The following is a 57,671-nucleotide window of genomic DNA, read 5'->3' as shown; positions in this document are numbered from 1 at the left end:
TGGAGATTTTCAGTCAGACCATCTACGTGATATTCCTCTATACAATACAGCATTATTTCCAGCACTAATTTTATCATTAGGTCTGCCAGCATTAGGGGCAGTGAAGGCAGCAATGGATATGTACCAAGAAAGATTACCAAAACGGAAAGCAGCACATATTGGGGTTGAATACTTACGAGATGCTCCTAGTACACATTTACAGCTATCTGATGCCGCATTAAAAATTGATACAGCCCAAATGCATTTTTACCGCGTTGTCGATGAACTTGATGAATGGGCGAAAAGTGGCAACTATATGGACCGCGCCTCAAGAGTCAGAACATTAGCGGACATTGGCTATGCCAATCAGATGTGTAAAGAAGCACTTGATATCATTATCCAATCAAGCGGTTCAGGATTTGTTTATGAAGGCCATCCATTACAAAGAGTAATTTTGGATTTCTTAACATTGCACACTCACCGTTCTTTATCACCGACGATTACGAAAGAGAATTATGGTCGAGTACTTGCTGGCCTAGAGTCAAACGCACTGCGTTATTAGAATGAATTTTGCTTTTATTAAAGGTTGTTTTCTAAAAAATTGTTGTTTTGTCGCAATAAACATAAACTCCGACGTAACTTTTTTTAGTTAACCTTATTCCTGATTAGAAATGTTTGTTATACAACCGCTTCGGTAGAATACTCCGCTTTCCATGGGCACGGCCTCGGGCCAACAGGATGTTGGTCACGCAGGCGTTGCCACAGGACATGGCGATCTTAGCCTACGGTTCTTAAAGCACGTGGATCTTCAGCCCGTGCTGTTCCCATAGGACAAGGAAGACTTCGGCAGCGATACATCGCACGAAGAAAATTGCTCTTTATTTTCGAGGAGTCTCCGTATTCTACCTACGCTGTTGGTTGTTTTCTGATGAATGATAGTTTCTCACCTTAAAAACATCATTATATGTGATTTTTTACTCACAAATTTCAAATAGTATTGTGTCAGCGGAGGAAATACACGGAGACTCCTGAGGCCCGGCGAGGGTCATGCAGGCGTTGTCCGACAAGGACGGTTTTAGCCTGTGGTCCTTAAGACCATCGGTGAGACCCCGCAGTGCGACAGCGCGAGGAGACTCACCAGCCCCCCACAGGAAAGCGTAGTGTATTTCCGCAGCGCTATATGACCACTCATTGTATAAAGAATGAGCGAGATAATTATCAATTACGTCGGAGATTGTATCGACTATGACATTTGAAAGCAACAAACCAAAAGAGCTTTATTGAATTTCAAACTATATAAGGGGGAATTACAATGGGATTGCCTGAGATTGCGAAATTAGGTCACATTGCTTTAGTTACATCAGATATGGAAAAGTCACTTCGTTTTTTTAAAGAGGTCATTGGATTAGAAGTAACAGAAGAGGTAGCAGGAACTGTCTATTTACGTGCATGGGGTGATTTTGAGCACCACACGCTTTCCTTAACACCAGGTAGTGAGGGATATGTGGATCACATAGCTTGGAAAGCAAAGCGTGCTGAAGATGTCGATGGATTTGCAGAACTGTTAACAAAAGCGGGTACAGAAGTGACGTGGGTAGAAGCTGGCGAAGAAGCTGGACAAGGAAGAGCGATTCGATTTAAACTCCCAACCCAGCATAGTTTTGAAATATATTTTGACATGGAAAAGCCACTAGCCGACAAAGACCGACGTTCAGTCCTGAAAAATCAACGCTATCAATCATGGCGTAAAGGGGTGTCGCCAAGACGAATTGATCATGTCAATATCGCGACCTCAATGGACATAAGCGATCTGTATCAATATCTATCGGAACAATTAGGTTTTAACTTACGTGAATATGTAAGCAATGATGATGGTTCCGTTGTAGCAGCTTGGTTAAGTGTTACGAACCTAGTCCATGATATTGCGTTAACTCCAAGACCACAAGAAAAGACACCAAATCGCCTGCACCATATTTCTTATTGGTTGGATGATGCTGGTGATTTATTACGGGCAGCGGATATTTTAAGTGAGGAAGGGATTCAGTTTATTGGACCAGGAAAACATGGGATTAGTCAAGCAATGTATATTTATGTGATTGATCCAGGTAGTGGCTGTCGAGTGGAACTATTTACTGGTGGTTACTTAATCTTTGAACCGGATTGGGAACCAGTTGAATGGTCGATGGAAGAAAGAGCAATCGGCAATACGTATTGGGGTGATACGGTTCAAGATAAAGAAGCAAACTATCAGACGATTAAAGCTTAGCTCACAACCAAATTGTAACTGATTTACAACATAGCACTTTATAAGGAAGTGAAAAAAATGGATAGCACAGATTTAATCATATTAGGGGCTGGACTCGCTGGTTTATGTGCTGCGGTTGAAGCGGGAGAACAAGGTGCAAGTGTGTTGCTACTAGAAAAACAGCCGGATGTTGGTGGCAGTTCCCTGCTTAGTGGTCGGTATATGGCGTTTGCGGGAACGCCAATGCAACAGGAGAAAGGGCTTGACGATTCATCACAAGCGCTGATTGATGACATGATGAGTGTTGGTGGCGGTGTCAATGATCGTGAGCTAGTAGATGCCTATGGCGCTCATCAGCTTGAAACGTATCATTGGCTTGTGGATCACGGAGTAGAGTTTAAATCTCTCCAAGCAGTCAGTGGTCACAGCATTCCGCGTGGGCATACGATTGATTCTGATCAAGCAATTGGAACCTTATTTCAGCGGGCACAAGAACTACCGAATGTGACGATTTATCTTGATGCCCCTGCCAAAAGGCTACTAAGTGATGCCGCTGGCAGGGTGGACCGTGTCTATTATGAAATGGATGGGGAAGCAAGAATTACACTTGCAGAAAAAGGCATCCTGCTTACTTCAGGTGGTTTTTCACAAAGTGAAGAGCTACTTGCTCAATTTGCCCCACATCTAAAAAGTGCGCTTCGGATTGGTGGACTAGGTAATAAAGGGGATGGCTTGTTGATGGCATGGGAGCATGGGGCATGGATTAGAGAACTCCCATATCTTAATGGAACGTATGGATTTCATCCGACAGCAGATGGTCCTATTAAACATCAAGGTCTAGCCTTTTATAAAGGGGCCATTATTGTAAATGGAAATGGGAAGCGATTTGTCAATGAATCGCTCTCCTATAAACTATTGGGTAATGCAGCCTTAAAGCAACCAAACGGGGTGAGTTATCAAATATGGGACCAAACTGTCATGGATCAAAGTGTCCCCGGTGATAAACTCTATGACTTTGACAAACTAGCTAACCATGGACTTGTCTATCAGGCAAATACATTAGAAGAACTTGCCAGAGACATAGATATAGATCCTGCCACTTTAAAGCAGACGGTATCTGAGTATAACGAAGCGATAAAAACTGGATCAGATCCGTTTGGTAGAAAAACATTGACCCATAATTATGGAGAGCTGATCCCAATTGAAAACGGCCCATTTTATGCATTTAGAACCACCGTTGCCATGCTTGCGACCTATGCTGGTGTTGCAGTGAATACCAAAGCGCAAGTGATCAATCCGTATCAAGAACCAGTGCTTGGTTTGTATGCTGCTGGTGAAATTGCTGGTGGTTTTCATGGTGCAGGGTATATGACGGGAAGTTCATTAGGGAAAGCTTCTGTCTTTGGCAGAATCGCGGCACTTTCTGCCCTCGGTTTGGATGTTCAACGATCAGAGAAAACGAGTAAAAGTAGTTCTTAATCAAAGTTCAAAGAATAGAAAGGGAGATTTCATTGACTTCTCTTTATGATATGAAAGAAAAAGTGGCATTTGTTACCGGTGCTGGCATGGGTGGACTTGGCGCGCAATCAGCCATTACATTAGCAAAAGCTGGTTGTCACGTAGTCGTGGCGGATATTGCCGATCGCAAACAAGACCTAGACCAGACATTGGCTCAAATCAATAACCATTCCGATCAAAGCTTTGCGGTAACAATGGATATTACGAAAGAAGAAGAGATTGATCAAGCAATAGACCAAGTGATTGCACGTTTCGGCAAACTAGATATCCTTGTTAATTGTTCTGGGGTGATGTTACGCAAGCCTACATTTGATACGAGTATAGAAGAATGGCAACGCATTATCGATGTCAACTTAACAGGTACATGGTTATTGGCTCGTCGGGCAGCAAGACATTTAACAGAACAAGGACATGGAAAAATTATTAATTTTTCCTCCCTATATTCCGACATGGTTGGTCCACTACCTGAACCAGCTTACTATGCATCTAAATCAGGTGTCGTTAATTTGACTCGAGGGCTTGCAATGGAATGGGGCAAACATAATATTCAAGTAAACTGTATTGCTCCTGGAGTCTTTTTTCCGACCAATATGACAGGACCATTGGCAGAGCAACAAGGTAGGCTAGAACAAATGGAAGAGCGGACACTGTTAGGGCGGCTAGGTGATCCCAAAAAAGATATTAGCGGTGTCGTCTTGTTTCTAGCTTCACCTGCTTCTGATTATATTACTGGACAAAAGATCGCTGTTGATGGTGGTTGGAGTTCTTGGTAGACGGCCACTTTACAAATAGAAAAAACAAAAATAAGAAATGGAGCTGATTCAATTATGAGTAAACAACTAACGACACGCTGGATGGGGCATTCAACATGGGAACTAACGACTTCTGGAGGCAAAAAAATCGTGATTGACCCTTGGTATACAGGCAATCCAAAAAATGAGGGGAATAGTGAAGATGTTTCGGCGGATTATGTTCTACTTACCCATGATCACTGGGATCATGTCAAAGACGTCCCACAACTTGTTAAAAATGGAGCTAAAGTTGTGACCCAACCCGAAGTTGATAAACGTTTTGTAGAAGAAGAAGGTTTGTCAGGTGATGACTTTATTCGTATTAATATGGGTGGAACAGTAACACTGGAAGAAGATCTTCATGTCACACTTTTCCATGCCTTCCACAGTGCAGACAGTGGTGCACCAGGTGGGCTAATTATTCGAGATGGTGACTTCACGATAATGAATACTGGGGATACTGCACTACATGGTGATTTGCAACTATATGGGCAACTCTATCAACCAGATCTATTAATGCTACCAATTGGTGACCGTTTTACTATGGGCATCCGTGATGCAGCACAGGCAGTTGCGATGGTTAAACCAAAAGCATGTGTTCCAATGCATTACAATACATTTGGTGCAATCGAACAAGATCCTGCTCAATTTGAAAGAGAAGTGAAAGAAGTAGCACAAGGAGCTAGCTGTTGGATTCCAAATCCAGGTGAAGAAAAAAGTTGGTAAGCCTGTACTTAGATGTAAGAAATTCTTTCGTGTATATCACTACCAGTAATGGAGGAGGAATTAGGAATGGCTTATGAAGAGATTGATTTCGATATTGTTGTGGTAGGATGTGGAGTCGCTGGTACTTCTGCAGCATTAGCTGCAGCGGAAGCGGCCAAGGAACAAAATAAATTTTTAAATATTGTCGTGCTAGAACGTACGTCTTATGAAAATCGAGGCGGAAACTCGCGAGATACGGCGGCATACCTTCGAATGGAAGATGAAACAAAGGTAGCAGATAACTTTGTGGAAGAAATGTTAGAATTCTCTGGTGGACGGAGTGACGAGGCTTATATTCGTACATTGAGTGAAAAAGCAGGGGAAACGATTGCCTGGGTTAAGGACAAAGGGGTAGAGTTCGATTATTTACCAACCTTATTCTTAACGTCGAATCGTCCACGCTTACTTCCTGTTGGAGGCGGTAGAGCAATTATTGACCAGTTAGCAAAGCGTGCGGAACAACTTGATGTACAAATTGCTTATCACTCCAGTGCATGGCGACTTGGTGTAGGGGAAGATGGAACCATCGATGAAATCTGGATTCGTGATGATGAAGGTATTGCTACCAAAGTAAAAACCAAAGCGATTATTTTGGCAAGTGGAGGATTTCAAGGGAATCCAGAAATGATGACTCGCTATGTTGGGAAAGATGCTTACAAGATTCCAACAATTGCTGATGGTGGCCTGTCCGACAAAGGGGAAGGTCTACAAATGACCCTAGACATTGGTGGAAAAAGTGCTGGTCAATTAGACACAATTCATGCTGAGCCATCTGATCCGCGAAGTAATCGAGGGGATGCGGCCATCATGACGTATCCATACGGTGTGCTAGTCGATTCAGCTGGAAACCGCTTTGTCGATGAAGGTATTTCGACGATTGATGAGCAATATGAAGCGGTAGCAAGACGGATTTTTGATTTACCAGACCATATTGCATATGTGATTACTGACCAGAAATTATTCAACATACCAAACTATGAAAATGCGCTACAAACAGAAAAACAGCCAATCGAAGCAGATAGTATAGCGGAGTTGGCTGAAAAAATCAACATTCCGAAAGAACAGTTAGTAAAAACAATTGAGGAATATAATGCAGCTGTTCAACCAGGTGGCTTTGATCCAACTCAGCTCGATGGCAAAAAGACAAAAGGATTATCCCCGGAAAAGTCGAACTGGGCGATCCCAATTGATGAAGCACCATATGTTTGCTATCCAATCCACTGTTCCAATGTGTTCACCTATGGTGGGGTTGCAACCGATACACAAGGTCGAGTGCTATCGAATGATGACCATCCAATCCCAGGCTTGTATGCTGCTGGTGAATTAACAGGATTGTATCACGGCAAATACCCAGGTGGCACATCTGTACTACGAGGTCTTGTTTACGGCCGAATTGCTGGAACAGAAGCTGTTAACTATGTTTCAAGTAAAGGAAAGGTAAAAGTTTAATATTTGGAAGTTAGTTCAGGCTTATCCTGTCGGTTGGGCAGGATAGACTGGATTGGATAATTAATAGGAAATAAGATGCTCTTGAGGTGTAATGAAAGCGGAAATGTGATTGTTTATTATTTCGTAAACATGTTGCTTTTTAATGTTTTTAATGCGCATTTAGATCCTTTTTCTAACATTATCCTTCTTGATAATGTGTATTCTTGGATTGTTTACTATAATGGTTTGATCAGTTAATGACTTACTACCTATTTACAAAATCTTTGGTTAGATGTGGAGAGTGGAAAACATTCAGGATCAGTGAGGCGCAATACAATTATTGTTAAAATGTTAAAATTCGCATAACAAATCTACCAAACAATGGTATTAGAGTATACAATTAATTTATATACTATATTATACCTACTAAAATGAATAAAGGAGATAAAGCGATGCGACCTTCACTATCTAGCCAAAGATTATCCACGAAAGATCTTGTTTATTTTGAAATCAAACAGAAAATTATCGAAGGACTATTAAAACCAAATCAATCGATTAATGAGGAGAGTTTAGCATCTGAATTGGATATAAGTCGTACTCCAATAAGGGAGGCGTTGCAACGATTGGAAATGCAAGAGTTAGTGATCAGATTACCTAATGGGCGTCTGAAAGTTGCACCGATATCTATTCAAGAGGTGGAAGAACTTTTTAATGTAAGAAGTTTACTAGAAGGATTAGTGACAAGGGAAGCTACTATTCAAGCAACTGATAAAGACATGGAGAAGCTGAAACAATATACGCAACTTATTGTGGATGCTTCAGAAGCTGACCAACGTGTTGATGTTGTTAATTTTGGAAGCGAGTTTCATAATTACTTATATCAGATTAGTAGAAATCAAACAGCAACGAAAATTCTCAACCAATTAAATGATCGTGTGTCGAGATATCGTCGACTTGCTCCTACGAAAGACAATAAAAGAAGTCAACAAGCCGCCGAAGAACATAAGAAGTTGTTTGAGGCGATTGCTAATCGAAATCATGATCAAGCTGAAAAACTGATGCGTGAACATATTCATAATAGTTTAAATGCAGCGAAAAGTTCAATTGCATTGCATCTGCACAACAACGAATAATCATTAATCGTTGTGTGTCGAATGATGCGGAATGGCTCCCCTGTATGATATCTAAAAGCAATTGTATACAGTTATGCAATTGTTTTTCGTCCCATAAATTTAGTAGAAAAGACTTCTTATTATAGTGAATAGTCGGAATGTTCAAATAAGTGGAGGGGATGAAATGACGTGGATCAATCAACCAGAGATAGATCAAGTAGAATTTGCAAAAATATTTAAGAAAAAAATGGCAGCTTCCTCAATCCTAAAAATTCCAGGTGCACATGATCCAATGGCGGCACTGGTAGCAAAGCAGGTAGGATTCGAGACATTATATTTATCAGGTGCTGCTTATACGGCAAGTCGGGGCTTACCAGATTTAGGGATCATTAACTCAGAAGAATTGGCTTCAAGGGCTCGAGATATTGTGAGGGCAACCAACCTACCATTACTGGTAGACATTGATACCGGATTTGGAGGTATTTTAAATGTTGCTCGAACCGCAAAGGAAATGGAAGAAGCTAGAGTAGCTGCGGTTCAGATTGAGGATCAAGATTTACCAAAAAAATGTGGCCATCTAAATGGGAAAAAGCTAATTACAGCGGAAGAAATGGCACAGAAAATAAACATGATAAAAGAAATTGCTCCGAATTTAATTGTAGTAGCTCGGACAGATGCTAGAGCGGTAGAAGGAATGGAAAGCACATTAAACAGAATCAATCAGTACATCGAAGCTGGAGCGGATGCTATTTTTCCAGAAGCGATTACCGATAAAGATGAATTCCAGCAGATTAGTAAATTAATAGATGTGCCATTACTAGCCAATATGACAGAGTTTGGCAAGACGCCTTATTACACTGCTGAAGAGTTTCAAGCATTTGGTTATGATATGGTCATTTATCCGGTTTCTTCGTTACGTGTTGCAGCTAAAGCGTATCAAAGCGTTTTCCAAGACATTTTTGACAAAGGTACGCAAAAAGATATGCTGGATGACATGCAAACAAGAGAAGAACTGTATAATATGATTCATTATTATGAATATGAAAATTTGGATCAAGAAATATCCAAAACAGTGTTGCCGACGATTAAAAATAAGTAATTACCAGTCCCAATGAAATATGAAACCATAAGGAGGTTTTAAATAAATGAATATTTATGTGCTTATGAAGCGGACATTTGATATGGAAGAACAGATCGTGATCGAGAATGGCGAAATTCGTGATGATGGGGAATATATCATCAATCCATATGACGAATATGCCATCGAAGAAGCTGTTCAACTACGTGATGAACATGGTGGCGAAGTAACCGTCGTACTAGTAGGGGATGAAGAAGGGGAAAAACAATTACGAACAGCTCTAGCGATGGGGGCTGATCAAGCGTTTCTAATTAATAACGAAGATGTGGTAGATTATGATCAATTTTCTACTTCGAACATTTTAGCGGCCTTTTTTGAAGATCGAGAGTTCGATTTAATTATTGGTGGAAATGTATCAATTGACCATTCCACCGGGCAGGTTGGTCCTCGGTTAGCAGAATTGTTGGATATCGCACATGTCTCCACCATTACAAGTATCGAAGTTTCAGATGACGAAGTGAAGCTTGAAAGAGATTCAGAAGGTGATGTGGAAAAAGTGGAAGCTTCCTTGCCATTATTAGTCACTGCTCAGCAAGGCTTAAATGAACCACGCTATCCGTCACTTCCAAATATCATGAAGGCAAAGAAGAAGCCATTGGAAGTTTTGGATTTAGATGACCTTGATTTGGATGAAGAGGATGTGGAAGGAAAAACAGAAATCATCGATCAGACATTACCACCGAAAAAACAAGCAGGTAGAATGCTTGAAGGCGAAGTACAAGACCAAGTGAGTGAATTGGTTCGTTTAGTAAAAGATAAAGCGAAAGTAATATGATCGAGGAGGTATAGTTATGTCAAAGAAAGTATTAGTAGTTTCAGAAATTAAAAATAATCAATTAAGAAACGTCTCACTAGAAGCATTGACTGTTGCCAAACAAATCGCAGATGGTGGCGAGATACAAGCTGCTGTAATTGGAAGTGAGGTAACGAATCAAGCACATGAACTAGTTTATTATGGTGCAGAAAAAGTAGTTGTCGGTGATGATGATAAATTAAAAAACTATACACCAGACGGGTATGCACAAGCATTGGAACAGATCATTGATCTAGCTGATCCAGATGTGATTGTAGCAGGACATACGGCAATTGGTAAAGATGTTACCGCAAAATTAGCGGCAAGAAAAAAAGCAGGATTAATTTCGGATGCAACTGAAATTGAGGTGGATGATCAAGATATTTTAGTAACAGCACCAATTTTTTCTGGTAAAGCGTTTGCGACGAAGAAAATAAAAGAAGGTGTTCAGTTTATTACCATTCGTCCGAATAACTTCGAAATGGGAGAAAGAGATGAAAATGCTGTTGGAGATGTAGCTAACATTGATGTTGAAATAAAAGACTTACGTACAGTGATTCAAGACGTTGTGCGGAAAACGACAGCAGGTGTTGACCTTAGTGAGGCGAAAGTAGTTGTAGCTGGTGGTAGAGGTCTAAAAAGTGCTGAAAACTTTAAAATGCTAGATGACTTAGCAGATGTGCTTGGAGGAGCTGTTGGTGCATCACGTGGTGCATGTGACGCTGAATACTGTGATTACTCGTTGCAAATCGGTCAAACAGGTAAAGTGGTAACACCAGAGTTATATATCGCGTGTGGCATCTCAGGTGCGATCCAACATTCAGCAGGCATGTCCAACTCTAAAGTCATTGTTGCGATCAACAAAGATCCTGAAGCAAACATCTTTAATGTAGCTGATTATGGTATTGTTGGGGACTTGTTTGAAGTAGTCCCATTATTAACAGAAGAATTTAAACAGCTTACGGCTAGTGTGAATTAATGGGACACGGGGACTTGTTCTGGATGAGGTGTTCGAAGATAGATCGATCGAATAAGTTCAAACCAAAAATGGCTTAGCATCTTATGCTAAGCCATCTCTTCATTATTTTGCAAACACGTGATTACCAATCGTAACCGTCACTTCACGAGTACGAATCCAGTCACTTGTTGCTGTTTCAGGGTTATAGAAGTAGATCGAGCCTTGTCCCATTCCTCTGAAAGCAAGTGCTTCATTAACTGCTTTTTCTGCTTCAGCATCTGGCGTTTCATTAATTGCTCCATTTTCTACAGGTGAAAATGCGTAATGACCACCGGAACGTTCATAAATTACGTCTTTAATTGTATCTGGAAATTCTTGATGATCTACACGATTTAATACTACTGTTGCAACCGCAACTTTACCTGCATAAGATTCACCTTTTGCTTCGGCATGAACAAGTTTTGCTAATAATTCTTTCTCTGCTTGAGAAACGGTACTATCCGGAACCACTAATGTTTCTCCTGGATATAGTAGACTATCTGTGCGGTTATTCGATTTTTGTAATAATGGTAGAGGAACGCCATACTCATTAGCAATACCCCAGAAAGAATCCCCTGTTTGTACTTTATAAGAAGCAGCATCCGCCTGAAGTGGCAGAACTAGCATACTAACTGATAATGTTACGGTTAATAGTACTTTTTTGAATGTTTTCAAACTGATAACCTCCTTGGTTAATTGGTACAAATAAGAGATTAGCAGTTGTAACATAGTTAATCATTACCCAAAAAATTCCTATTAACCTAGTAATAGTGGAGCAGCTTGTCCTTGTAAGCAAGAATTTTGGTATGGCAATAAATTCCACCCAGCAAAAAATGCCATATACTGGTTCCAAAGGTTATAACTGGGACCAATGTAACAACTGTTTCAAAAATGTTACCATGGGACATGGGGACAGGTTTGTTGTCTCAGTTGGAACGTTTGCGTGTGGACAATTACTAGATGTAGAAACGGTAAAAAGGCCAATTCAACAGTTGAATTGGCCTCTATTGATTAATAGTAAGGATATGGAGGGTAAGGGTATGGCGCATAATAAGGGTAAGGAGCAAAAGCGCCGAATGCATATGGAAGCAACGCTAATGTTGCTAGTGACGCTAAAGGAAATCTTCTCGGACGATAACGACGATATCTTCTAGGTTGACGATCGTCACCATAGCCCCCGTATTGGTCAAAACCTGTTTCCTGATTGCGGTCCATTACATCCTCACCAACTAATATCACTACTTGGTCTGCTTCTACATTCAAAATAATACCATCAAACGATGTACCATCTGTTTGTGTTGCTAAGACGTGGTGGTGCAAGTAATGACGGCATTGATCGTGTACATGTCTTAGTTGAGGTTCATTTGGTTGAAATTCTTGATAGTTTTCATTCATTTCCAATAACTCCTTTCAACATCTTTCACCACCATGATATTCAACCATCTCGTCCTCTGTTCCACAGGGGTTCTGTCCTAATTTAATAAAAAAATTTTGTATGCTTTCCATCCATTAGTTAAAATTATTTCTATATAAATGATTAAAGAGGACATAATCTGTTGACAAATTCCGAATTTATCATTATATTTATAGTGTCCATTACAAATTTATAACACGATTCCGTAGCTCAGCTGGGAGAGCGCATGCTTGACAGGCATGAGGTCGTTGGTTCGAGCCCAATCGGAATCACTAGTACAAAGACGCTGAACTTCTACAATTATAAGAGGTTTGGTGTTTTTTGTTAGTACAGATATTTCGTTATTTTACTAGTACAGCACTATTGGGGAAAATGGAAATAAGACTATTAAACCCAAATGTGCTGATGAGTATCTCTTATTCCTCTACAATTTGTTTTTCGAAATAATCACAAAAAGAAATTGTTTGTTTTTTATCTAATTACAAGTGCTCTTATAGTATTCCAATTTCATTATGGTCCATCTTTGTTTGGGGAATGTGGATGGGGTAAGACGAAAGTTTTCAGATTGCAGGATAAGAATAAAGTTTAGTCTAACTGCCAACTAACTGGCTCAGTTCTAGGGTGAAACAATAAATCACACACTATTAGGAGTACAAACCGCATTGCGTTTCGTACTCCTATTTTTATTGGTATAACAACATTATTGCTTTTTAACTCCTGTATTGACATTGTAAATAGCAATCTGTTTAACAGGCGTACAAAAAATCTATTTACTTTTTGAATTCAGATGCTAAAACGGATTACGGCTCCAATCCGCTTCATTAATTAACGACTAAATGAATAAGTAATTTAATTAGTAGAAAAATATGGACAGTTATTTTTTAGGACAGAAAAAATATTTCAAACGTAACAAAAGAAAGAAGGAATATTTCCAATGAAAACAGGATCGAAGAGAAGAGTTCTTCCAAGAGATTTCCTGAGCATTTTTGATACAACTATACTTCATTTAAGAAAACCTTACATAATTGCATGGTGGTCAGTAGCTTTCCCGGGTTTTGGCCATATTTTACTTGGTCATAATTTTCGTGGCATTGGTTTAATAATCTGGGAAATTTTTATTAATACGCATTCTAAAATAAATGCTGCTATGGTTTATTCATTTATGGGAAATATTCAACAGGCAAATGAGGTTTTGAATCCTAAGCTATTGCTTTTATACATTCCCGTGTATTTATTTGGAATATGGGATAGTTATCGAGGGGCAGTTGGACTAAATAAAGAGTATAAAATAAGTGAAAGTAAACAAGCACCAATAAGGAAGTATGAAATTAATAGTACAGGAATTAATTTCCTGGATAAAAGAAGTCCGCTTTATGCTTTAATTTGGGCTTTATTTATTCCAAGTTTAGGCCAATTTTATCAACACAGGATATTAGCAAGCTTTTTTACTCTTCTATGGACCGTTATTTTTATATATAACTCAAACTTTATGGAGGGATTTATCTATTTAGTACAGGGACATTTTGAAAGATCAACCGAAGTCTTAAACAAGCAATGGCTTCTATTTCTTCCTTCCTTTTATTTCTTTACGGTTTATCAATCCTATAGTGATACTGTTGAATTAAATAAATTGTTTATAAAAGAACAAGCAGAGTATTTGGAAAAGAATTTTCAGCCCTCGGATTTTAAAATAAATAAAGGGAGATTGGTCGAGTAATGCAAATCTTTGCAAGCTTTGAACACTCAACGTATCTAGAAGTCGGAATAAGCGAACTTCAGAAAAATGGGATAACAGATATGTTTGCAGTGCCATTAAAAAAAGTAAATAAAGAAGCTACCGTTTTAGATTCTCTAACACAATCAGATGGTCGTTCGTTTCTAGACTCCGGTTTTGCTTTAGCGGTGATTTTATCTACGATTTTTGCTAGCAAGGGATTTGAATGGGAATTAGGAGCTATTTATTGGGGATTGATTGGCGCAGGTAGTGGTATTTTAATTGGTTTACTATTTGAGATTATCTCATTTAAACTGAAGAACAAGGATAAAAAAATTCGGCTGATGAAAAAAGACAATCAGAATAATGGAGAAGTCATTTTAATTATCAATTGTGAACAAAAAGATGATCAGTTAGTATCCGATATTCTTAAGAAGAATTTAGCCATTGGATTGGCTAAAGTAAGTAGTGATAAACATGACTAACAATCAACTTGTTGATATTTAACACTAGTTTTTGATGGGTTATCCATACGATAACAGTGCAACCATCCGTAAAACTCCCACTTCAAAACATGAAGTGAAACGAAATGTTTAAGTGGGAGTAGACGGACGCTAACCCCCCGAATGGTTCAACTAACACTCAGGGGGAAGAGCAAAAAACCCCCACTGAGTGAAGTTTTACTCCATTAATGATTTTCCTTCAAGGCCTGATAATACATATCCTGTGTCGGAACGGTGTTTGTATCCATACATTTTTCGATCAATTCACGTAAACGAACATTTTGTTGAAACATTTGTTCATTTACCTCTTGTAAATAATTCACTTTATTTAGTTCGGGTGCAGCAGTTTGTTGCGCAGATTCTACTGTTTTTTTTAGTGCTAGGTCAAGCTCGGCCTGTAAACCTTGGAGTGAGCGTGATAATTGTTTGTTGTCTTGTTCCACTTGGCTAATCCGTTGTTCTAACCGTGCAACCTTTGCTTCCATTGCTTCTTAAAACCCCTTTACTAGTTTTTTATTCTATGTATCTAGTTAGTTTATGTTTGAGCTAATCGTGTTATTACAAATTCACTTCTAGGATTGCCAAGTCCTTACCCTCTCAACTGGCAGTCACCCCCAATGCGAATATGAAGTAGAAACGAAACAAGATAAATGGGGATGAAGAAAATCTACACTGGTGGGATTAAAAAAATTTTAAAAACTATACAGGCACACCTCTCCACTTTTATCACTAAACTAAGGATAAATGGGTGGAAAGGAGAGGGGAACTTGAATAAGTATTGGCCGAAAAAATGGAATGAAAAATTGCCAAACTTCCTTGGTGAAGATTTTTTTGCAAGCTTTGATTTTCTAGAAGAGGAAGAAAACGGAAATAACAACAATAATAATAATAACGGAAATAAAGTTAGTAATGGTTCAGGTATAAAGGTCAATATTTGTGAATCGGAGAACGAGCTATTGTGTATTTTTAGGGTGCCTGGCCTGAACTTAGAAGATGTTGAAATTGATGTATACGATAAAACACTAGAACTTGTCGGGACAGTCGGAATTGATCATAAAGGATTCAGCCCGATTCATATGGAGCTCTATCAAGGACCAGTTATGCGAAAAGTTCAGTTACCATACCCGGCTCGTCACGACAAAATTGATGCCTCTTATCATCACGGTTACTTATATATTTTGTTACATCGGTTGATTCGTTCAAAGGAGACACGACAAAAATTGGACGTCCATGATCTAGAAGAAATGAATCAAGAGAGTCATGAATAATAAACAAATGAATATAATGAACCGAATGATGAAAACACCCACATCAATTGGAATTTCAGACGATCAGGAGGTGTTGTGTTGGGGTTCTTTGACAATCACGGTTTGAGCTTTCGGCAGAAAAAAGCGTTAGAAAGTGATCGGACCACAGATTTGTTAGGTATTGAAAAAGCAGAAAAAGAAGCAAAAATTCCTGAATTTGAAAAGGAGAAAGAGATTGAGCGTTCCTTGAAATATGGGCTGAAGGGGGCTCCTTCGATAGGGGACCAAACGATTTCCACTTTTTCTAGGGAATCTAGACCACCACAAGGAGGTATTCCTACATTTTTACGGACTCCATTCTTAGAAGATGTCCGGCGAGTAGGAGAATATGATGTAGCATTCATGGGGGTGCCATTTGATATCGGGACGACGTATCGTGCCGGTACTCGTTTCGGACCTGAGGCGATGCGGCGAATTTCAAAGCTTTATACGCCGTACAGTTACGAAAAAAGTGTTGATCTACAAGAGTCATTAAAAATGTGTGATGTCGGTGATGTATTCACGATTGCAAACATAGAAAAAAGCTTTGATCAAATTTACAGAGCAGTATCTCATGTTTTTTCGCAAGGTACATTACCAGTCATGTTGGGTGGAGATCACTCGATCGGCTATCCATGCTTACGGGCTCTAGCGGATAATGTTGATGGCAAAGTTGGGATTATCCATATGGACCGTCACTTAGATTTACAAGAGAAAGATATGGATGAACGGATGCATACAACTCCTTGGTTCCATGCGACAAATATCCCAAATGCACCACCATCGAACCTTGTCCAAGTAGGAATTGGTGGTTGGCAAGTACCAAGAGAAGCAGTTAAGAATGTACGGAAATTTGATACTACCGTTATCACAATGGGGGATATTGAACGACTTGGTGTTGATCATGTTGCAGATATCGCCTTAGAGAAAGCATGGAGAGGGGCAAAAGCTGTCTATTTAAGTGTTGATATTGATTCCTTTGATAGCGGTTTTGTACCAGGAACTGGCTGGCCAGAACCAGGTGGATTCCTACCACGTGAAGGTTTGCAGTTTATTGACCGTGTTGCTAGTGAAGGGGTGTGTGGCATGGAACTTGTTGAAGTTTCACCGCCATATGACGTAAGTGATCAAACGGCATTACTAGGTACTCGTGTGATTGCTGATGTGCTGGCAGCAATGGTAAGAGAAGGAAAACTTGGTAAAAAATTTACTTGATGATGATCAAGGAGTCCCATGGATACTTTGTTGGGACTCCTTCTTGTTAAGAAAATACGTACGTAAGGAGGGGAAAACATGTATGCGATGGAAATTAACAATGTAACGTATCGGTATGATAGTGGTGTGGAAGCATTGAAAAACCTAAGTCTACAAATTCCGCTCGGAGCAAAGGTAGCTCTATTAGGTCCCAATGGTGCAGGGAAATCTACACTGTTACATCACTTGAATGGTTTAAAAGTTCCAGATGAAGGTTCGATTAAAATTATGGGTGATCAAATTACAAAGAAGAGTGCGCCAGCCATTCGTAGAAAAGTTGGGTTAGTTTTTCAAGATCCTGACGATCAAGTGTTTTCTGGAACAGTGTGGGATGATGTGGCCTTTGGACCACGGAATTTACATATGACAGAGGAAGAAGTAGAGGAAGTTTGTCATGCAGCACTAGGGAATGTTGGTATGTTGGAGTATAAACATACGCCACCATATCAATTAAGTTATGGTCAAAAGAAACGAGTGGCAATTGCTGGCATTTTATCAATGAGGCCAGATATCGTCATTTTAGATGAACCAATGGCATTTTTGGATCCTGCTGGACAAGATGAAGTAGCAGGTTTACTACAAGGGTTAAATTATATGGGAAAGACGATTCTTTTATCTACTCATGATGTGAATTTCGCCGCTTCATGGGCGGACATGGTCATACTGTTAAAGGACGGGGAACTATTAACTGCTGGAGATATTAGCCTTTTAATTGATGAATCATATATTAAGGAAGCCAATTTGCATTTACCTATTATTGCAAGAACATTTAAAATGGTTCCAGACTATGCTGATGCACTCCCAATCAATGAACAAGATGCTTATCGAATCTTGTTTAAGATGTTTAATGAGAAAGACAAGTATATTTATTAATCTAGTAGAACGCCTATGTATAATAAAAAGGTTTTCATTATAATGAAAACCTTTAAATATTTCTTTTAGGTATGCTTAATGAATATTTGTTGGTGGTACAAGCTAGCTGGATGGATTATTATCTGTTGTCTGATTTGATTCTGAGTTTGCTGTACCGTTTTGATTGTCTTGATTCATCGTCTCCTCTTCATTTTGTTGATTCATGATATTATTTTCAACCTCTTCAGTATCCATACCGTTAAATGAAACTTGATCATTGTCTGCAAGTAATTCTTGTAACTCCTCCGCATCACTAAGTGAACTTAATCCAACCAGTAAGGATCCTGATAACTCTTGCACATTTAAATCTTGAATTTTATTATTCACATTCTCTACTGTAACACTTTTTTTATTGGCTAATTCTTCTTTAATTTCCTTGTTTTCTTCTTCCAACTGATTAAGTTTTTGATAGATTCTATCCAGCTGTTCTAATAATTCATTGGTATGGTTTGGTTGTTGATCGTGCCATACTTCTTCTTGGTGGACAGGTTGTTCACCATGCTGTTGTTGACCAGAGCTTGGTTGATAGGATGTATAGGGATAGGGGTAGTTCCAATAGGAAGGATGGTATCCTTTCCATTGATAATGATGATTCATCGGTGTCCCTCCTAATAAAACAGACTATAAAATTTATCAGTCTATATGTGATTGGATATAGGGAAAGGTGATCTCTATTAATTATTTTCTTCTTCTTCCTCAAAGGATTTCTCTTCATAATGTTCCTTTGGAAGCCTAATCGATTGGGATTTATTCTTGGCAAAAAAAACTTTCCCTACGTTCATAGAACCTAATGTACTAATTGAATTGATATTTATATTTTTTATATTAATTTTAAGATTCATAAAATGTCAGCCTTTCCCTCTTAAACTTGTTGCTGGGGTTGATCTTTTACATCTGGGTCATAGGCATAGTTCTTATTATCAAATCGTAACGGACTATTGTTGGCATCACCAGCTTGCCAGTATCCCACATTCATTTTGACATTGGCTTGGTGTTGGGTATGCCAAACATTTCCAAAATTAATGGAACCATTGTTCATAATATTATTTATACGGATACCAAATATATTATTTGTATGACTCATATAGATCCTCCTTGTCATACATCTAATCACTAACAGATAGCAGGAGAGTATTACCTCCTGCTATACATTAGATTTGTGCTTGCGGTTGGTCTGTTACATCCGGATCATTCGAAATGTTTGAATTGTTAAATTGAAGTGGACTAAAGTTGGCATCACCTGGTTGCCAATAACCGGCATTCATTTTCATGTTTGCTTGATGTCCTTTATGTGCGGCATTACCATAGTTCATTGAGGCATTATTGGTCGCGCCGTTAATCCGAATTCCAAAGATATTATTAATGTGTGTTGGGACCATGTTGCACCACCTTAAAAAAGGATTTAACGATACAATATTTTATTCACAGGATCTGTAAAATGTGAAACGTCAAAAGTGACGTGATTTATTCCCAAAAAGGCCTTTTTTGAATACAGATATAAGGAAACTACTTTTTTGAGGAGGAAGTGCACGTGTACCAATATTATTATCCAACGAACGTACCGGGAAATTATATACCAACATATCCTTATCAAACACCACCAATGCCAACGTATGGAATGGCGGATCAACATGTTGTTAAAGGAAAGAAGAAAACAACATACGATCATACGGGTATGACGAAAGGGAATATTTGTGCTTATGCACCAGAGGGACCTGTGACTTATAATAAGTTAAACATTAAACATTATCCATCAGATGATTATAAGATACCTCATCCAAAGGGATGGTTGCATACAATGCATACTTCGCAACACCTGGGAGCTTATGTACCATTTAGAGATGAGTAAGGAAGGAATTAATGAAAAAACGCTTGGAGTCACTTCAAATCCAAGCGTTTTTTCTGTGTAGGAGACTCTTAAAATAGAATAAAACGAAGCGAACTCTTACTTTTGCATGCACAGTTGAGATATATAAAACGATTCCCTTATCATTCATAATGTTCATTTGTAAGTAATATAGTTAGGTGAATCCGTTTTTCGTTTGTGTTGTAGGTAGAAGATGGTATTTATAGATGGATGGGAGGTTCGTTATGCATGTTGCTGACGGTGTATTAAGTATTTCCATAGCTGTTGCCACAACAGCGGGTGCGGTAGGTGTTCTAACCTATGCGTTGAAAGGGACAAACGAAGAAGAAATTCCTAAAATCAGTCTGCTGTCTGGTACTTTCTTTGTTGCATCCTTAATTAACATTCCAATTGGTCCAACGTCCATCCATCCATTATTAGGTGGTTTTCTTGGCTTGGTATTAGGGCGACGTGCCCCGTTAGCTGTATTTGTCGGATTAGTTTTACAGGCCATATTATTCCAACATGGGGGGATCAGTACGTTTGGGGCAAATATGTTATTAATGTCGATCCCAGCGTTACTGATACATTGGTTATTTACATATTGGAAATCCCCATCGCTTTTTTGGAAAGGGTGTATTGCCGGTTTTACGGCTATTGGTGTTGCTGTTTGTTTGTTAATCGTTCTTTTATTACTCTCGGATGCTCGTTATGGATCTGGTAGCTTCTCTGTGATACAGATAGTACTCGTTTCCTATTTCCCTCTTGCGTTATTAGAAGGCGTACTCACTGGTTTTGCGCTTCATCACCTTGCATCAATTAAGCCGTATCTTTTCAAGTCATTGACGGAAAAGGGTGGTGAGTAGGGTGCTAAGTAAGAAGGTTTATCAACTTATTGTCGCTAGTTCGCTTATTTTGACTATTTTATTTTTTTATCCAATGATTGCGGAAGCACACAGAATGATTATTGAGCATGTTGATGATCGTGTTATTCAAGTTCGTTATGATGACGGTACTCCTGCCAAACTTGCAGTTGTCACCACCTATGATGCAGATGGCAGGCAATTATTTAAGCATGAGGTGAATGATGAAGGTTACCTGGATTATGAACATCAGAGCGATGTTCATCGACTTGTAGCTAATGATGGATTAGGACACCGAGCATCGTCAATCCAAGAAGATACAAACGGTATGGAAGGGATTCCTGTTTTTATTCGGGCATTGTTAGGTGTTTCCTTTTTATCATTCATTGGAGCAGTTTTTTATGTTCGAACGCGTAAGAAAAAGTGATGGGGTGAGGAATGGCAAATGAAAGGTGTTATGTTGGTAAATCTTGTCTTGGATAAAGTACGTTTATGGAAAGGTGGAAAAATTCAATGAAACAAATGGTTCTATCGATCTTTTTCTTCCTACTGCTTTTTTGTCTGTTTGTACCAGGCGTCCATGCACATGAGCTGTATATTGATGTAGAGGAATTTTCAGAAAGAGAAGAATTAAGGGTTGATGTTGTTTGGGGACATATACGTGATTATATGAGTGAAGCAAGTCATAAGGATTATCAACTCTCTGTGCGTTATCCAGATGGCGAAGAAGAACAACTTGAATTGGAAGCTGCTGGAGTCAGTGCAAGGGCATACGTTCCAATTAGTGATGAAGGTGACTATATTTTTTGGGCAGAACGAAAACAAAGTACATATACACCAGATGATAGTGATACGACACAACTAAGTAGTCAAATGGCCAAACTCGCTTATCATGTCGGTGATGGTAATACAACGGCAGAAGATCCAGTTGATCTAGAACTTGAAATTATACCAGAAATAAATATAGCTGACTTTTCAACAGGTCGTTTGGAAGGGCAAGTTACATTAAATGGAGAACCAGTTGGAGAGACGACAGTGACAGCATATGGTCCAGAACATGAAGTGTTAGAACAAGTCTCAGATCAAGACGGAAAGTTCACCTTTGATGTTCAATCAACCGGAAAGTGGTTAATCAAGGCGAATGTTGTACTCGAAGAAAGTGGTTCCATCGACGGTGAGGAGTATGAAGAAACAAGTCATACATCGACATTACTGCTTGATACGAATGAAGAAGAACCATCTAGTAATAATAGTTGGACATTAGTTGCCATGTTAGTCATTGGATTATTTATCGGGGCAACGATTATGCTGTTGGTACAAAATAGGAAAAATTAGCGGTTAGCTTATAAACGAAAGACCCAAGTGTGTTCTAAATAGGGGTATGATAGCTATGAATAATCAACAACAGGTTGGCACAGTGCCAAAGTGGGCCGCAAATTGGGAATCAAGGGCTAAACTAATTGCTGCTATTGGTTATATATTTGGCGTGATTAGCTTAACAAACCTTCCATACGTAATGGCTGCTTATGTTTTATCTGTTATTGTATTCGTTGTGATGAAAATACCTATCACATTATTATTACAAAGGTATTTAATTATAACGCCATTCCTGTTATTAATGACTGTTCCTTTGTTATGGCAACAAGAAACGGGTAGTGTTATCTTTGCAATGCTAATCCTTTTAAAGGCTTTTACGTCGATGACAATTATTACGATTGTATTGGAATCCCAGAGCTTAGATCAATTGGTTAATGGTCTTGCGGGCTTTCGAATTCCGTTAAAGTTAATAACGATTTTAGTTTTATCTTACCGTTATGTATTTATGTTTCTCGAAGATATCGATAGAATGTTAACGGCTGCTAAATCTCGTTTTTTTCGTGGGGGCATTAATGTTGGTAAATTACGAGTTTATGGTCAGTTGACTGCAGGATTACTAGTGAGAGCAATTGAACGATCGGATAATATGTATAAGGCGATGGCATCAAGGGGATTTGATGGACAATTACAGTTCAGCCCGCCGAAACGGATGACAAGTAAAGATATCATAAAAACGGTCCTTGCTATAAGCATCATCACCATAATTATTGTAATCGAAAGGAGTTCTTTCTTTAGCTAAACGTTGTGGAAGCTTGGGGTATAGCGACATACGGTGTAATCCGTTGTCGCTATACCCCAAACTTTTTTACCATCTATAGGCGCTATCGCATGTATTTGCGATTGGTTCATAATAACAATGTTCCTTGTATTGTCCAGCAAATGGTTGACTGTACCATTGTGGTGGGCATGCACCAGCCGGATTAAAGTACCAAAGAGAATATTTGGAAGGGTGTTCTCTCCAATATTTTAGCGTTTGTTCGGCTAATCTTTTTTCTGATTCTCTTGCGCGTTGATAAAAAACATTCCCTTTTTGAACTGCTTCAAAAGAATAATTTCCTCCTTGGACTTGGTAAATGACATCGTTGATTGTTCTTATATCTTCAAAGTCCAAACAATCAGCTTTTGCCCGATTTACAATCACATTCCCTACCATAAGCATTCCTTGTTTTCCTTCACCTTCTGCCTCTGCTCTCATCATCCTAGCCATTAAAGAAACATCACTATCTGTATATTTTACTCTAGCCAATTTCATCACCTCTATAAGGATTGTATGAAGAAACAGCTCAAAATGTTTTTAAAAATCAAAAATATCTAGGTTATTTTGAAGATTTTTTGAAAAAGGTTTGTTAGGTTAATTGTATTCAAATTGTTTGATCCGTGAAAATGGAATAGACATCTGAATTATCGACATTATCTAAACTTTTCGACTTTGATTTAATTTAAAATTTTTATGGTAAAATGGTTTTGTTTGCAAAAAATTGTAGAAAGGAACATAAATAAAATGAAGAAATTTGTATTTATTCTATTACTTATAACCGTAGCATTAGTAGGTTGTGGGACCCAGGACCAGATGGAAGAAGTAACGGCTTTGATTGAAACGGGAAACTATGACGAGGCGATCAATAAAATAGAGGAAGATCAGTTAACTGATACATTTAATATCGATGAATTAGAATCTCTTAAAGAAATGGACAGTTTATTTAGTGAGAGTGCGTATACCCGTGTGCTTTCACAGTATAAAAACAATCCAATTACGAACGAAGAGCTACAATCAACTTCTGATGACTTATTAATTCAATCCATAGAAGGATCTATGGAGAATGTACAAGTGTTAAAACTAGCCATTGTAATTGTAGACGGTTTTGATAGTGATACAAAGGCAAGAATTGAGGAAGGTTTTGAATTCGAAAAAATCAAACAAGAAGTAGATAGTATTGCAGAAATGGAAGAGTTATTAGAAGAAGGAGCTTATACACGTGTGCTTACACAGTATAGAAATCAGCCAATCACTGTTGAAGAACTGCAGCCTACATCTGACGAACTTATAGTTCAATCGTTAGAGGGATCCTCGGAGAATGCAGAAGTGTTTAAGTTAGCAAATATGATCGTAGAAGATTTTGATAATGAAACACAAGATAGAATTAAACAAGACATTGACCTAGAACAGGTAAAACAAGAACTAGATGTTGATACAGAGCAAGAGTAACTATTGTCTGAACGAGATACTTTCAAATGAAAAAATTCACAGGTTACTTTTACTGACTAAAAAACATGGAAACTCATGCTGGATATGAGTTTCCATGTTTTTTTTTCACGGGCAGGAAAGTATAAAATGTTAGCTAAGATGAATCATTTGCGTAGTTGAAAGGTTGTAATCAAATATGTGCACGAAGCCTCTGTCTTCACCAAGAGCTTACTTTATGATTGTTTCTTTAAAAACGAAAAGGAAAAGGTTATGTTTTCAAACCAATTAATGGGTAATGCACCATTAAGATGCTATATACTTTCCATCGCTTTTATTGTTTAATATTCCTATGGCAAACGTGCTGAAAGGTACGGACGCAAAGCTATAGGGACTAAGGCAAATGCTAAGTCAGCCAGTTGCCACTTCGCCTTTGAAGTGGGGATTTTAAAAAATCTCAGTTGAAAGGATGATTTTGGATGGAGATCACAAAATCAAGAAAAGAAAGATTACAAGCATCAAATAGAGTAAGACCAAGTAAGAAGAAAGGTTCTTCAGTAGCGAAGAAGTTTTCTATCATCGTTTTAGCCATGTCGTTATTCTTTGGAGGAACAGCAGCATATGCAGCAATAAATCCTGCTTTTCTGACCCAATTATCAAACTTCGCTAATTCTGTTTTCGCTTCAAGTGATGCAGAACTTGTTACAACAGGTGAAAGTGAAAATGGTGCAACTGTTTCCGATCTAGGAACATTTTTAGAGCAATTAAAAACGAAAATACAAACACAAATTACAGGACATGCTGATGTTGAAAAAGAACGTATCGGTACAGAAGTAACAGAGTATAACGATAGTTTACAAACAGAAGCTGATAGTAAAGCGTCAACAGAAATTGAGGCCAAAAAAGCTGAATTAACAGAAACTGCAAATACGCAAATTACTACTGCTCAACAAGCACTAGATGCAAAATTTAATGAAATCTTTCCAGAAACAACTACAGAATAATAATATTGAAAAATACGCATGAGTAACTCATGCGTATTTCTGTGTAAGGATATCTACAATTAGGTATCCTTACACAGAAATACTAAAAGACGTTAAGGAATTCAATTTAATAGGTGCACCACATTTGACCAATCTTTCCATCATAAGATAATGTATGAACTTGACTACTTGTAGGTTTTAGAAATGAGGAATTTTAAATGAAACAAGTTTATAGTGATGTCATTCAATTTAGAGGAAATCATTATGATTTTGGATATATGCAAGGGGAGTTGTTAAACGAGTCTCCAATCTTGCCAGTTCGCCACAAGCAATGGGCGTCGAGAAGGAAGCGCCATTTTAGTATCAATGCGAAGGAATCTATTGATCTATTGTCAACATTTATTCCAGGTATGTTAGATGAAATTCAGGGGTTAGCGGATGCATTACATTGGAAGAGGGAAGATGCATTGCGTGAGTTTGGCGGTCATTATGTGGATTATGGACGAAGTGGCTGTTCGATTTTAACAGGAGATAAATTTTTGATACGTAATTATGATAGCCATCCAGCCGGGTATGAAGGCCGGTTTCTTGCTTATCAGCCAACCGATACAGGTTATGCGGTGATGGGCCCATCCATGCAAATAACTGGGCGAATGGATGGGATCAATGAAAAAGGTTTGGCAATGGGCTATAACTTCATCAATCGGGTTGGTTCTGGTGATGGGTTTATATGCAATATGATTGGACGGATTATTTTAGAAACATGTGCAACAGTCGATGATGCAATCATGTTATTAAAGGAAATACCGCATCGTACATCATTTAGTTATGTAGTATTGGATCCAACCGGTGAAACATATGTAGTGGAAGCATCACCACGTTCTGTAGTTGCGCGTAAGTCTAATGTTAGTACGAATCATTTTGAAATGTTAAAAGAAGAGAACAGGTATCGAATGGATGATTCGATTCGCAGACAACAATTGATGGCGGAAAAGCAAAAGGATGTTTATCATGCATTTCGGATGTTAAATGATAAAGAAAAAGATGTTTTCTCACCAAAATATGATGCATGGTCAGGTACATTGCATACTGCTGCGTATCTTCCACAAGAGAGAAAAGCATGGTTCGCAATCGGTGCTAATCGCATGCCAGTGATTTTTGATTTCAATCGCTTTTTACAAGGTGAAAAGATCAACATTAAACAAATTAAAGGTATGCTTGACTATGATACACCGTTTATTAATATGGAAACAATTTAATGGAAAGCTGACAGACCGTGAGTTGGGCTGTCTGCTTTTTTTGTTTTACGCTCTATTTGCATTTCTTTTTTTAGTACGCATTAGCTATAGTATGTTCATTAACTTTGCTTTTTTTACTCTGATTGCAATGAGTGTTATACTCTCGCTTCGGCAGAATACACCGCTTTCCGATGCGCAATGAGATAAATTTGTTCTGCTGTCATGCTTACCTCAAATCGTGCCCCGCAGCAAGAAAATTCCGTTCAGGATGCACGATTAACCTCTAATCGTGCATGCGCGGCTAAATTTAAGTGCTCCGTAATCACGAAAATCTCTAATCGGTTCACGCTCAGCTTGATTTTCTCACTTATCATTGCACAGCGGATACAATAGCGGTAGTGTTTATGAATTGATGAACATAAAAGTGTTTGTATGAAACGTACATGGTATGCATTGTTGGTTATAGATGTGCATCTTTTAACCCGCATGTAACTGGCAGTAAGTCCCCCACTTCAATCTACGAGGTAAAACCAAAGAAGATAAGTGGGGGAGGATCAACTGCCAGTAAATGTCCGATTCTGTTCAACTAACAATCAGTGGGATATGAAAGAAAACCTTTTAGAATCATCATAAAAAAACTATTTTACCTGGATTAATAAAGCAATAAATTGTATTTGGATGGATTGTGATGAGGAAAAATCAACATGGATTGAACTCGAAAAAAATAATTGATTACAACATATTTATTCCGTCATTATTGATCGTTATTGCCATTTGTATTCCTTTTTCTATGTATGAAGCGGAATCTTTAGATTTATCATTCCAGGCGAGAAGACTCCATCCTCAAGGAATGAGAAGGGCGTTGGCCCAATGAGTAGGGTGGAGATGAATCGCCTTCGGACAAGGGATAGCTTTAGCTATCTCAATTGTCTGACTAATTAAGTGCTAGCCCAAGGTTCTACAGCATTTTTCAAATCCTAACCTGTAAACACGAACGAATGTTTGTGTTTTGCGGAGACGTCGTGTATAATAAAAAGAAAAGGGGAGGTGACTGTTTTGCTTGGCCATAGGGCTTATAAATTCAGAATCTATCCTAACCGGAATCAAGCTATCTTGATCAATAAAACCATAGGATGTTCTCGTTTTGTGTTCAATCATTTTTTGGCAAAATGGAATGCAACGTATAAGAAAACGGGAAAAGGTTTTACCTACACCATTTGTTCTTCTCAACTCCCACAACTAAAGAAAGAATTGGATTGGCTAAAAGAAGTGGATAGCATTGCTCTCCAATCTTCCGTTAAAAACCTTTCCGATTCTTTTGCCAGGTTCTTCAAAAAACAAACCAATGCTCCACGTTTTAAGTCCAAAAACAACAAGGTACAGTCCTACACAACAAAATACACGAACGATAATATTGCGATTGTTGGTAATAAAATCCAACTACCTAAACTTGGACTTGTGAAATTTGCTAAAAGTCGAGAAGTCGAAGGTCGTATTTTAAATGTTACTATAAGACGTAATCCTAGTGGTAAATACTTTGTTTCCATTCTTGTTGAAACGGAAATACAAGCATTACCTAAAACAAACATGTCTGTTGGCATCGATGTTGGACTGAAAGACTTTGCCATTTTTTCCAACGGAACAATATACGATAATCCAACGTTTTTTCGATCCCTAGAAAAGAAACTAGCAAAAGCGCAGAAGACACTTGCAAGACGAAAGAAAGGTTCTTCCAATTGGCATAAACAACGAATCAAGGTTGCACGTATCCATGAAAAAATAAGCAATATAAGAAAAGATTACTTGCATAAAATCTCATATAATATTGTCAAAAACCACGACATAGTTGGTATAGAGGATTTGCAAGTATCCAATCTATTAAAAATCATAAGTTAGCAAAGGCAATTAGCGAGGTAAGTTGGTCACAATTTCGAACAATGCTTGAATATAAAGCAAAATGGTATGGGAAACAGGTCGTTGTTGTCGCTAAAAACTTCTCTTCTAGCCAACTTTGTTCCTGCTGTGGCTATCAGAACAATGACGTTAAGAATCTCGCATTGCGTAAGTGGGATTGCCCATCTTGTGGTACACATCACGACAGGGATCTTAACGCAAGTATAAATATTAAAAATGAAGCAATAAGACTTCTAACCGTAGGTCCTACGGGGGTAGCCTAATTAAAACCGACTGTTAGGTTGGTGTTCTTAGGAATCTCCCACTTCAAACAGACCATAAGGTCGTTAAGTGGTGAGAGGGTTCAATAAATAGTATATTTGATAAAATTGTCGAGATGTTTTCATGGGGCTATATTTGGTATGCGATTATTTTAGTTATAGCTGGCCTTTACCTATCATTCTCCAAATATGGCAACATCGTGTTAGGAGATCCAATGGAGAAGCCACGTTTCACATTGTTTGAGTATGCTTCGATTCTGATTGCGATGGGGCTTGGGTCCACTAGATGCGTACTGGTATGGTTCAATGGACAGAAGTTGCGATTGATCCACCAATGGAGTAGCTTCTCAATCGGAAGAGGCACTACTATGGGGGAATGCTTATAGCATGTTTATGTGGAGCTTTCAAGTCTTTGCTATCTTTGTGATGGCAGCACCAGCGATCGGGTATATTTTGCATGTTCGAAAAAAACGTTTCATGCGTCTATCTGAGGCATGCGAAGCCGTTTTGGTGATAAATGGACAGATGGTATAGTTGGCAAACTACTGGATAATCTTTTCCTTGTTAGTATTTTGACAGGTGCAGCCGTGACCTTAGGGTTAGGCGCGCCGATTATTACACATAATTTATCGAAACTTTTAAATATTGTATTACATTTGATTTGACAATGGTTGTCACGATTGTGTGGGTAATTTTATTCTCGATCAGTGCTTATTTAGGAATTGAAAAAGGGATTAAACGATTAAGTACTTTTAACATGTACCTCGCAGGAGCGTTTGCCATCTTTATAATGGTAGCTGGTCCAGGTATTTTCATCCTTAATTATTTCATCGAAAGTGTTGACTTTTTATTATCGAACTATATCGATATGTCATTATATACGAATGCATTAGATATGGAGGAGACAACACATATTGAGACAAATACAGTATTTCTGGTTTGTGTACAGTGCGACATGGGCAATGTTGCACAGTGTGTTTGCTGCTAAAATATCACGGGGGAGAACCATTAAAGAGATGATCTAACCTATCTATTGGCACCGACACTGATTTCTTGGATATTATCTTGGTACAATTTTTAACCATATATGCTGCCAAGAAGATGATGGATGAAGACAGGGCTTGGCTCCACAATGTGAGAGGAAAGCATTCATCTCAACATAAAGCTAATACCTGGAAAAAAACAAGTGATTTTTAAGATGTTAGAGACCTAAGGCTTTTAAATTTGTCTTAGGTCTAATGATTATCAAGAGTTTGCGCATCTTTAGGTAGATGTGTCTTTTTTCCCTTCTGTTAAGTAACTAATAGCACCAACAACGAAGCCTAAAGCTGCTCCACCAGCTACTTCAATTGGCAGGTGGCCAATCATTTCTTTCAGTTCTTTTTTGCGTTTTTTGTAATAGAAACCTGGATGGTCATCGGCTAGTTTTTCTAACTGTTCATACATATCGTTAACGGCAATGGCTGTTTCACCAGCTTGCCACCTTATTCCCATTGCATCGTACATTACAATTAGACTAAAAATACTACTCACACCAAAATCAATTGAGTAAATTCCTTTTTTTAATGCAACATAGGTCGATAGGGAAGTAACGGCAGAAGAGTGTGAACTTGGCATGTTGCCTGAACCAATCGTTTTATTCCAGTCCCATTTACCAGTCTCTATATAATGAAGCGGGACTTTTAAAAATTGTGCTGTACCGATTCCTATTAATGCAGTAGACAGTGCTCGGTTTAACATAGACTCACCTCATACATAAGATGAAACATAAACGTTTTCTTTATTCATCAGATAGAACACCACTAGTACATATTGTATGTAAAATGCTCGAATCTGAAGTGATGTTCAGACCCGAGCGTTTACTTCCTGTTTGTTCTATTTTTTATTGTTTATTTTTATTTTTTTGGTTATTATTTGTAACATTTTTAACAGCATTTGATGTTGCATCAACTGCGTTCATCGCTGCATTTTCGGTTGCTTCTAAGGCATCATGTGCCTCATGGAAAGCAGTACCTGCAGTATTTTTAATATTTTCTGAAACATTGTTGTTTTGTCTTTTATTTTGGTTTGCCATGGTTTTTCACCTCCCTGTGATAAGTTTAGATTATGTAAGCTGCCTATTTACTATGCACTTTCTTAATATAACAAATAGGACCAATATTTTACTCAAATTGTCAAAACCTTTTGGTTGTACCTTTCCTGTATAATGGTTATACTTATAATGTTTATGAAAGCGTTTTCTTTATTGAGGGGGAGAGGAAAGAAAGATGAAATTAGTTGGAAAAGTAGCAATTGTAACAGGTGCCGCATTCGGAATGGGGAAAGAAATCGCCAAAGTTTATGCACGAGAAGGGGCAAAAGTAATTGTTTCCGATATTAATCTAGAAGAGGCAGAGACGGTTGTAGCAAGTATTGAAGAAAATGGAGGGACAGGCAAAGCGGTCAAAACAAATGTTGCTGATTCGGAAGATGTTGATCATATGATCCAAACAGCTGTGGACACCTATGGGACTTTGGATATCCTTGTGAACAATGCAGGTGTGATGGATAATTTTGAACCGGTCGGGGAGATTGATGATGATAAGTGGGAGAGTGTGTTAGCTATTAATACAACTGGTGTGATGCGGGCAATACGCAAAGCTTTACCAATTTTTATTGAAAAGGAAAATGGCGTCATTATTAATACAGCGTCGACTGGTGGGTTTAGTGGTGCGCATGCAGGCGTATCCTATGTTGCGTCGAAACATGCTGTTATAGGTCTTACAAAAAATACGGCTTATATGTATGCGAAAAAAGGTATCCGATGTAATGCGATCGCACCTGGTGCGGTGGAAACAAACATTGGTTCTTCGATGACAAATGTGAGCCAATTTGGAATGGAACGTGCAGGAATGACACATGGCCTATCTCCACGATCTGGACAAGCAGAGGAAATTGCAAATGTTGCATTATTTTTAGCTTCAGATGATGCATCGTTTGTTAATGGTACAGTTGTTACAGCAGATGGAGGTTGGACTGCAGCGTTTTAAGTGCGACATTATGTTAAAAAAAGAGGGCAGCACCGAAATAGGGTGTCTGCCCTTATGCATTACCAAACTTCTGTAGCAATGTCGACTACATGTTTCAGTTTATCCCATTGTTGATCTTCTGTGAGTAAGTTACCTTCTTCGGTGGATGCGAAACCACATTGTGGACTAATACTTAACTGACTTTTATCAACATATTGGGATGCTTCTTCAATGCGTTGTTTGATTTCATCCTTGCTTTCCAAATCACCAACTTTTGATGTGATTAATCCGAGTACAATTTGTAAATCGTTTCGTTTAACATGGCGAAGTGGCTCGAAACCACCTGCACGATCACTATCATACTCTAAGAAAAATCCATCAATATTTAATCGATCAAATAAAACGTCAGCGACTGGCTCATATCCGCCAGAAGAAATCCAAGTTGATCGGAAGTTACCACGACAAATGTGCATGGTAATGGTTAGGTCGTCAGGTCTGTCAGCTACTACTTGATTGATGGTTTCTGCATAGTAGTCGATTAACTCATCGGGATCAAGCCCACGTTCGCGGATTTTTTGTTTTTGTTCGTCTGAACATAAATAGGCCCACGCTGTATCATCAAATTGTAAGTAGCGGCAACCAGCATCATAAAACGCTTGGATCGCTTTTTTATAGGCTTGTGCTAAGTCTTGAAAAAAACTTTCTTTGTCACTATAAATGTTCGAATCAATTTCTCCACGAAAGTGTAACATACTAGGACTAGGGATCGTCATTTTTGCTGTATGATCACCAGCAATACTATGTAAAAACTTATAATCATCAAGCATTGGGTGGTTGGTAAAGTCTAATTTACCTGTTACACGAATGCCGCGAGATTTTGTTTGCTTAGCGGAAAATTGAATGCCAGCATCTGCTTCAAAGCCTTCAACTCCATCCAGTCCTTCAAGAAAATCAAAGTGCCACCAGCTACGACGGAATTCACCATCGGTTACAGCTTGTAAGCCAATTTCTTTTTGTTTTTCCACGATACGTGTGATTTCTTCATTTTCAATTTTTCTAAGTTGTTCGGCAGTGATCGTGCCATTTGTTTTGTCTGTTCGTGCTTGTTTGATACGTTCTGATCGTAACAATGAACCTACATGATCGGCACGAAATGGTGCTTTTTTAACTACGGATGATTCAATCATTCATATACTCCCCTTATTCTGAATTTTTTTACTTTCTAAAATCATAACATACTACTTTCATATTGTGGGAAATTCTTGACTAAAAATGTCGATACCACTAATGAGTAGGGATCGTGACATTACAGATAAGGAGTGCTATGATGCACGTAAAAGAATTATTAAAAGGTGATGATGATGTGGTAACCAAAGTACGATTAAATGATACCCCCATTGCAGTAGAAGGATATCAGCGTACGGTCGAAGATGGACAAACAAAGATTTCATTTCATTTTCAAGTAACCCATGAGGAATATCATGCGATTACAACATTACTATATGAAGGTACATTTGATGTTACTATTCCAGAAGAGGGAGTAGCGTTTAGAGGTACGATTTATAATTACTCAACATCGATTACGAATTTATACAAGCAAGGGGAAGTTGGCGAATTCTATTTAAGTTTGGTCGAAGTAATATAAGCGAAGGGAGTGGGATCATGACAGAGGGAAGACAATTACGGTCAGCGTATGAAGAAATTGGTCCAGAAAAGATTGAAGAGCTTGTGAATGCTTTTTATCCTAAGGTTTATGAAGATCCAACTATAAGTGAGTTGTTTGTAGGGGACATTAATGAAATCATGCATAAACAGCAAATGTTTTTAACCCAATTTCTTGGTGGACCGCCATTATACAGTGAAGAATTTGGACCGCCAATGATGAAACGACGTCATCTTCGTTTCAAAATTACTCCCGAACGGGCCAAAGCATGGTTGCGTTGTATGTGGGAGGCGTTTGAAGAGGTGGGACTAGCCGAACAACCAGCAGGGAAGTTTTTCTATGAGCGCTTAACCCAAGTTGCTGCAATTATGGTGAATACAGAGGAATGATGCTTGTTAGAATTTATATGAAAAAAATCCACAAAAAACTGCTAAGACGTTGATCAACATCACCGTCTTAGCAATTTTTTTATTTAATAGTACGAATCACTCGAAACGGGTTAAAACCACAATACGAACTCAAAAATATAATGGAAGCATCAACTATTTTGTAATCTGTTAAGTAAAACGGATTTAATTATTGACAAAAAACAAAGAAATCGTTACTATTAGATAGTTGAAATCCGACTAATTGAATAGGGAAAGGGTGTTTTGAGATGGCGACAACAGCAAGAGTTCCTTCAGGGTCAACAAAAACAGATCCGGTAGAACAACAAGTGAAGCAATTAAATGCTCCACAAACGCCATTAATTATTGGTGCATTAATTGTTGGTGCAATATTAATGATTTATTTAATGACAACACAACATATTTCACAGTCACTGTTACTAGTACTTGGACTTTTATTAGGTTATACATTATTTCACGCTCGATTTGGTTTTACTTCTGCATTTCGTAGATTTGCATCTGTAGGAAATGGGCAGGCATTACGGGCACATATGTTGATGCTAGCCGTTGCGGTAACCTTATTTGCTCCAATTTTAGCATTTGGTTATTCATTCTTTGGAACTGGTGTATCTGGTTATGTATCACCAGTTGGTATCAGTCTACTTGTTGGAGCCTTTATGTTCGGTGTAGGGATGCAACTCGGTGGAGGGTGTGCCTCTGGTACGCTTTATGCTGTAGGTGGCGGACGTTCCGTTATGTTAGTAACGCTATTGTTCTTTATTATAGGTTCAACCATTGGTGCCGCTCATTTTTCATTTTGGACACAAGATTTACCGTCATTTGAACCTATTTCACTAGCAACTTCAACAGGTTTAGGCTATGGAGGAGCATGGATTGTTTCGATTGCATTATTTGGCTTGATTGCCTGGATCACGTTGGTAGTAGAAAGAAAGAAAAAAGCGCCAAAGATGGCAGCTCTTCCAACAACATCGGGTTGGAAACGAATTTTTCGTGGATCATGGCCATTGTTCGCAGCAGCAATTGCATTAGCGGTGCTTAATGCATTAACGTTAATGACGCGTGGCGCACCATGGGGGATTACGTCTGCTTTTGCGCTTTGGGGTTCCAAGGTTGCGCAGTTCTTTGGTGTAGATGTCGCGAGCTGGGGATTCTGGCAAGGTGCAAATGCACAAATGCTTGAAGCATCTATTTTTGCTGATTCCACAACTGTATTGAATTTTGGAGTCATTCTTGGAGCGTTTCTAGCATCTGCAGCAGGTGGTTTATTCAAGTTTACAAACATGAATATCAAAAATGTAGCTGCAGCGATCATCGGTGGTTTATTAATGGGATATGGTGCTCGTCTAGCATTTGGTTGTAACATCGGTGCTTATTTCGGTGGTATTGCTTCATTTAGTATTCATGGCTATGCTTGGGGAATTTTAGCACTTGCAGGAACATTTGTGGCATTATATCTACGGCCACTGTTTGGATTATCCGTACCGAAATCTAAAGATTCGTTTTGTTAGTGTAGGTTAGTAAAAAACCGTTCATGGGTGGTACCTGTGGACGGTTTTTTTGTTTGTAGTGTTAAGCATTGTTATCAAAGTAACGCATACGTTTGCTTTGCTATTGTGTTAGTTAACAGATAGATTCGCCATTAATTATATCTTGTGCATCCATACATAAGAGCTCGCTTTAAATGTGACATAGCGGTGATACTTTATTTGCTTACATTCGATTTGTTTAAGTTAACAATCGAGTCAATAAGAGCAAAACTAACACTAAATGAAGCTTACTTCATATACAGAATGTTGTTTCTTGTAACTATTTGAAGGTGTATCACTTAAGAGAACATGGTATAAAATTAATTGTAAAAAATATTATTGTTTTTTTAAAAAGCATGTGTTATTATTCATTTAACAAATTGATGCAAACGTTTGCTAAAATGTGACCAATAAAAGGTCACATATAAAAGCATTAATTTGTAAAGCGCTTACTAAAATTAAAAAGGGGAGAGTAAAGAATGAAAAACAAAAAATTGTTGTTTTTAATTATCACATTAACGTTTAGTATGTTCTTGGCTGCTTGTGGAGGATCTGGAGAAGATACAAGTGATACATCTGAATCTAATGGTGATAGTAATGAGGATCAAGTTTCCATTGAAATTTTTCAAGGGAAAGTCGAATTTAAGGATCAATTCGAAAATTTAGTAGCATTGTACGAAGAAGAAAATCCAAATGTTTCAATTACTATTGATACTGTTGGTGGTGGAACAGATTACGACCCATTATTAAAAACGGCATTTAATTCAGGGGATGCACCAGACATTTTTAACATTGCTGGACCACAAGGTGTAGTAGATTATAATGATTATTTAACAGATTTATCTGATACTGAAGCAAGTAAAGCTGCTTTAGAAGGAACGTTAACTACTGTTACAGACGGTGATGAGATATTAGGTTTACCATTTAATCAAGAAGGCTATGGCATTATTTATAACAAACGTATTTTTGAAGAAGCTGGTATTGATGCTAGTGAAATATTGACATATGAAGATTTAGAATCTGCAGTGCAAACGATTGCTGAAATGAAAGACGATTTAGGTTTAGAAGGCGTGTTTGCATTACCTGGAAAAGAAGGTTGGGTAATGGGAGACCATGCTGCAAATACATTTTTGGCTCCAGAATTCAATCACGATGTAATGGAAGCGTTTGAATCTGAAACAGTTGAATTTGAAAAAGGTGACGAGTTTAAAAGATACCTAGATTTACAGGCAGAATATTCTGTTGGACCTGTTTTAAGTTTAGATTACTCACAACAAGTTGAAGAATATTTCTCACTTGAGCGTGTGGCAATGATTCAACAAGGAAATTGGGTATATCCTTCTATTGAACAAATGGAGGAGCAAGTAGCGCAAAACATTGGTATTTTACCTATTCCGGTAGAAGGTCTAGAAGGACATATACCGGTTGGTGTGCCAAACTATTGGGCAGTAAACAACCAAGGTTCTGATGAAGAAATTCAAGCTGCGAAAGACTTCTTGGATTGGATGTATACATCTGAGGCGGGTAAACAATCTGTTTTAGAAGATTTTAAATTCATCCCAGCGTACGAAGGTTATGATACTGACCTTATTGTAGATCCACTTTCACAAGAAATTTATGAATATGCTGAAGCAGGAAATACAATTGGTTGGGTATTTGCTGGTTATCCAGGCAACATGTGGGGACAAGATGAGCTTGGATCCAACCTACAGCGTTATCTAGCTGACGATGCTACTTGGGAAGAAGCATTAGATGCATCCATAGCTAATTGGGAAGAACAAAGACAATAATATTTCCTATTCGGAGCAAGGATGCTAGTCTTTGCTCCGAAATATAAAAAGAAAGTGGAGGGGACATATATGCGAAATCGTGATCTATCTTTCTGGTTGTTTCTAGCCCCCGTGTTAATAGGATTAGGATTAGTCGTTATTTTGCCATTACTTTATGGGACATTCTACTCGTTTACAGATTGGAACGGGTTAACAGCTTCAACATTTATTGGGTTAGATAATTATATACGCCTATTTAGCGATACACAATTTCTTAACTCCTTATGGTTTACAATCAAAATATCAGTCGTAACCGTTATTTTGTTAAATTTCTTTGGTTTAGCCTTAGCTTTGATTGTGACTAGAAAATTAAAATCATCCAATTTTTTAAGAACTATATTCTTTATGCCAAACTTAATTGGTGGCTTAATATTAGGTTTTATTTGGCAGTTTATTTTCGTTAGTGTATTTGATGACATTGGAAAATTATTCGGAATCGAAGGATTACAGGGATGGCTATCGACAACCAATACAGGTTTTTGGGGACTAGTAATCCTAACAGTATGGCAAATGGCAGGATATATTATGATCATTTACATAGCCTATTTGCAAAACATTCCGAATGAGTTAATAGAAGCAGCTAAAATTGATGGAGCTAATAGTTTTCAACGCTTTAAAAATATCACGTTTCCATTGGTTGCACCTGCATTTACCGTTTGTATGTTTTTAACTTTATCCACATCATTTAAAATGTATGATCAAAACTTATCATTAACCAATGGTGGTCCATACGAATCAACACAAATGGTAGCAATGGAAATTGTTAAGACTGCGTTTAGTGCCAATGAGATGGCGTATGGGCAAGCGAAGGCTGTCGTTTTCTTTATTATTGTTGCGATAATCTCACTAACACAAGTGTACTATAACAAAAAGCGGGAGGTTGACATGTAATGAAAAGAAAAACATATATTGGTGAAATACTTGCACTATTACTAGGTCTTGTCTGGCTCTCTCCGTTTTATTTGATGATTGTAAACGCATTTAAATCCAAAAAAGAAATTTTTATGGATGTATTAGGGTTACCAGAAGGTTTTGAGACCTCAAACTTCGTTGAAGCATTTATTGATCTGGATTTCGTTAATTCACTTATGAATTCAGTAATTGTAACTGGTGTTAGTATCGCAGTTATTGTGTTTTTCTCATCAATGGCAGGATATGCATTAGCAAGAAATAAAAGTAAATTAAGTTCGGTAATATTACTAGTATTTGTAGGTGCCATGTTAATTCCTTTCCAATCGGTAATGATTCCACTTGTATCATTATTTGGTAAAGTGGAAATGTTAAATCAAGCAGGTTTAATTTTTATGTATCTTGGATTTGGCTCAAGTTTATCCATCTTTCTATATCACGGAGCAATGACAGGGATCTCCACTTCGCTTGATGAAGCTGCGATTATTGATGGTGCTAATAAATTCCAAACATTCCGTCATATTATCTTCCCATTATTAAAACCGATTTCGATGACAGTGGGGATTTTAAATGTAATATGGATTTGGAATGACTACTTATTACCATCACTTGTTTTAGGTGAAAATAACGCAACAATTCCATTGAAAATGTTTTACTTTTTTGGTCAATATACAAAGCAATGGCATTTAGCGTTAGCCGGGTTAACCATTGCAATTATTCCAGTTATTATCTTTTACTTCTTTGCACAAAAACAAATTATTGCAGGAGTATCAGAAGGTGCGGTAAAATAGTAGTTGACTGTAAACCTTTTCATCGAAGGTTAAAGTATATTAAAAGTAGGTGAGTTGATGGCTGTTACAATCAAAGATGTCGCTAAGAAGGCTAATGTAGCACCTTCTACTGTCTCGCGTGTTATATCGGATAGTCCGAATATTAGTGAACGTACCAAACGGAAAGTGCGAAAAGTAATGGATGAGATGGGGTATTACATTAATTTAAATGCACGTGTGTTGGTACAACAGTCAACACAAAATATTGGAATTGTTATGAAGAATTCAACGGTTGAATCCTTGCATGATCCATTCTTTCCAGTAGTTTTACAAGGAATAAGTTCTTATGCAAATAAACAAGAGTTTAGTATTAGTTTAACGACAGGTGACACAGAAGAAGCAATTTTTCATGATGTTGAAAAAATGGTCCAAGGAAAGCGTGTAGATGGAATCATTGTTACGTACTCTAAAGACAATGATAAGGTAGTGCCGTATTTATTGAAATGTGGTATTCCGTTTGTGGTTGTTGGAAAGCCGGTTATCCATACAAATGAAGTGATGTATGTAAATAATGATAATGTACAGGCTGCAAAAGAAGCAACAGAATATCTAATTCAGTTAGGCCATGACAAGATTGCTTTTATTGCAGGTGATAAAGAATTTGAAGTATCAGGGTCAAGAACTAGAGGTTACAAAGAAGCGATGCAGGCACATAACCTCGAGGTTAAGGATGAATATATTAAACATTCAACAAACATGGAATCAGTGGAAAATATCGTGTACCAGCTACTAGCACTTTCCGAAAGACCCTCAGCTATTATCGGTACCGATGATTTGGCTACATTGCATATCATGTCTGTACTTCGTAAAAATAACATCAATGTACCTGAGGATATGAGTTTAATAAGTTTTAATAATACAATGGTGGCTAAGTTAGTCAATCCAGCTGTGACATCAGTCGATACCAATATTTTTCAACTTGGGTATGAATCGGCACGTACATTAATTGAGGAAATAAAAGAAAAGTCTACTTTTCCTAAGAGTGTCATTATTCCAACGAAATTGGAAATAAGAGATTCTTGTCGTTCATATAAAAAATAAAAGAAATTTTTTTAGTTGTTTGCGCAAACGTTTGCAGCGTTTTTGCATAAAATAACTAACTTGAACTGTAAAACGGCTTAGAACATAGAGTGATTGACAGTGACATTGGTGGTAATGTAAAGGAGTAGCTTATTATGAATGCAATGATGAATGGAATATTCAAAGTATCGGAATGGATTATGCGCTTTTCAGTTGTTAATCTACTTTGGTTAGCCTTTAACTTACCGATTGTCCTATTTCTATTAAGTGCAATGTATGCTAAAAATATGGCATTTATGTTTGTTTTTCTGCCAATTATTATCGTAGCACCATTCTTATTTTTTCCTGCTACAACAGCAATGTTTGCTGTTGTGAGAGACTGGATGATTGAAAGAGAACAAAAATCATTAATCCTTGCATATTGGAACCATTATGTGAAAAATTACAAAATTAGTATGATAAGTGGAACTTTGCTAAGTGTAGTTTGGGCATTGTTCATTGTTGATTTTTACTTTTTTCAGCAATATAACACCCTTTTATTTTTTATATTTTTGGTATTCGGTATTGTTTTATTTGTGTTTACCATTAATTTTTTCTCTGTGCTTGTGCATTATGATATTAAATTAGCAAATGTTTTAAAAAATACATTCTCCATAACATTTGGCAGTCCGGTATTATCTTTTTCAATATTAATTACGAGCTTTATCATCTTATACGTGAGTATAAACGGAATGGCTTTCTTATTATTATTTTTTACAGGTAGTTTGGTTGCTTTCGTTTCTTTTTCGGCATTTTATCGTTTGTATATAAAAGTGACTTATCAATCGTAATAGGAAAGAAGCTGAATTACATTGTATTAAATCGATAGTGATGTTTAGATTTTATCGTTTGAGATAGTGATTACCAAAATTTGAAATAAGAAAAATAGATATTAAAAAAATTATTGGGGGAACAATTATGAAAAAAACATGGTGGAAAGAAGCAGTAGCATATCAGATTTATCCTAGAAGCTTCATGGATTCCAATGGAGATGGTATTGGTGATATTCAAGGAACAATCCAAAAATTAGATTATTTAAAGGACTTAGGTATCGATGTGATTTGGATGAGTCCGATTTATCAATCTCCTAATGATGATAATGGATATGACATTAGTGACTATCAAGCTATTATGGACGAATTCGGAACGATGGAGGACTTTGACCAATTATTAGAAGAAGCACATAATCGTGATATGAAGATCATTATGGATTTGGTCATCAATCATACGTCAGATGAACATCCATGGTTTATTGAATCACGTTCCTCAAAAGACAATCCCTATCGAGATTATTACATCTGGCATCCAGGAAAAAACGGAAAAGAGCCAAATAATTGGGAGTCTATCTTTAATGGATCAGCTTGGGAATATGATGACAAAACGGGTGAATATTATTTGCATGTTTTCTCCCGTAAACAACCAGATCTAAATTGGGAAAATCCAGTGGTGCGAGAAGAACTTTATAAAATGGTTAATTGGTGGCTTGATAAAGGGATTGATGGTTTCCGTATCGATGCCATCACGCATATCAAAAAGGAAGAAGGATTTCCAGATATGCCTAACCCAGATAATTTAACTTACGTGCCATCGTTTGATAAACATATGAATCAGCCAGGGATTGATAAGTTCTTGCGTGATTTTACTGATAAAACGATTGCCAATTATGATGTGATGACAGTAGGGGAAGCCAATGGTGTGACAGTTGAACAGGCTGACCAGTGGGTTGGCGAGGAAAATGGTTACTTTAATATGATTTTTCAATTTGATCATTTGAATTTGTGGGGAACTAGTACTACGGGTGACTTAGATATCCATGAACTAAAAAAAGTCTTAACGCATTGGCAGAAAGGGTTAGACGGTGTTGGTTGGAATGCATTATTTTTAGAAAATCATGATCAACCACGATCCGTTTCTACATGGGCGAATGATAAAGATTTACGAATAACGTCAGCTAAAGCATTGGCCACCTTCTATTTTCTAATGCAAGGTACCCCATTTATTTACCAAGGACAAGAAATTGGCATGACGAATGTCAAGTTTGATTCTATTGATGATTACAATGATGTCGCGATCAAAAACCTTTATAAAAAAGAGCGAGATGAGGGTAAATCACATGAAGAAGTGATGGAAGTTATTTGGAAGAATGGCCGTGATAATTCTCGGACACCAATGCAATGGTCAAGTGATGCAAACGCAGGTTTTACAACAGGAACTCCTTGGCTAAAGGTGAATGCGAATTACGCAGATATTAATGTTGAACAAAACTTAGAAGATCCTAACTCTATTTATTATTTCTATAAAGAGTTGATTTCCCTACGAAAGTCAAGTGAAACACTTATTTATGGTAGTTATGATCTCATAGCAGCAGATCATGACCAAATCTATGCATATACAAGGACTTTAGGTGATGAAAAGTATGTTATTATGGTCAACTTGTTTGAGGTGGAGTCTAGTTTAGATTTAGGAAGTGAACTTGATGGTCAATCATTACATTTACAGTTAAGCAATTATAAAGTTGCCGATCAATCAATAGACTCGATAACTCTCCGCCCATATGAAGCTAGAGTCTATCAGGTGAAATAAGGCAAGAATGGACAATAATCTTTCAGTAAGTTACCAAACTGCTTTAGTGGTTCGGTAACTTCTATTTATATAAATGCAATCTATAGCTGAAAAGTGAAGCTTCGTTGAATGTGAAGGTGAGGGAAAAGGATGTTCCATTTACATGAGGGAATTCAGTTTAACAAAAAAAACAATGATCTATTAACTATTGGAGAACTATTAATTGATATGATAGCAGAGGACTATGGTGAAAATTTTGAAAGTAATACCTTTCATAAGTATTTTGGAGGATCACCGTCCAATATTGCGATTAATACGAAAAGATTAGGGATCCATTCAACTGTCGCCTCATCAGTTGGCAAAGATGGGCTTGGGAATTTCCTAATGAATCAATTGAAAGAAGTGAATATAAACACAAGCACGATTCAAGAGGTAGACTATGCAACAAGTATGGTTTTAATTACCAAGAGTAAAGCCTCACCAAAACCTATTTTTTATAGGGATGCTGATTTTCAGTTAGCATACAGTTCTAATCTGGAAGAAGTAGTAAAAGATTCCAGCATCATTCATTTCTCTTGTTGGCCGATCTCAATGGTCCCTGCTCGTCATACGATTGAAAAATGTATCGAGGTAGCAAAGGAGAACCAATCATTAGTATGTTTTGACCCAAATTACCATCCGATGTTATGGCAAAAAGGGGAAGATGGAATCGGCTATGTAAAATCGATTATTAAAGACGTTGATATTGTAAAGCCTTCAGAAGATGATGCAGAAAGAATATTTGGAAAAGATAGCAATGAAAAACAGATTGAAAAATTCTTAGCACTTGGTGCAAAATTAGTGATCATGACGTTAGGACAGGATGGAGCGATTGTTTCTAATGGGGAAGAAACGATTACATTTAATACTATGGCTGATGAAGTAAATGATACAACAGGAGCAGGAGATGCTTTTTGGTCTGGTTTTTATGCTGGTATCATCAAAGGTCATACCATTAAAGAAGCGCTGAACCTCGGTTTTGCTGTAAGTGCTTATAAGTTACAATTCACCGGCGCAGTAGTAGAATTGCCGAAATTGGATCAAATCAAAGAAATGTATCGTCTATAAGGGGGAGTAAAGAAATGACATTGAAAAATCAAGTGCAACTGATTACATATCCAGATTCAATAGGTGGAAATTTGAAAACCTTAAACAATGTGCTTCATAACCATTTTTCCGATATTTTTAAGGGTGGCGTTCACATTTTACCGCCATTTCCGTCTTCAGGAGACAGAGGATTTGCTCCACTTACTTACTTAGAAATAGAAAAAGAATTTGGTACTTGGGAAGATATGAAAGCAATTGGGGAAAACTTTGATATTTTAGTAGATTTAATGGTAAACCATATCTCTATGCGTTCTCATTATTTTCAAGATTTTCTCGAAAAAGGTAGGGCGTCTGAATATGCCGATTTGTTTATAACATTAGACAAGTTATGGGAAGATGGTCAACCGAAACAAGAAGACATTAATAAAATGTTTTTACGAAGAAAGAAGCCATATTCTACTTTTCAAATTGAAGAAACAGGGGAAGAAGAAACGGTATGGACAACATTTGGTAAAACAGAACCATCGGAACAAATTGACCTAGATGTTCATTCAGAAAAGGTGAAAGAGCTATTAACGGAATTCTTTGTTAACTTTAGTAAAAATAATATCAAAATTGTAAGGTTAGATGCAGTAGGATATGTGATTAAAAAATTAGGTACTAGTTGCTTTTTTGTCGAGCCTGAAATCTATCAATTCTTAGATTGGATTAAAGAATTGGCAGATTCATTAGATATTGAATTGCTTCCAGAAGTGCATTCTCATTATTCGACACAATACAAGTTAGCCGATCATGGTTTCTGGATTTATGATTTTATTCTTCCTTATACGGTACTTGATACGATTATGAATAAATCTAGCGATAATCTCTACCGTTATTTGAATGATCGTCCTGAAAAGCAGTTTACGATGCTTGATTGTCATGATGGTGTACCAGTGAAGCCAGATATGGATGATCTTATTGATACGAAAGAAGCTAGAGAAATAGTTGATATATGTGTAGAGAGAGGCTCCAGTTTAAGTCTCGTTTTATCTGATGAGCATAAATCAGAAGATGGTTTTGATGTTCATCAAATTCGAGGTACTTATTATTCCCTTCTAAATAATGATGACGATGCCTATATAGTAGCAAGAGCGATTCAATTTTTTGTACCTGGTATTCCACAGGTGTATTATGTCGGGCTGCTTGCAGGGGAAAATGATGTAGAAAGTGTAGAGAAGACTGGAGAAGGAAGAGAAATCAACCGACATAACTTTAGCCTAGAAGAGATTGATCAGTCACTTGAAAAAGAGGTTGTTCAACGATTGTTAGAGCTTATCCGTTTTAGAAATGAATACCCTGCTTTCAATGGAGAGTTTAAAATCAAACCATCCGAAAAGAATGAAGTTTGTCTTGCATGGGAGTATGGTGACAAGTATTGTGAGTTATTTATTGATTTATCGACTAATACAACAACGATAGATTATTTAAATGAATTTGGTCAATTGGTTCACGACACTATCTAAAAAGTTAAAGGACAAGTATTACACAAGAATGCAGTGTAGTACTTGTCTTTTTTAGATAAGACAATGCGAGGAAATAAGGTACCGATGTAAAAAAAGATCGTATAACCAATAAACAAAAACAATACGAAATAAAGGTGTTACCGGAGATATAACGGTAAATTTTCAAAAATTTTAAAATAGTTTTGTTTATATATTGAATAAACAAAGATAAGGGGGTATAATGGTTAATGTTGAAAGTGCTTACATATATTGGGAAGCTTTATGGTCCATTTGGATCAAGCTAAAAAGTTTTTATGGAGGTGAATCAAAACACCAATTTTGTAAGCGATTTATATGGTGTTCTAAACTAATAAAAGGGGAGAAGTGTATGTTAAAAGTTTTGCGTAAACCGATTATTTCAGGACTAGCATTATCTCTTGCTTTACCATTTGGTATGAGTACGGTTTCTGCTGCAGAATCAGAAGCTACTCATGCAACAGAAGTGGCTCCAATCGATGATCGATTTGAAGACACGTTTAAAATAGGTGCTGCCATTGAACCATACCAGTTAGAAGGGGAGCATGGTGAAGTTTTAAAGAGGCTCTATAATAGTATTGTTGCGGAAAACGTCATGAAACCGATTAACATTCAACCAACAGAAGGTGAATTTAACTGGGAAGAGGCGGATAAGATCGTTGAGTTTGCTAAAGAAAACGATATGTATTTACGATTCCACACACTCATTTGGCATAGCCAAGTACCAGATTGGCTTTTCCTAGATGAAGAAGGGAACCCTATGGTTGATGAAGAAGATCCTGACAAACGTGAAGCAAACAAACAGCTTTTATTAGACCGACTAAGAACACATATTGAGACAGTTGTCACTCGTTATAAAGATGATGTAGATGCATGGGATGTAGTGAACGAAGCAATTGACGATGGAGAACCTAATGAACAGGGGCTTCGAGAATCCCCGTGGTACCAAATTACAGGTACTGAATACATTGAAGTAGCATTTGAAACAGCAAGAGAGTTTGCTGGTGATGATGCCAAACTATTTATTAATGATTACAATACAGAAGTTGAACCTAAAAGAACACATTTGTATAATCTTGTGAAGGACTTGGTTGATAAAGGAGTTCCAATTGATGGGGTAGGGCACCAGTCACACATTCAAATTGGCTGGCCTACGATCGAGGAAAGTCGGGAATCCTTTGAGATGTTTGCAGATCTAGGTTTAGACAACCAAGTTACAGAATTGGACGTTAGCATTTATGGTTGGCCTCCAAGTGGGGAATTTAAAACAGAAGCGGAAATTCCTCAAGAGGTCTATGATGAGCAAGCAGAACGTTATGAGGAACTCTTTAACCTCTATGAAGAATTGGGTGCTGATATCAGTAATGTAACATTCTGGGGAATTGCTGATGACCATACTTGGCTTGATGATCGTGCAGAAGAACATAGCGATGATGGTGAAGGAAAAGATGCACCATTTGTTTTTGACTCAGAATTCAATGTCAAACCAGCTTACTATGCAATGATGGATTTAGAACAACCAGTTAGTGATGAAACAGAAGAACCAGTTGAAGAAAATGCAGATGAGAATGCAGCAGAAGAATCAGATCAACCAGCCGAAGAAGCAAATGAAAACGTAGCAGATGAAAAAGATGAGTCAGTACAAGAAGAAGTAGAACAGGGTGAAGAGCTTGCAGACACTGCTACAAATTTCCCTATGGGGCTAGTAGCTGGATTTGCAATTATGGCATTTGGTGGCTTGTTCCTATTTAGAAAAAAACGAGCACAATAATAGGTTGAGGGAGGATAGGTAGGGTATGCCTATCCTTCTCGTTTTATCCCGCGAGTAACTGGCAGTAAGCACACCCCCTCTCGCTTCAAATTACGAGGTGAAATAGTAGAAGAAAAGTGGGGGAGAGTTGCGGGTATCTCCTTGCGGTACTAAAAGATTAGTGGTGGATTTAAAAAGACTCCACCAATTGAAGTTTCACTTTATCGAAAGTTTTAATAAAAGGTGATGTCCATGGACAAAAAGAGAAAGATTGGTCTTTTATTCGTGATTATTGGAACAGCGATCGTACTATGGAGTGGATATGGTTGGTGGGTACAAGCAAATTCAGTTATTATTGATTCAGAAAAAGCGCAATCGATTGATGAAGAATGGGATGATACCAACAAACAAAAAACGATTATATTATCAGAAGAAAAAGTATCGGGTGATAATAAGATAGATAAAGCGTTACGTTATCGTCAGCAAATAATGGAACGAGAGCAACAAAAAAATACTGAAAAACAGGATGATACCAAACAAGCAGCCCCCTTTGGACAAGAAGGAGTAATCGGAAAGTTAACGATTCCTAAAATGGGTAAAATTTTTCCTGTCTTTTTTGGTACAGATCCACATTCTTTAAGTAAAGGTGTTGGCATGTATGATACACCTTCAACAGTATATCCAAATGAAAATGGGCATACAGCGCTTGCTGGTCACCGAGATACGGTATTTATTGGTTTAGATGAGTTGACAGAAGGAGATAAACTTTATTTAGAGGTAGATGGAGAAAAGTATGAGTACCAAATTCGGAAAACGTGGATAACAGATGCAGAAGATCGAACGGTTATTGTCAAAAAGGAAAGGCCTACGTTAACATTAACAACGTGTTATCCTTTTGATTTTGTTGGTTCAGCACCAGACAGATACATCGTTCAGTCTGAATTAATTAGCACGGAAAACTTGTAGGAATATAAATAGGTTAATATGCCCCCCACACTAAGATTGATAGGTTGAGAAGAAAGCCCCCGAAGATAGCCCACTTATATATGAATATTAGTTAAAAAGAGCTTAGATTAGAGCTAAATGGGCAATTCTAGGGGGAACATAAATGACACATTATTTAGGAGTACAAATCGCATAGCGTTTTGTACTCCTATTTTTATTGATATATAAATGTTTATCCCGGTGCAACCGTCCGTAAGCCTCCACTTCAAAACATGATAGGGAAGGAAGATGTTTAAGTGGGAGTAAAACTTTTGCTTTTACCCCCACGATTGGTTGAAGGGCTTGCGGGTCTCTCCTTGTGGTAGAACACTCAGTGGGGGAAGAAGCAAAAACCACTGAACTAGATGTCTACCAAAACATACTTACAAATGGAATATCCCATCAACTCTTTAACTATTTCTTCACCTTAAGCCTCCGAATTCACAATAAGAGATTCTATTTATTGTTCAATTTTTTATCGATAAAATTCTACTCATATCAACACATGATTTGGTTGATTATTACTAAAAAAGCGATGGACTCCACGCCATTCCTACTTTATTGCGTTCGACAAAAAACGTGGAGTGACAGGCACCGAGGCCTACTTTCCGCACTTTACTATATATTTGGTATGAAAATTAGTGATGGTAATCACAGAATGTTCTGACAACATTGTATAGGATAAATACCGGTAGCGATTACATTTTATGATGGGGGATGGAGTTATGTATCAACAAGCTGCTTGGGTAATCACATTGTTGCTTAGTGCATTTGTGATTTTTATTTTTTTATTTGTATTAATGAAATCAGGAAGGCGAGTGGAGTATTCTAAAGTACAAGCAAAGGGGTACTTTTTGCGGTCGATTTGGCTGGTTATTTTACTCGTTGGATTCTCTACCGCTTCTTATTACACGTTAAAGGACTTACCTTTTGAGCGGGCCGAGGGAAAGGGGGCACCGCTGGATGTGTATGTGGAAGCTGTACAATTTGGTTTTGAAGTGTCAGAAGAGAAATTACAAGTTGGGGATTATGTTGCATTTCATGTGACGAGTAGTGATGTGAACCATGGGTTTGGTTTATATGATGAGAACATGAATATTGTCGCGCAAACACAAGCAATGCCTGAGTATACAAATACGGTTTACTATCAATTTGAGAAGCCAGGTACGTATACCATTTTGTGTTTAGAGTATTGTGGGGTGGCGCATCATGTCATGAGTAAGGAAATCACAGTTACCAAGTAAGGGATAAAGGGGGATGAAAAATTGGGGAACATATTAACTGTATGGATTGATACAAGTCGTAAACGGTCGGTTGTTTTTCCATTAAGTTTGACAGGGGTCGTTCTATTATTGATGATGTTTTTTGGGGTATTAATGCTGCTTGAGCAAGGGAATGTGATTGAACTTGGGGCAGGTATGTTTTATAAATTATTAACGATTCATGGAACTGGGATGATAGGGATTGCAGCATTAGCAGGAACTGCTGTTATGTGGTACTTTTTGAACCAATACCTTGATTTGAAATTAGGGATATTTATAATGAATATTGTCTTTTTCTTAATTGGAGTAACGATGGTTCTTATCGGTATTTTTTCTTATGATTTTGCTGGTGGTTGGACATTTTTATATCCACTACCTGCTATATCAGGGGGGATGTGGGGCCAAACTGCTGCAGCACTTTATTTAGGTGGCATGTTAATTATAGGTACAGGATTTTTACTATTATATTTAGAGTTTTCTCGTGCCATCATTAAGGAATATGGAAGTTTTGCAAAGTCGTTAGGTTGGCCACAAATACTTGGGATAGTAAAAGGATATGGACCAGCTCCTGCAATTGCCGCAGGTACAATGGTATGTATTGTAAATATTACGGCATTAATTACAGGGGCAGCAATTCTTGCAATGAGCCTCATCAACCTATATATTCCTAGTTTTACAATTGATCCATTACTAGCAAAAAATATGATCTATGCATTTGGGCATATTTTTGCTAACTCGATTATCTATATGGGAGTAATCGCTGTTTATGAATTACTTCCAAGGTATACAGGACGACCGTGGAAAGGGAGTAAAGCGTTATTAATTGCATGGAACATGTCCACATTGTTTACGGTTATCATTTATCCCCACCATTTGTTAATGGACTTCGTAATGCCGAAATGGATGTTGATACTAGGGCAAGTTCTGTCCTATGCAAATGGGTTACCAGTATTGGTCGTGACTGCATACGGTGCTTTATTACTAGTTTATCGTTCAGGAATCAAATGGGATATTGCGTCAAGCTTCCTTTATTTATCGATGTTTGGTTGGGTGATTGGAGTTGTCCCGGCAATTGTTGATGCAACTATCGTGATCAACCATGTGATGCATAACACGAAATGGGTACCTGGACATTTTCACATGTATATGGGATTGGGTGCTTGTGCGATGATCATTGGGTTTATGTTTTATTTAACCAAAGTGGAAGGTGGACGTCAGGATAATCGATTAGACCGCTTATCGTTGTGGGTTTTCATTGTTGCTTTTTTAGGTCTAACAGGCTCATTTTTATTTTCTGGAAAAGTAAGTGCGCCAAGACGGTGGGCAGTGCACTTTCAAGAATGGGTTCCAGCAGATATCATAGGCGCTTTGTTTGGAACGCTTGTTACACTAGCTTTTTTAGCTTTCGTTATACGATTTATTAACTATGCTAGCAACATTGGGCGAATGAAATCGAATGTGGATCCAAGGATAGAAAAACATGGTTAAGCAAAATGTACTCCTTATCATTGTGATCGCGATAACGGGCAGCATGATTCTGTTTATTAGTACGGACCAATTTCAAGCATTTACTGCAGAACAGGCTAGAAGGGCTTCGATTACTAATAATACGCCGTTGTTAACAGATGTGACGTTTCAAGATAGTGAAGGAGATAGGATTAAACTATCTGATTATCAAGGGAAATATGTGTTAGCAACGTATATGTATACGGCTTGTGGAGATGTGTGTCCTGCAATTGAGAGGAACTTTTTAAAAATATATAAAGGTCTTCCTGAACAAATGGTTGACGACGAGCTCCAGTTGTTAAGTATAAGTTTTGACCCTGTACGCGATACACCAGAACAATTACAACATGCAGAAGAGGTATTTCAAGCGGATGGGGAGAATTGGAAAATGGTTCGGATTCCTGACCAACAACAACTTAATCTTTTGCTAGAACAGTCAGGTGTGATTGTGATTCCTGCTGAAGATGGTTTTGAACATAATGCGGCTTTTTATTTAATTGATCCAAACGGGCGCTTAGTTCGGATTTTTAATTATGACCTCCCAAATCAAGTAGTTGAGATAGTTAGTGATATTGTAGGTGCTAAGGATGGGTAAACGAAAGTGGTTGTTTAGTGGTGTAGCATTGTTTGTTGTTTTAAGTCTCCCAGCTATGCGTCAGTATTTAGCTGTATCCATGATAGGACAAATGCTGATTCAAATTCCTTTGTTAGTGGTTTCGGGCTATCTTTTGGGACGGGGTATCCAAGGTCGCTGTGAAACAATACAAGATTCCTATAACCATAATGGGATTCCAGGGTTTCTGATTGCTTTATTTACAAGTTTTTATTGGATTTTGCCAAGGTCTATTGATGCAGCACTAAATAGTGGGTGGATGGAACTGTTTAAGTTCGTTACTGTTCCACTTTTGATTGGTTTGCCACTAGCGCTAAGTTGGAAAAAGATAGCTTCAATATTTAAAGGGTTTGTATGGGCGAATGTAGTTTCAATGTGTTTTGTAATGGGATGGTTATACGTCAATGCACCGGTACGGTTATGTAACAATTATCTAACTAACCAACAAGTCGCATTGGGAAGGACATTAATGAGCCTAGCAATAATCGTATTTGTTTTTTTCTTTTTAAAAATTTTCTTGTTTGATTTTCAAAAAACTTCAAATCATTAAGATTGGTAGCAGGTACTTGACGATAGGTTGGAGTACCTGCCTTTTTTGGATGTTGGAGTAAAAAAAGGGAATTTTTTCATGTTCAAGCATGAATCTACTATAATTAACAAGCGTCAATTCGTTATGAGGGGGAATAAAAGCGACAACTATTTATGTTTTTTACACTTAACAATCGATAATGTATGTCAATTACAATTTGTTGAATTATTTCACTTTTTTAACTTATTTAATTCCTTTTTTGATACGATTTAATTATGTTTCCTATTCATTAAAAAAGGATGGTGATCAAGGTGGATGATAAAAACAAAAAGCAAGTGGAAGAAGGAAAAGAACAAAAATTAACCACAGCGTTTGGTGCTCCAGTACCAGATAACCAAAATACGATGACGGCTGGTCCGCGTGGTCCAGTAGTCATGCAAGATTATTGGTTTATTGAAAAGATGTCTCATTTTGATCGAGAAGTTATTCCTGAACGTCGTATGCATGCCAAAGGTTCTGGTGCGTTTGGTACGTTTACAGTTACGAATGACATTACCAAATATACGAGAGCAGCAATTTTTTCTGAAGTAGGTAAACAAACCGAGATGTTTGCACGTTTTTCTACTGTTGCAGGGGAACGAGGTGCAGCGGATGCAGAGCGTGATATTCGAGGGGTTGCACTGAAATTTTATACAGAAGAAGGAAATTGGGACCTTGTTGGAAATAACACGCCAGTATTTTTCTTTCGGGATCCGAAGAAATTTCCAGATTTAAACCATGCGATTAAACGTGATCCACGAACAAATATGCGGAGTCCGCAAAATAACTGGGATTTTTGGTCATCGTTACCAGAAGCACTACATCAAATCACGATTACCATGAGCGAACGAGGTATTCCAAAGAGCTATCGTCATATGCACGGTTTTGGTAGTCACACGTATAGTTTTATTGATGCTCATAATGAACGTACATGGGTGAAGTTCCATTTTGTTACACAACAAGGAATCGAAAATATTAGCGATGAAGAAGCAGAGCAAATTGTTGGGAAAGATCGAGAAAGTCATCAACGAGATTTATATGAAGCAATTGAAAATGGTGATTTTCCAAAATGGAAGATGTATATTCAAGTGATGACGGAAGAACAAGCGAAAAAGATGTCATATAATCCATTTGATTTAACAAAAGTGTGGTATAAGAGTGAGTTTCCACTTATTGAAGTTGGGGAATTTGAATTAAATCGGAACCCGGAAAACTATTTCGCTGATGTGGAGCAAGCTGCATTTGCGCCAACAAATATTGTTCCAGGAATTAGTTTTTCACCAGATAAAATGTTACAAGGTCGCTTATTCTCCTATGGTGATACGCAACGTTATCGGTTAGGAGTGAACCATTGGCAAATTCCAGTTAACTACCCAAGAGGTGTGAAACATTTTCATCCATACCATCGTGACGGTGGCATGCGTATTGATGGAAATATGGGGGGAGCAAAACCATACGAGCCAAATAGTTACGGTGAATGGCAAGAACAATTGGAATATAAAGAACCACCACTACCATTAGATGGAAATGCATATGAGTGGAATTTCCGCGAAGATGATGATGACTATTATACCCAACCACGAAAGTTATTCCAGTTAATGACACCAGAACAGCAGCAAATCTTATTTGAAAATACAGCTCGTAATATGCAAGGGACAACGAAAGAAGTAAAATTAAGGCATATTAATAACTGCTATAAAGCAGACCCTGCATATGGAGAAGGAGTTGCTAGAGCTCTTGGAGTTGCAATCAGTGAAGTGGAAGCTGCTAGTGGAGTAGAAGAATAACAGATACCTATAGATGAAAAGACGCCTGTTCTTAATAGAGTAGGCGTCTTTTGTTTGTTGGATACGGGCTTTTTGTCCCGCTGGTTTCGTGTACAACAACCTGTTAAAATGACAGTTATGATGATCAAAAGGATTAAAAATATAAAATAAATAGTTAGATGGGGGCAATAGAACAATCATGACAAATAAACATATTATCTTTTTTGATATTGATGGGACACTTCTGGATGAGGAAAAGAAGCTACCAAAAAGTACGAAAGACGCTATTTTTGCATTGAAAGAAAAAGGACATGTGGTGGCGATTGCCACAGGACGTGCACCTTTTATGTATGAAGATCTTCGTAAGGAATTAGAGATCGACACATATATTAGTTATAACGGGCAATATGTTGTCTTAAATGGGGAGGTCATTTATACTAATCCACTACATTCAGACGCTCTAGCCTCTTTGACAGAGGAGGCAGTTTCAAGGGATCATCCAGTTGTGTTCATGGATCATCAAGACATGAGAGCTAATGTTCGAGAACACAAATATATAAAGGAAAGTATCCAAACATTAAAAATCGGCCAATTTCCAACACATGATCCAGAATATAATAAAGGTAGAGCAATGTATCAATCATTGCTATTTTGTACCGAAGGCGAAGAAGTTTTTTATGAGCAAACGTACAAACAATTCGATTTTATCCGCTGGCATCCACTATCTGTTGATGTAATTCCAACGGGTGGGTCAAAAGCGAACGGTATTAAAAAAATTATAGATAAATTAGGGATTCCTAGTCAAAATCAAGCAGCATTTGGTGATTCTTTGAATGACTTGGAGATGTTATCTCAAATTGAAAAAGGTGTAGCAATGGGGAATGGACATGAAAAAGCCAAGCAAGCTGCTAAGTATGTTACAAAATCGGTGGAAGAAGATGGAATCTTGCATGGTTTGCAGATGCTTGAGTTGTTAGATTAAATACTATGAAGGGGGATCATTTGTGAAACTTGTTGGACTTTCCGGTAATTTAGCTGGATGGAAGACAAATGTGGTAGTCCACAAAGTCTTAACAGCAGCAAAGGCAGTCGATAAAGATATAAAAACCGAATTAGTTGATTTAAGAGATTATGAAGTAGAATTTGTTAATGGATCACCGTTAGCTTATTATAATGATGATACATGGGATGTGGTCAACAAGATAACATCTGCTGACTTGCTTGTAATTGGGACACCAATTTATCAAGCATCGATTTCAGGTGCGTTAAAAAATGTACTCGACCATCTTCCAGTTGATGCATTGAAAGGAAAAGTAACAGGTATGGTTGCAACAGCAGGTTCTCATAATCATTTCCTTGTTCCCGAATATCAACTCAAGCCAATCCTTTCCTATCTAAAAGGAATTGTACCTGCAACGAGCGTGTATATTCAGGATGATGCTTTTGATGATGTGAACGAAATTGTTGATGAAAATGTTAGTGAACGAATCCAAAAGTTTGCAGAAGAGCTTGTCTCATTGCAAAAAAGTATTAGTGAGAAGAAATAGGACTTTAGAAGAAAGCTGTTCGAATAGGTGAAAACCTGTTTGAGCAGCTTTATTATTTTAAAGTGTTTTGATTAATGGTATTCCGTATTTGTTAGATGATGCGCATGAACTCATTAAAAGCTCTAAATAGATATGATCGAGAGGAAACTCGCCTTTACTACGAAATTTTTTAAACAAATTTGTTTAAAAATTGATATAGATCAATTTTTTGTTATAAATGATTGATTAAAATGAATGGTACTAAACAGTGCGGTCACATCCGAGATTGGAGGAGAAACATCATGTGTGGATATTCATTTGATAATTTAAAAAATATAAAAAGAGAACAACTTGGGGAATGGGTACCGATGGAACTATATCGGGCGATCCGATTAATTGGAATGTATGAAGGCCTACCAATGAAGGGGAAAGGTACAACTTTCACTGTCGGGAAAAAAATTGGTGAGAAGTTTCCAATAAATACAGTGGAAGAAGCGTTAGCGTTATTTGAAGACATGAAAATAGGGGTACCAACTTTGCTTTCTAAGTCAGACGAAACGATGCGAATTCAAGTGGATGACTGTTTCTGTAAAGGAGTGGAGTCAAAACAGAAGGAAAAAGTGTGTGATTTAGAAGGTGCCATTTTAGCTGGTGCGATGGAAAAAGTGCTAGATAAAAAAGTACACGCTAAAGAAACGAAATGTCACGTGAGTGGTGACGTTCATTGTGAATATGAAGTGACATTTATGGATAAATAAGAAAAGAGGTGAGAAGCAATTGACGCAAATACAAGAACCATATATGGATTCTGTAACTGATGATAAACTATTTAAATATAAATTTCTTGCCTATCATGATGCATTAACGAATTTACCTAATCGTTTATATTTTGATTCTTATCTACAACAACTGATGAACGAGTGTAAGAACGAACAGCAGAAGTTTGCGTTACTATATATCGACCTTGATCGTTTTAAACAAATAAACGATTCTTTAGGGCATAAGTATGGGGATCAAGTCCTGAAAGAAGCAACGAAACGGTTGGGGAGTTGTAAAGAAGAGGCCCACTTTTTGGCGAGAGTTGGTGGGGATGAATTTATTTGTATTGTTCCAAAAGTTGGGACGCGGTCAGAAGCAGAAGAGATTGCTTCTGCATTTATCGACGCGCTAGCGAAGCCTTTTTGCTTGAATGAAATAGAATGCTACTTATCGGCGAGTATTGGAATAAGCTTTTACCCGTTTGATGGTGATGATGCAGATATGCTCGTCACTTATGCCGACTCAGCGATGTATCGCGCTAAAAATCAAGGAAAAGGATGTTATCAGTTAGCAAATGTAGAAAAGAATGCAGGAGCCTACGAGACACTTATGTTTGAGCAGGAGCTTCGCAAAGCAGTTAAACAAGAAGATTTCTTACTACATTATCAGCCTAAAGTTGATGTGCTGAAACAAAAAGTAGTTGGTTTTGAAGCATTAATACGTTGGGAGCACCAGCAATTTGGTATGATTTCACCGCAACATTTTATTCCGATAGCAGAGGAAACCGGATTAATTATCCCGATTGGAACTTGGGTGTTAAAAGAAGCGTGTAGGCAACATATGGAATGGCGACATGCATATCAACAGGATTTTTCTGTTGCTGTTAATATTTCGAGCAATCAATTTTTAGAAAAAGATTTTGTTGATCAAGTGTTTAAGATTTTAGCTGAAATAGGGATGCCGCCGAATTTGCTAGAGTTAGAGATTACAGAATCAATCTTGATCCAACATTCTGAATTGATCATACAGAAAATTAATCAGCTTCGAACACATGGCATTCAAATTTCAATGGATGATTTTGGAACAGGCTTTTCGTCACTGAATTATTTAAAAAAGCTTCCTGTCGATACACTTAAGATTGATCGTTCCTTTATTCAAGATTTAGAAACTAGTGAACATAGCTCGGCCATTGTGAAGGCGATTACTATGCTGGCACAATATTTAAATATCAATGTCGTTGCTGAAGGGGTGGAAACAATCGGGCAATTAGAAAAATTAAAAGAGCCAAAATGTAATCAAATTCAAGGGTATTATTATAGTAAGCCGTTGATCGCAACGGAAGCGCTGAGATGGCTCCAAACATTTAAGTGATGATTAGCTTTTTGGTTTGTCATTTAGATAAAAAATAGAAGATTTCAGTAGTTTACTATTTAAGAGATAGTTAGATGTCTAGGGAAGCAGGAGGAATGGACTAAAAATTAGCTAGAACCAGTTAAATTGAGTGTAGTTAAATAGGAGTGATTTCATTCTAATGACGATTTTTTAAGATATTTGCGTTACAATTAACCTGCTTCATCAGGATTGTTTAATCTTTTAATTTAGACATAATATTGTTAAGTTCTGTATCATGTTTGCCTGCTTTGGAACTGAGATATTCAATGTCAACTTTTGTACTTTTTATTTCACTCGAAACAATTTCAAAAACATTGTATTGGTCGTTTATCTTATCGTTTGTATATTTAAAATTACTTCGCACTTCTAGTGATAAGTTGTCGACCTTTGATTCTAATCGCTCTTGTCCTTGTTTTATGCCAGACACGTCATCCTTTAAACCAGATACATCATTCTTTACCCCAGACACGTCATCTTTCAAGCCAGACACATCATTCTTTAAACTAGACACGTCTTTCTTTAATCCAGATACATCTTCAGTTCAAGTAGACATGTTCTGTTTTAAACCTTTTATTTCATCAAGAATCTGTTGTAATGCTTCTTTCATAGTAGTCACCTCCAATCAAATATTTAC

Annotated in this window: 59 protein-coding genes, 1 tRNA gene, 2 pseudogenes and 1 riboswitch (1 of these 63 cut by a window edge); of the genes and pseudogenes, 50 read left to right on the top strand and 12 right to left on the bottom strand. The window is 37.6% G+C overall.

The genetic code is table 11. The features are described from left to right. The 10 genes from FCI53_RS04690 to FCI53_RS04645 all read left to right on the top strand — a co-directional run. A protein-coding gene (locus tag FCI53_RS04690; protein ID WP_138416325.1) for an acyl-CoA dehydrogenase family protein crosses the window boundary here: on the top strand, positions 1-541 show its 3' portion. The gene continues 656 nt to the left of window position 1, outside the view; 541 of the gene's 1,197 nt are visible here — the last part of the coding sequence; its start codon lies off the left edge, out of view; it ends in the stop codon at positions 539-541. Positions 542-1,291: 750 nt separating this feature from the next. Continuing rightward, positions 1,292-2,245 (top strand): VOC family protein, encoded by a 954-nt coding sequence (locus FCI53_RS04685; RefSeq protein WP_138416323.1) that lies wholly within the window; start codon positions 1,292-1,294, stop codon positions 2,243-2,245. Positions 2,246-2,302: 57 nt separating this feature from the next. Next, entirely contained in the window at positions 2,303-3,703 is a 1,401-nt protein-coding gene (locus FCI53_RS04680) for an FAD-dependent oxidoreductase (protein ID WP_138416321.1), read from the top strand. A 32-nt stretch (positions 3,704-3,735) separates the two neighbouring features. Further along, entirely contained in the window at positions 3,736-4,515 is a 780-nt protein-coding gene (locus FCI53_RS04675) for an SDR family NAD(P)-dependent oxidoreductase (RefSeq protein ID WP_138416319.1), read from the top strand. A 54-nt stretch (positions 4,516-4,569) separates the two neighbouring features. Beyond that, positions 4,570-5,259, top strand: a complete 690-nt coding sequence (locus tag FCI53_RS04670) for a metal-dependent hydrolase (RefSeq protein WP_138416317.1) — start codon at positions 4,570-4,572, stop codon at positions 5,257-5,259. A gap of 66 nt (positions 5,260-5,325) precedes the next feature. Continuing rightward, positions 5,326-6,747, top strand: coding sequence for an FAD-binding protein (locus FCI53_RS04665; protein WP_138416315.1), 1,422 nt, complete (start codon positions 5,326-5,328; stop codon positions 6,745-6,747). A 431-nt stretch (positions 6,748-7,178) separates the two neighbouring features. Beyond that, positions 7,179-7,859, top strand: coding sequence for a GntR family transcriptional regulator (locus tag FCI53_RS04660; RefSeq protein ID WP_171038063.1), 681 nt, complete (start codon positions 7,179-7,181; stop codon positions 7,857-7,859). A gap of 163 nt (positions 7,860-8,022) precedes the next feature. Beyond that, positions 8,023-8,937: a methylisocitrate lyase gene (gene prpB, locus FCI53_RS04655; protein ID WP_138416311.1), complete on the top strand. Its 915-nt coding sequence runs from the start codon at positions 8,023-8,025 to the stop codon at positions 8,935-8,937. Between the two features lie 46 nt (positions 8,938-8,983). After that, positions 8,984-9,751 carry an electron transfer flavoprotein subunit beta/FixA family protein gene (locus tag FCI53_RS04650; RefSeq protein WP_138416309.1) on the top strand — a complete coding sequence of 256 codons (768 nt, stop codon included), beginning with the start codon at positions 8,984-8,986 and terminating at the stop codon, positions 9,749-9,751. 16 nt (positions 9,752-9,767) lie between these two features. Further along, positions 9,768-10,748, top strand: coding sequence for an electron transfer flavoprotein subunit alpha/FixB family protein (locus FCI53_RS04645; protein ID WP_138416307.1), 981 nt, complete (start codon positions 9,768-9,770; stop codon positions 10,746-10,748). Between the two features lie 102 nt (positions 10,749-10,850). Here FCI53_RS04645 and FCI53_RS04640 read toward each other — a convergent pair whose 3' ends face one another. After that, positions 10,851-11,393: a cell wall hydrolase gene (locus tag FCI53_RS04640; RefSeq protein WP_138416546.1), complete on the bottom strand. Its 543-nt coding sequence runs from the start codon at positions 11,391-11,393 to the stop codon at positions 10,851-10,853. 384 nt (positions 11,394-11,777) lie between these two features. After that, the gene (locus FCI53_RS04635) at positions 11,778-12,161 is read right to left on the bottom strand and encodes a hypothetical protein (RefSeq protein ID WP_138416304.1); all 384 of its coding nucleotides are present in this window, start codon (positions 12,159-12,161) and stop codon (positions 11,778-11,780) included. Positions 12,162-12,379: 218 nt separating this feature from the next. Here FCI53_RS04635 and FCI53_RS04630 point away from each other — a divergent pair. The 3 genes from FCI53_RS04630 to FCI53_RS04620 all read left to right on the top strand — a co-directional run bounded on the left by FCI53_RS04630 (position 12,380) and on the right by FCI53_RS04620 (position 14,379). Then, positions 12,380-12,452 (top strand) — tRNA-Val (locus FCI53_RS04630). A gap of 662 nt (positions 12,453-13,114) precedes the next feature. After that, a complete protein-coding gene (locus FCI53_RS04625; RefSeq protein WP_138416302.1) occupies positions 13,115-13,897 on the top strand; it encodes a hypothetical protein in 783 nt (260 codons plus the stop codon). Beyond that, a complete protein-coding gene (locus FCI53_RS04620; protein ID WP_138416300.1) occupies positions 13,897-14,379 on the top strand; it encodes a hypothetical protein in 483 nt (160 codons plus the stop codon). The genes FCI53_RS04625 and FCI53_RS04620 overlap by 1 nt, the downstream gene beginning before the upstream one ends. 203 nt (positions 14,380-14,582) lie before the next feature. Here FCI53_RS04620 and FCI53_RS04615 read toward each other — a convergent pair whose 3' ends face one another. Continuing rightward, a complete protein-coding gene (locus FCI53_RS04615; protein ID WP_138416298.1) occupies positions 14,583-14,882 on the bottom strand; it encodes a V-type ATPase 116kDa subunit family protein in 300 nt (99 codons plus the stop codon). 282 nt (positions 14,883-15,164) lie between these two features. Here FCI53_RS04615 and FCI53_RS04610 point away from each other — a divergent pair, with 282 nt between their 5' ends. The 3 genes from FCI53_RS04610 (at position 15,165) to FCI53_RS04600 (ending at position 17,810) form a co-directional block, all read left to right on the top strand. Beyond that, complete coding sequence (locus tag FCI53_RS04610; protein WP_171038062.1) at positions 15,165-15,665, top strand: Hsp20/alpha crystallin family protein; 501 nt, start codon at positions 15,165-15,167, stop codon at positions 15,663-15,665. A 78-nt stretch (positions 15,666-15,743) separates the two neighbouring features. Then, positions 15,744-16,898, top strand: a complete 1,155-nt coding sequence (locus FCI53_RS04605; protein WP_210238480.1) for an agmatinase family protein — start codon at positions 15,744-15,746, stop codon at positions 16,896-16,898. Between the two features lie 78 nt (positions 16,899-16,976). Further along, positions 16,977-17,810, top strand: a complete 834-nt coding sequence (locus tag FCI53_RS04600) for an ATP-binding cassette domain-containing protein (RefSeq protein WP_138416294.1) — start codon at positions 16,977-16,979, stop codon at positions 17,808-17,810. Positions 17,811-17,912: 102 nt separating this feature from the next. Here FCI53_RS04600 and FCI53_RS04595 read toward each other — a convergent pair whose 3' ends face one another. The 4 genes from FCI53_RS04595 to FCI53_RS04585 all read right to left on the bottom strand — a co-directional run bounded on the left by FCI53_RS04595 (position 17,913) and on the right by FCI53_RS04585 (position 19,228). Beyond that, positions 17,913-18,446 (bottom strand): hypothetical protein, encoded by a 534-nt coding sequence (locus tag FCI53_RS04595; protein ID WP_138416292.1) that lies wholly within the window; start codon positions 18,444-18,446, stop codon positions 17,913-17,915. A 77-nt stretch (positions 18,447-18,523) separates the two neighbouring features. Beyond that, complete coding sequence (locus FCI53_RS21330; protein ID WP_171038061.1) at positions 18,524-18,691, bottom strand: hypothetical protein; 168 nt, start codon at positions 18,689-18,691, stop codon at positions 18,524-18,526. 20 nt (positions 18,692-18,711) lie between these two features. Then, positions 18,712-18,933, bottom strand: coding sequence for a spore germination protein (locus FCI53_RS04590; RefSeq protein WP_138416290.1), 222 nt, complete (start codon positions 18,931-18,933; stop codon positions 18,712-18,714). Positions 18,934-19,000: 67 nt separating this feature from the next. Then, the gene (locus FCI53_RS04585; protein ID WP_138416289.1) at positions 19,001-19,228 is read right to left on the bottom strand and encodes a spore germination protein; all 228 of its coding nucleotides are present in this window, start codon (positions 19,226-19,228) and stop codon (positions 19,001-19,003) included. A 152-nt stretch (positions 19,229-19,380) separates the two neighbouring features. On the opposite strand from FCI53_RS04585, the gene FCI53_RS04580 reads away from it, so the two are divergent. The 5 genes from FCI53_RS04580 to FCI53_RS04560 all read left to right on the top strand — a co-directional run bounded on the left by FCI53_RS04580 (position 19,381) and on the right by FCI53_RS04560 (position 22,674). Beyond that, the gene (locus FCI53_RS04580; RefSeq protein WP_138416287.1) at positions 19,381-19,698 is read left to right on the top strand and encodes a hypothetical protein; all 318 of its coding nucleotides are present in this window, start codon (positions 19,381-19,383) and stop codon (positions 19,696-19,698) included. 242 nt (positions 19,699-19,940) lie between these two features. Further along, positions 19,941-20,561 (top strand): CbiM family transporter, encoded by a 621-nt coding sequence (locus FCI53_RS04575; RefSeq protein ID WP_138416285.1) that lies wholly within the window; start codon positions 19,941-19,943, stop codon positions 20,559-20,561. Position 20,562: 1 nt separating this feature from the next. After that, positions 20,563-20,985: a hypothetical protein gene (locus tag FCI53_RS04570; RefSeq protein ID WP_138416283.1), complete on the top strand. Its 423-nt coding sequence runs from the start codon at positions 20,563-20,565 to the stop codon at positions 20,983-20,985. Between the two features lie 86 nt (positions 20,986-21,071). Then, a complete protein-coding gene (locus FCI53_RS04565) occupies positions 21,072-21,893 on the top strand; it encodes a DUF4198 domain-containing protein (protein WP_171038060.1) in 822 nt (273 codons plus the stop codon). 55 nt (positions 21,894-21,948) lie between these two features. Further along, the gene (locus FCI53_RS04560) at positions 21,949-22,674 is read left to right on the top strand and encodes an energy-coupling factor transporter transmembrane component T family protein (RefSeq protein WP_171038059.1); all 726 of its coding nucleotides are present in this window, start codon (positions 21,949-21,951) and stop codon (positions 22,672-22,674) included. Positions 22,675-22,740: 66 nt separating this feature from the next. On the opposite strand, the gene FCI53_RS04555 is transcribed toward FCI53_RS04560, so the two are convergent. Next, entirely contained in the window at positions 22,741-23,181 is a 441-nt protein-coding gene (locus FCI53_RS04555) for a cell wall hydrolase (protein ID WP_138416276.1), read from the bottom strand. 255 nt (positions 23,182-23,436) lie between these two features. Between FCI53_RS04555 and FCI53_RS04550 the strand changes: the two genes are divergently transcribed. The 6 genes and pseudogenes from FCI53_RS04550 to FCI53_RS22170 form a co-directional block, all read left to right on the top strand. Continuing rightward, complete coding sequence (locus FCI53_RS04550) at positions 23,437-24,141, top strand: hypothetical protein (protein WP_138416274.1); 705 nt, start codon at positions 23,437-23,439, stop codon at positions 24,139-24,141. 320 nt (positions 24,142-24,461) lie between these two features. Further along, positions 24,462-24,544: riboswitch (cyclic di-GMP riboswitch) on the top strand. Between the two features lie 52 nt (positions 24,545-24,596). Beyond that, positions 24,597-25,121 (top strand): hypothetical protein, encoded by a 525-nt coding sequence (locus FCI53_RS04545; protein WP_138416272.1) that lies wholly within the window; start codon positions 24,597-24,599, stop codon positions 25,119-25,121. Positions 25,122-25,318: 197 nt separating this feature from the next. Then, positions 25,319-26,359, top strand: a complete 1,041-nt coding sequence (locus tag FCI53_RS04540) for a C45 family autoproteolytic acyltransferase/hydrolase (protein WP_138416270.1) — start codon at positions 25,319-25,321, stop codon at positions 26,357-26,359. Positions 26,360-27,026: 667 nt separating this feature from the next. Beyond that, positions 27,027-27,212 carry a hypothetical protein gene (locus FCI53_RS04535; RefSeq protein WP_138416268.1) on the top strand — a complete coding sequence of 62 codons (186 nt, stop codon included), beginning with the start codon at positions 27,027-27,029 and terminating at the stop codon, positions 27,210-27,212. A 182-nt stretch (positions 27,213-27,394) separates the two neighbouring features. Further along, a pseudogene (gene tnpB / locus FCI53_RS04530) lies at positions 27,395-28,515 on the top strand (IS200/IS605 family element RNA-guided endonuclease TnpB). Positions 28,516-28,598: 83 nt separating this feature from the next. After that, positions 28,599-29,572: pseudogene (locus tag FCI53_RS22170) on the top strand (BCCT family transporter); the annotation flags it as partial. A 203-nt stretch (positions 29,573-29,775) separates the two neighbouring features. Here FCI53_RS22170 and FCI53_RS04520 read toward each other — a convergent pair. Continuing rightward, positions 29,776-30,252, bottom strand: coding sequence for a divergent PAP2 family protein (locus FCI53_RS04520; protein ID WP_138416266.1), 477 nt, complete (start codon positions 30,250-30,252; stop codon positions 29,776-29,778). A gap of 142 nt (positions 30,253-30,394) precedes the next feature. Then, complete coding sequence (locus FCI53_RS04515; protein ID WP_138416264.1) at positions 30,395-30,586, bottom strand: hypothetical protein; 192 nt, start codon at positions 30,584-30,586, stop codon at positions 30,395-30,397. A gap of 193 nt (positions 30,587-30,779) precedes the next feature. Between FCI53_RS04515 and FCI53_RS04510 the strand changes: the two genes are divergently transcribed. Then, a complete protein-coding gene (locus tag FCI53_RS04510; protein WP_138416261.1) occupies positions 30,780-31,541 on the top strand; it encodes an SDR family oxidoreductase in 762 nt (253 codons plus the stop codon). A gap of 59 nt (positions 31,542-31,600) precedes the next feature. Here FCI53_RS04510 and FCI53_RS04505 read toward each other — a convergent pair whose 3' ends face one another. Beyond that, entirely contained in the window at positions 31,601-32,707 is a 1,107-nt protein-coding gene (locus FCI53_RS04505; protein WP_138416259.1) for a 5-methyltetrahydropteroyltriglutamate--homocysteine S-methyltransferase, read from the bottom strand. Between the two features lie 176 nt (positions 32,708-32,883). Between FCI53_RS04505 and FCI53_RS04500 the strand changes: the two genes are divergently transcribed. From FCI53_RS04500 to FCI53_RS04395, 22 genes are all read left to right on the top strand, one after another. Further along, positions 32,884-33,165 carry a DUF3219 family protein gene (locus FCI53_RS04500; RefSeq protein WP_138416542.1) on the top strand — a complete coding sequence of 94 codons (282 nt, stop codon included), beginning with the start codon at positions 32,884-32,886 and terminating at the stop codon, positions 33,163-33,165. Between the two features lie 17 nt (positions 33,166-33,182). Next, positions 33,183-33,572 (top strand): globin domain-containing protein, encoded by a 390-nt coding sequence (locus tag FCI53_RS04495; RefSeq protein WP_138416257.1) that lies wholly within the window; start codon positions 33,183-33,185, stop codon positions 33,570-33,572. Between the two features lie 266 nt (positions 33,573-33,838). Continuing rightward, entirely contained in the window at positions 33,839-35,098 is a 1,260-nt protein-coding gene (locus tag FCI53_RS04490; protein ID WP_138416255.1) for a YeeE/YedE family protein, read from the top strand. A gap of 497 nt (positions 35,099-35,595) precedes the next feature. After that, positions 35,596-36,906: an ABC transporter substrate-binding protein gene (locus FCI53_RS04485; RefSeq protein WP_138416253.1), complete on the top strand. Its 1,311-nt coding sequence runs from the start codon at positions 35,596-35,598 to the stop codon at positions 36,904-36,906. A gap of 69 nt (positions 36,907-36,975) precedes the next feature. Beyond that, on the top strand, positions 36,976-37,836 hold the full coding sequence (locus FCI53_RS04480; protein WP_138416251.1) for a carbohydrate ABC transporter permease: 861 nt from the start codon (positions 36,976-36,978) through the stop codon (positions 37,834-37,836). Next, positions 37,836-38,645 carry a carbohydrate ABC transporter permease gene (locus FCI53_RS04475; RefSeq protein ID WP_138416249.1) on the top strand — a complete coding sequence of 270 codons (810 nt, stop codon included), beginning with the start codon at positions 37,836-37,838 and terminating at the stop codon, positions 38,643-38,645. Before FCI53_RS04480 ends, FCI53_RS04475 begins: the two co-directional genes overlap by 1 nt. Positions 38,646-38,702: 57 nt before the next feature. Further along, positions 38,703-39,725: a LacI family DNA-binding transcriptional regulator gene (locus FCI53_RS04470; protein ID WP_138416247.1), complete on the top strand. Its 1,023-nt coding sequence runs from the start codon at positions 38,703-38,705 to the stop codon at positions 39,723-39,725. Between the two features lie 134 nt (positions 39,726-39,859). Beyond that, entirely contained in the window at positions 39,860-40,534 is a 675-nt protein-coding gene (locus FCI53_RS04465) for a YesL family protein (RefSeq protein ID WP_138416245.1), read from the top strand. Positions 40,535-40,661: 127 nt separating this feature from the next. After that, the gene (locus FCI53_RS04460) at positions 40,662-42,326 is read left to right on the top strand and encodes a glycoside hydrolase family 13 protein (RefSeq protein ID WP_138416243.1); all 1,665 of its coding nucleotides are present in this window, start codon (positions 40,662-40,664) and stop codon (positions 42,324-42,326) included. Between the two features lie 129 nt (positions 42,327-42,455). Further along, positions 42,456-43,412, top strand: coding sequence for a carbohydrate kinase family protein (locus FCI53_RS04455; RefSeq protein ID WP_138416241.1), 957 nt, complete (start codon positions 42,456-42,458; stop codon positions 43,410-43,412). 14 nt (positions 43,413-43,426) lie between these two features. Next, positions 43,427-44,896 (top strand): sucrose phosphorylase, encoded by a 1,470-nt coding sequence (gene gtfA / locus FCI53_RS04450; protein ID WP_138416239.1) that lies wholly within the window; start codon positions 43,427-43,429, stop codon positions 44,894-44,896. Between the two features lie 367 nt (positions 44,897-45,263). After that, positions 45,264-46,682 (top strand): endo-1,4-beta-xylanase, encoded by a 1,419-nt coding sequence (locus tag FCI53_RS04445; RefSeq protein ID WP_138416237.1) that lies wholly within the window; start codon positions 45,264-45,266, stop codon positions 46,680-46,682. Between the two features lie 231 nt (positions 46,683-46,913). Next, positions 46,914-47,627: a class D sortase gene (locus FCI53_RS04440; RefSeq protein WP_246050007.1), complete on the top strand. Its 714-nt coding sequence runs from the start codon at positions 46,914-46,916 to the stop codon at positions 47,625-47,627. Between the two features lie 743 nt (positions 47,628-48,370). Continuing rightward, positions 48,371-48,889 carry a cupredoxin domain-containing protein gene (locus tag FCI53_RS04435; RefSeq protein ID WP_138416235.1) on the top strand — a complete coding sequence of 173 codons (519 nt, stop codon included), beginning with the start codon at positions 48,371-48,373 and terminating at the stop codon, positions 48,887-48,889. 21 nt (positions 48,890-48,910) lie between these two features. After that, on the top strand, positions 48,911-50,395 hold the full coding sequence (locus FCI53_RS04430) for a cbb3-type cytochrome c oxidase subunit I (RefSeq protein WP_138416233.1): 1,485 nt from the start codon (positions 48,911-48,913) through the stop codon (positions 50,393-50,395). Beyond that, entirely contained in the window at positions 50,388-51,008 is a 621-nt protein-coding gene (locus tag FCI53_RS04425) for an SCO family protein (RefSeq protein ID WP_138416231.1), read from the top strand. The genes FCI53_RS04430 and FCI53_RS04425 overlap by 8 nt, the downstream gene beginning before the upstream one ends. Next, entirely contained in the window at positions 51,001-51,576 is a 576-nt protein-coding gene (locus FCI53_RS04420) for a hypothetical protein (RefSeq protein WP_138416229.1), read from the top strand. Before FCI53_RS04425 ends, FCI53_RS04420 begins: the two co-directional genes overlap by 8 nt. A 290-nt stretch (positions 51,577-51,866) precedes the next feature. After that, positions 51,867-53,381, top strand: a complete 1,515-nt coding sequence (locus FCI53_RS04415; protein WP_281279500.1) for a catalase — start codon at positions 51,867-51,869, stop codon at positions 53,379-53,381. 178 nt (positions 53,382-53,559) lie between these two features. Beyond that, positions 53,560-54,342: a Cof-type HAD-IIB family hydrolase gene (locus FCI53_RS04410; RefSeq protein ID WP_138416225.1), complete on the top strand. Its 783-nt coding sequence runs from the start codon at positions 53,560-53,562 to the stop codon at positions 54,340-54,342. A gap of 22 nt (positions 54,343-54,364) precedes the next feature. Continuing rightward, positions 54,365-54,907, top strand: coding sequence for an NADPH-dependent FMN reductase (locus FCI53_RS04405; RefSeq protein WP_138416223.1), 543 nt, complete (start codon positions 54,365-54,367; stop codon positions 54,905-54,907). A gap of 281 nt (positions 54,908-55,188) precedes the next feature. Continuing rightward, positions 55,189-55,644, top strand: a complete 456-nt coding sequence (locus FCI53_RS04400; protein ID WP_138416221.1) for a V4R domain-containing protein — start codon at positions 55,189-55,191, stop codon at positions 55,642-55,644. 19 nt (positions 55,645-55,663) lie between these two features. Beyond that, complete coding sequence (locus FCI53_RS04395) at positions 55,664-57,016, top strand: putative bifunctional diguanylate cyclase/phosphodiesterase (RefSeq protein ID WP_138416219.1); 1,353 nt, start codon at positions 55,664-55,666, stop codon at positions 57,014-57,016. A gap of 214 nt (positions 57,017-57,230) precedes the next feature. On the opposite strand, the gene FCI53_RS04390 is transcribed toward FCI53_RS04395, so the two are convergent. Next, positions 57,231-57,548, bottom strand: coding sequence for a hypothetical protein (locus FCI53_RS04390; protein ID WP_246050006.1), 318 nt, complete (start codon positions 57,546-57,548; stop codon positions 57,231-57,233). Between the last annotated feature and the right edge of the window lie 123 nt (positions 57,549-57,671).

The organism is Aquibacillus sediminis (assembly GCF_005870085.1).
GTDB classification, from domain to species: Bacteria; Bacillota; Bacilli; order Bacillales; family Amphibacillaceae; genus Aquibacillus_E; species Aquibacillus_E sediminis.
This window is presented reverse-complemented; position numbering and strand designations above follow the sequence as displayed.

Bases quoted from the DNA above. Each gene is read 5' to 3' on its own strand.
- FCI53_RS04685 (WP_138416323.1), top strand. From the start codon at position 1,292: ATGGGATTGCCTGAGATTGCGAAATTAGGTCACATTGCTTTAGTTACA.
- FCI53_RS04680 (WP_138416321.1), top strand. From the start codon at position 2,303: ATGGATAGCACAGATTTAATCATATTAGGGGCTGGACTCGCTGGTTTA.
- FCI53_RS04670 (WP_138416317.1), top strand. From the start codon at position 4,570: ATGAGTAAACAACTAACGACACGCTGGATGGGGCATTCAACATGGGAA.
- FCI53_RS04665 (WP_138416315.1), top strand. From the start codon at position 5,326: ATGGCTTATGAAGAGATTGATTTCGATATTGTTGTGGTAGGATGTGGA.
- FCI53_RS04660 (WP_171038063.1), top strand. From the start codon at position 7,179: ATGCGACCTTCACTATCTAGCCAAAGATTATCCACGAAAGATCTTGTT.
- prpB (WP_138416311.1), top strand. From the start codon at position 8,023: ATGACGTGGATCAATCAACCAGAGATAGATCAAGTAGAATTTGCAAAA.
- FCI53_RS04650 (WP_138416309.1), top strand. From the start codon at position 8,984: ATGAATATTTATGTGCTTATGAAGCGGACATTTGATATGGAAGAACAG.
- FCI53_RS04645 (WP_138416307.1), top strand. From the start codon at position 9,768: ATGTCAAAGAAAGTATTAGTAGTTTCAGAAATTAAAAATAATCAATTA.
- FCI53_RS04640 (WP_138416546.1), bottom strand. From the start codon at position 11,393: ATGCTAGTTCTGCCACTTCAGGCGGATGCTGCTTCTTATAAAGTACAA.
- FCI53_RS04635 (WP_138416304.1), bottom strand. From the start codon at position 12,161: ATGAATGAAAACTATCAAGAATTTCAACCAAATGAACCTCAACTAAGA.
- FCI53_RS04625 (WP_138416302.1), top strand. From the start codon at position 13,115: ATGAAAACAGGATCGAAGAGAAGAGTTCTTCCAAGAGATTTCCTGAGC.
- FCI53_RS04620 (WP_138416300.1), top strand. From the start codon at position 13,897: ATGCAAATCTTTGCAAGCTTTGAACACTCAACGTATCTAGAAGTCGGA.
- FCI53_RS04615 (WP_138416298.1), bottom strand. From the start codon at position 14,882: ATGGAAGCAAAGGTTGCACGGTTAGAACAACGGATTAGCCAAGTGGAA.
- FCI53_RS04600 (WP_138416294.1), top strand. From the start codon at position 16,977: ATGTATGCGATGGAAATTAACAATGTAACGTATCGGTATGATAGTGGT.
- FCI53_RS04595 (WP_138416292.1), bottom strand. From the start codon at position 18,446: ATGAATCATCATTATCAATGGAAAGGATACCATCCTTCCTATTGGAAC.
- FCI53_RS21330 (WP_171038061.1), bottom strand. From the start codon at position 18,691: ATGAATCTTAAAATTAATATAAAAAATATAAATATCAATTCAATTAGT.
- FCI53_RS04590 (WP_138416290.1), bottom strand. From the start codon at position 18,933: ATGAGTCATACAAATAATATATTTGGTATCCGTATAAATAATATTATG.
- FCI53_RS04585 (WP_138416289.1), bottom strand. From the start codon at position 19,228: ATGGTCCCAACACACATTAATAATATCTTTGGAATTCGGATTAACGGC.
- FCI53_RS04575 (WP_138416285.1), top strand. From the start codon at position 19,941: ATGCATGTTGCTGACGGTGTATTAAGTATTTCCATAGCTGTTGCCACA.
- FCI53_RS04565 (WP_171038060.1), top strand. From the start codon at position 21,072: ATGAAACAAATGGTTCTATCGATCTTTTTCTTCCTACTGCTTTTTTGT.
- FCI53_RS04560 (WP_171038059.1), top strand. From the start codon at position 21,949: ATGAATAATCAACAACAGGTTGGCACAGTGCCAAAGTGGGCCGCAAAT.
- FCI53_RS04550 (WP_138416274.1), top strand. From the start codon at position 23,437: ATGAAGAAATTTGTATTTATTCTATTACTTATAACCGTAGCATTAGTA.
- FCI53_RS04545 (WP_138416272.1), top strand. From the start codon at position 24,597: ATGGAGATCACAAAATCAAGAAAAGAAAGATTACAAGCATCAAATAGA.
- FCI53_RS04540 (WP_138416270.1), top strand. From the start codon at position 25,319: ATGAAACAAGTTTATAGTGATGTCATTCAATTTAGAGGAAATCATTAT.
- FCI53_RS04535 (WP_138416268.1), top strand. From the start codon at position 27,027: ATGAGGAAAAATCAACATGGATTGAACTCGAAAAAAATAATTGATTAC.
- FCI53_RS04520 (WP_138416266.1), bottom strand. From the start codon at position 30,252: ATGTTAAACCGAGCACTGTCTACTGCATTAATAGGAATCGGTACAGCA.
- FCI53_RS04515 (WP_138416264.1), bottom strand. From the start codon at position 30,586: ATGGCAAACCAAAATAAAAGACAAAACAACAATGTTTCAGAAAATATT.
- FCI53_RS04510 (WP_138416261.1), top strand. From the start codon at position 30,780: ATGAAATTAGTTGGAAAAGTAGCAATTGTAACAGGTGCCGCATTCGGA.
- FCI53_RS04505 (WP_138416259.1), bottom strand. From the start codon at position 32,707: ATGATTGAATCATCCGTAGTTAAAAAAGCACCATTTCGTGCCGATCAT.
- FCI53_RS04495 (WP_138416257.1), top strand. From the start codon at position 33,183: ATGACAGAGGGAAGACAATTACGGTCAGCGTATGAAGAAATTGGTCCA.
- FCI53_RS04490 (WP_138416255.1), top strand. From the start codon at position 33,839: ATGGCGACAACAGCAAGAGTTCCTTCAGGGTCAACAAAAACAGATCCG.
- FCI53_RS04485 (WP_138416253.1), top strand. From the start codon at position 35,596: ATGAAAAACAAAAAATTGTTGTTTTTAATTATCACATTAACGTTTAGT.
- FCI53_RS04480 (WP_138416251.1), top strand. From the start codon at position 36,976: ATGCGAAATCGTGATCTATCTTTCTGGTTGTTTCTAGCCCCCGTGTTA.
- FCI53_RS04475 (WP_138416249.1), top strand. From the start codon at position 37,836: ATGAAAAGAAAAACATATATTGGTGAAATACTTGCACTATTACTAGGT.
- FCI53_RS04470 (WP_138416247.1), top strand. From the start codon at position 38,703: ATGGCTGTTACAATCAAAGATGTCGCTAAGAAGGCTAATGTAGCACCT.
- FCI53_RS04465 (WP_138416245.1), top strand. From the start codon at position 39,860: ATGAATGCAATGATGAATGGAATATTCAAAGTATCGGAATGGATTATG.
- FCI53_RS04460 (WP_138416243.1), top strand. From the start codon at position 40,662: ATGAAAAAAACATGGTGGAAAGAAGCAGTAGCATATCAGATTTATCCT.
- FCI53_RS04455 (WP_138416241.1), top strand. From the start codon at position 42,456: ATGTTCCATTTACATGAGGGAATTCAGTTTAACAAAAAAAACAATGAT.
- gtfA (WP_138416239.1), top strand. From the start codon at position 43,427: ATGACATTGAAAAATCAAGTGCAACTGATTACATATCCAGATTCAATA.
- FCI53_RS04445 (WP_138416237.1), top strand. From the start codon at position 45,264: ATGTTAAAAGTTTTGCGTAAACCGATTATTTCAGGACTAGCATTATCT.
- FCI53_RS04440 (WP_246050007.1), top strand. From the start codon at position 46,914: ATGGACAAAAAGAGAAAGATTGGTCTTTTATTCGTGATTATTGGAACA.
- FCI53_RS04435 (WP_138416235.1), top strand. From the start codon at position 48,371: ATGTATCAACAAGCTGCTTGGGTAATCACATTGTTGCTTAGTGCATTT.
- FCI53_RS04425 (WP_138416231.1), top strand. From the start codon at position 50,388: ATGGTTAAGCAAAATGTACTCCTTATCATTGTGATCGCGATAACGGGC.
- FCI53_RS04420 (WP_138416229.1), top strand. From the start codon at position 51,001: ATGGGTAAACGAAAGTGGTTGTTTAGTGGTGTAGCATTGTTTGTTGTT.
- FCI53_RS04410 (WP_138416225.1), top strand. From the start codon at position 53,560: ATGACAAATAAACATATTATCTTTTTTGATATTGATGGGACACTTCTG.
- FCI53_RS04400 (WP_138416221.1), top strand. From the start codon at position 55,189: ATGTGTGGATATTCATTTGATAATTTAAAAAATATAAAAAGAGAACAA.